At 60.5% G+C, this 57671-nt stretch carries 40 protein-coding genes, 2 tRNA genes and 1 pseudogene (2 of these 43 cut by a window edge); 9 read left to right on the top strand and 34 right to left on the bottom strand.

Annotated features, from left to right (window positions below; all coding sequences use genetic code 11):
- The 3 genes and pseudogenes from DSM100238_RS03090 to DSM100238_RS03080 form a co-directional block, all read right to left on the bottom strand.
- Positions 1-3863, bottom strand: the beginning of a protein-coding gene (locus DSM100238_RS03090; protein WP_152355273.1) for a type I polyketide synthase. It extends 5569 nt beyond the left edge of the window; only the first 3863 of its 9432 coding nucleotides appear in the window; it begins with the start codon at positions 3861-3863; its stop codon lies off the left edge, out of view.
- Between the two features lie 90 nt (positions 3864-3953).
- Positions 3954-5501 (bottom strand): annotated as a pseudogene (locus tag DSM100238_RS03085) (acyl-CoA carboxylase subunit beta); the annotation flags it as partial.
- A 41-nt stretch (positions 5502-5542) separates the two neighbouring features.
- Complete coding sequence (locus DSM100238_RS03080) at positions 5543-7417, bottom strand: ATP-binding protein (RefSeq protein ID WP_152355271.1); 1875 nt, start codon at positions 7415-7417, stop codon at positions 5543-5545.
- A 249-nt stretch (positions 7418-7666) separates the two neighbouring features.
- On the opposite strand from DSM100238_RS03080, the gene DSM100238_RS03075 reads away from it, so the two are divergent.
- On the top strand, positions 7667-8281 hold the full coding sequence (locus DSM100238_RS03075) for a biotin transporter BioY (protein ID WP_152355270.1): 615 nt from the start codon (positions 7667-7669) through the stop codon (positions 8279-8281).
- A 188-nt stretch (positions 8282-8469) separates the two neighbouring features.
- On the opposite strand, the gene DSM100238_RS03070 is transcribed toward DSM100238_RS03075, so the two are convergent.
- A complete protein-coding gene (locus DSM100238_RS03070) occupies positions 8470-9339 on the bottom strand; it encodes a biotin--[acetyl-CoA-carboxylase] ligase (RefSeq protein WP_240812312.1) in 870 nt (289 codons plus the stop codon).
- 481 nt (positions 9340-9820) lie between these two features.
- On the opposite strand from DSM100238_RS03070, the gene DSM100238_RS03065 reads away from it, so the two are divergent.
- The 6 genes from DSM100238_RS03065 to DSM100238_RS03040 all read left to right on the top strand — a co-directional run bounded on the left by DSM100238_RS03065 (position 9821) and on the right by DSM100238_RS03040 (position 16742).
- A complete protein-coding gene (locus DSM100238_RS03065) occupies positions 9821-10918 on the top strand; it encodes an ImmA/IrrE family metallo-endopeptidase (RefSeq protein WP_152355269.1) in 1098 nt (365 codons plus the stop codon).
- A 401-nt stretch (positions 10919-11319) separates the two neighbouring features.
- Positions 11320-11751 carry a hypothetical protein gene (locus tag DSM100238_RS03060; RefSeq protein ID WP_152355268.1) on the top strand — a complete coding sequence of 144 codons (432 nt, stop codon included), beginning with the start codon at positions 11320-11322 and terminating at the stop codon, positions 11749-11751.
- 11 nt (positions 11752-11762) lie between these two features.
- Positions 11763-12980, top strand: a complete 1218-nt coding sequence (locus DSM100238_RS03055) for a DUF4417 domain-containing protein (protein WP_152355267.1) — start codon at positions 11763-11765, stop codon at positions 12978-12980.
- Entirely contained in the window at positions 12967-13356 is a 390-nt protein-coding gene (locus tag DSM100238_RS03050) for a hypothetical protein (RefSeq protein WP_152355266.1), read from the top strand. Before DSM100238_RS03055 ends, DSM100238_RS03050 begins: the two co-directional genes overlap by 14 nt.
- 148 nt (positions 13357-13504) lie before the next feature.
- Positions 13505-15679, top strand: coding sequence for a DUF6020 family protein (locus DSM100238_RS03045; RefSeq protein ID WP_240812311.1), 2175 nt, complete (start codon positions 13505-13507; stop codon positions 15677-15679).
- A gap of 10 nt (positions 15680-15689) precedes the next feature.
- Positions 15690-16742 carry a PucR family transcriptional regulator gene (locus tag DSM100238_RS03040; protein WP_167511005.1) on the top strand — a complete coding sequence of 351 codons (1053 nt, stop codon included), beginning with the start codon at positions 15690-15692 and terminating at the stop codon, positions 16740-16742.
- Between the two features lie 181 nt (positions 16743-16923).
- Here DSM100238_RS03040 and rplA read toward each other — a convergent pair whose 3' ends face one another.
- The 12 genes from rplA to dapE all read right to left on the bottom strand — a co-directional run bounded on the left by rplA (position 16924) and on the right by dapE (position 29696).
- On the bottom strand, positions 16924-17619 hold the full coding sequence (rplA, locus tag DSM100238_RS03035) for a 50S ribosomal protein L1 (protein WP_015451044.1): 696 nt from the start codon (positions 17617-17619) through the stop codon (positions 16924-16926).
- 14 nt (positions 17620-17633) lie between these two features.
- On the bottom strand, positions 17634-18065 hold the full coding sequence (rplK, locus tag DSM100238_RS03030; protein ID WP_015451045.1) for a 50S ribosomal protein L11: 432 nt from the start codon (positions 18063-18065) through the stop codon (positions 17634-17636).
- A gap of 618 nt (positions 18066-18683) precedes the next feature.
- On the bottom strand, positions 18684-19562 hold the full coding sequence (nusG, locus tag DSM100238_RS03025; protein ID WP_152355264.1) for a transcription termination/antitermination protein NusG: 879 nt from the start codon (positions 19560-19562) through the stop codon (positions 18684-18686).
- A gap of 26 nt (positions 19563-19588) precedes the next feature.
- Positions 19589-19813: a preprotein translocase subunit SecE gene (gene secE, locus DSM100238_RS03020; RefSeq protein ID WP_167511004.1), complete on the bottom strand. Its 225-nt coding sequence runs from the start codon at positions 19811-19813 to the stop codon at positions 19589-19591.
- A gap of 37 nt (positions 19814-19850) precedes the next feature.
- Positions 19851-19926: transfer RNA gene (locus tag DSM100238_RS03015), tRNA-Trp, on the bottom strand.
- A gap of 356 nt (positions 19927-20282) precedes the next feature.
- Positions 20283-21488, bottom strand: coding sequence for a pyridoxal phosphate-dependent aminotransferase (locus tag DSM100238_RS03010; protein WP_152355388.1), 1206 nt, complete (start codon positions 21486-21488; stop codon positions 20283-20285).
- A 60-nt stretch (positions 21489-21548) separates the two neighbouring features.
- On the bottom strand, positions 21549-22682 hold the full coding sequence (gene proB, locus DSM100238_RS03005; protein ID WP_152355262.1) for a glutamate 5-kinase: 1134 nt from the start codon (positions 22680-22682) through the stop codon (positions 21549-21551).
- A complete protein-coding gene (obgE, locus tag DSM100238_RS03000; RefSeq protein ID WP_152355261.1) occupies positions 22682-24379 on the bottom strand; it encodes a GTPase ObgE in 1698 nt (565 codons plus the stop codon). The genes proB and obgE overlap by 1 nt, the downstream gene beginning before the upstream one ends.
- Before the next feature lie 178 nt (positions 24380-24557).
- The gene (gene rpmA, locus DSM100238_RS02995) at positions 24558-24809 is read right to left on the bottom strand and encodes a 50S ribosomal protein L27 (RefSeq protein WP_152355260.1); all 252 of its coding nucleotides are present in this window, start codon (positions 24807-24809) and stop codon (positions 24558-24560) included.
- 30 nt (positions 24810-24839) lie between these two features.
- On the bottom strand, positions 24840-25148 hold the full coding sequence (gene rplU, locus DSM100238_RS02990; protein WP_015451052.1) for a 50S ribosomal protein L21: 309 nt from the start codon (positions 25146-25148) through the stop codon (positions 24840-24842).
- Positions 25149-25320: 172 nt separating this feature from the next.
- Positions 25321-28236: an Rne/Rng family ribonuclease gene (locus tag DSM100238_RS02985; RefSeq protein ID WP_152355259.1), complete on the bottom strand. Its 2916-nt coding sequence runs from the start codon at positions 28234-28236 to the stop codon at positions 25321-25323.
- Between the two features lie 302 nt (positions 28237-28538).
- Positions 28539-29696, bottom strand: coding sequence for a succinyl-diaminopimelate desuccinylase (gene dapE / locus DSM100238_RS02980; RefSeq protein ID WP_152355387.1), 1158 nt, complete (start codon positions 29694-29696; stop codon positions 28539-28541).
- A 560-nt stretch (positions 29697-30256) separates the two neighbouring features.
- On the opposite strand from dapE, the gene DSM100238_RS02975 reads away from it, so the two are divergent.
- Complete coding sequence (locus tag DSM100238_RS02975) at positions 30257-31201, top strand: AEC family transporter (protein ID WP_152355258.1); 945 nt, start codon at positions 30257-30259, stop codon at positions 31199-31201.
- A 319-nt stretch (positions 31202-31520) separates the two neighbouring features.
- On the opposite strand, the gene DSM100238_RS02970 is transcribed toward DSM100238_RS02975, so the two are convergent.
- The 12 genes from DSM100238_RS02970 to DSM100238_RS02915 form a co-directional block, all read right to left on the bottom strand.
- Complete coding sequence (locus tag DSM100238_RS02970) at positions 31521-32972, bottom strand: Maf family protein (protein WP_152355386.1); 1452 nt, start codon at positions 32970-32972, stop codon at positions 31521-31523.
- A gap of 105 nt (positions 32973-33077) precedes the next feature.
- Positions 33078-34076, bottom strand: a complete 999-nt coding sequence (gene thrB, locus DSM100238_RS02965; protein WP_152355257.1) for a homoserine kinase — start codon at positions 34074-34076, stop codon at positions 33078-33080.
- Positions 34077-34217: 141 nt separating this feature from the next.
- The gene (locus DSM100238_RS02960; protein ID WP_152355256.1) at positions 34218-35525 is read right to left on the bottom strand and encodes a homoserine dehydrogenase; all 1308 of its coding nucleotides are present in this window, start codon (positions 35523-35525) and stop codon (positions 34218-34220) included.
- Between the two features lie 254 nt (positions 35526-35779).
- Complete coding sequence (locus tag DSM100238_RS02955) at positions 35780-37414, bottom strand: diaminopimelate decarboxylase family protein (RefSeq protein WP_152355255.1); 1635 nt, start codon at positions 37412-37414, stop codon at positions 35780-35782.
- Position 37415: 1 nt separating this feature from the next.
- Positions 37416-39212, bottom strand: a complete 1797-nt coding sequence (gene argS, locus DSM100238_RS02950; protein WP_152355254.1) for an arginine--tRNA ligase — start codon at positions 39210-39212, stop codon at positions 37416-37418.
- A 245-nt stretch (positions 39213-39457) separates the two neighbouring features.
- Complete coding sequence (locus tag DSM100238_RS02945) at positions 39458-40834, bottom strand: amino acid permease (RefSeq protein WP_152355385.1); 1377 nt, start codon at positions 40832-40834, stop codon at positions 39458-39460.
- Between the two features lie 271 nt (positions 40835-41105).
- Positions 41106-41492 carry a RidA family protein gene (locus DSM100238_RS02940; protein ID WP_152355253.1) on the bottom strand — a complete coding sequence of 129 codons (387 nt, stop codon included), beginning with the start codon at positions 41490-41492 and terminating at the stop codon, positions 41106-41108.
- Between the two features lie 257 nt (positions 41493-41749).
- Entirely contained in the window at positions 41750-45868 is a 4119-nt protein-coding gene (locus DSM100238_RS02935; protein ID WP_167511003.1) for an LPXTG cell wall anchor domain-containing protein, read from the bottom strand.
- A 480-nt stretch (positions 45869-46348) separates the two neighbouring features.
- Positions 46349-46421, bottom strand: a tRNA-Arg gene (locus tag DSM100238_RS02930).
- 148 nt (positions 46422-46569) lie between these two features.
- Positions 46570-47529 carry a tetratricopeptide repeat protein gene (locus DSM100238_RS02925; RefSeq protein ID WP_167511002.1) on the bottom strand — a complete coding sequence of 320 codons (960 nt, stop codon included), beginning with the start codon at positions 47527-47529 and terminating at the stop codon, positions 46570-46572.
- Between the two features lie 226 nt (positions 47530-47755).
- Positions 47756-48757, bottom strand: a complete 1002-nt coding sequence (locus DSM100238_RS02920; protein ID WP_152355250.1) for a DUF8094 domain-containing protein — start codon at positions 48755-48757, stop codon at positions 47756-47758.
- Between the two features lies 1 nt (position 48758).
- The gene (locus tag DSM100238_RS02915; RefSeq protein ID WP_152355249.1) at positions 48759-50384 is read right to left on the bottom strand and encodes a hypothetical protein; all 1626 of its coding nucleotides are present in this window, start codon (positions 50382-50384) and stop codon (positions 48759-48761) included.
- Between the two features lie 148 nt (positions 50385-50532).
- Between DSM100238_RS02915 and DSM100238_RS02910 the strand changes: the two genes are divergently transcribed.
- Positions 50533-51534, top strand: a complete 1002-nt coding sequence (locus DSM100238_RS02910) for an FKBP-type peptidyl-prolyl cis-trans isomerase (RefSeq protein WP_152355248.1) — start codon at positions 50533-50535, stop codon at positions 51532-51534.
- A 141-nt stretch (positions 51535-51675) separates the two neighbouring features.
- On the opposite strand, the gene nucS is transcribed toward DSM100238_RS02910, so the two are convergent.
- From nucS to DSM100238_RS02880, 6 genes are all read right to left on the bottom strand, one after another.
- Positions 51676-52380: an endonuclease NucS gene (gene nucS, locus DSM100238_RS02905; protein WP_152355247.1), complete on the bottom strand. Its 705-nt coding sequence runs from the start codon at positions 52378-52380 to the stop codon at positions 51676-51678.
- A 200-nt stretch (positions 52381-52580) separates the two neighbouring features.
- Entirely contained in the window at positions 52581-52892 is a 312-nt protein-coding gene (locus DSM100238_RS02900; protein ID WP_167511001.1) for a F0F1 ATP synthase subunit epsilon, read from the bottom strand.
- Positions 52892-54376, bottom strand: coding sequence for a F0F1 ATP synthase subunit beta (gene atpD / locus DSM100238_RS02895; RefSeq protein ID WP_152355245.1), 1485 nt, complete (start codon positions 54374-54376; stop codon positions 52892-52894). Before atpD ends, DSM100238_RS02900 begins: the two co-directional genes overlap by 1 nt.
- An 8-nt stretch (positions 54377-54384) precedes the next feature.
- Positions 54385-55305, bottom strand: coding sequence for a F0F1 ATP synthase subunit gamma (locus DSM100238_RS02890; RefSeq protein WP_152355244.1), 921 nt, complete (start codon positions 55303-55305; stop codon positions 54385-54387).
- 3 nt (positions 55306-55308) lie between these two features.
- Positions 55309-56937, bottom strand: a complete 1629-nt coding sequence (atpA, locus tag DSM100238_RS02885; protein WP_026503185.1) for a F0F1 ATP synthase subunit alpha — start codon at positions 56935-56937, stop codon at positions 55309-55311.
- A 74-nt stretch (positions 56938-57011) separates the two neighbouring features.
- Positions 57012-57671: the 3' portion of a F0F1 ATP synthase subunit delta gene (locus DSM100238_RS02880; RefSeq protein WP_152355243.1), read on the bottom strand. 168 nt of this gene lie beyond the right edge of the window; only the last 660 of its 828 coding nucleotides appear in the window; its start codon lies off the right edge, out of view; it ends in the stop codon at positions 57012-57014.

The raw sequence follows: 57671 nt of genomic DNA, 5'->3' as shown, positions 1-57671 counted from the left end.
TGCTGGGCGGTTGCGGACAGCCACATGCCATGCACGAGCGGAGCGTCCAGGCCGCTGATGGCAGCGCCGCGCACGGAGGTGTGAATCGGGTTGAAATCGCCTGAAGTCCGTGCGAATGCGGTCATTTCATGCGGGGCTCGGACGGTGACGCGACGCAGCAGGCGGCGCGGGGTCGGCTCGGTGGACTGACCGGCTTGATCCTTCGCATCATCCTCATTCGGGGTATGAGACGGATGATTCCGATAGGTGAGATATTCGCCGTAATCGGGAGCTTCGACAGGCAGCTCGTCGCTGTAGGCACGACCACGGATCGCGAAACGTTCGGTCTCATGCGCAAGAATCGTGCCATCGTCTGCGGTATGCGTCACATGGATGGTGACCACACGCCCGGAAGCGGATTCAGCGTACGGATCAGCCCAGCTGGTCAGGCTGATCTGCTCGCCGGTGTGGCGCAACAGCTCCGTCTGGGGGACCTGCAGTTCGATGAGATGGTCGAGATGAACCGCATTGAGCAGACCTTCGATCACCGGATACCCGTTGACGCTCACCGAACCGAGCGCCGCGTAAATCGCCGGCCACGCCGGGCCGACCAACGCGTCAGGGGCGATACGCGAAGCATTGAGATCTCCCGGCAGGATTCCTGCGGTCGCCGCCTCATGATCGACGCCGAGATTCGCGGACAGCGTGTACTGGGCGTGCGCCACGCCGAACGGATAGTGCTCAGTGTCGTCTGACGGCGTGATGCGCGGCATCGCGGTCAGCCGGTCGCCGGTAATCGCGGTGTTGCCGATACCCGCGACGGCGGCGAGCATCGCATACACATGTTCCGGAAGACGCTTGCGGTCGACAACAGGCAGACGGCCGCAATCCGTACCGCTCACTGTCAGCGGAATCACGATATCGCGCACCGCGTGCTTGCCGAGTCCGCCGTCGGGATCCTTGTCCCAGAAGGTGTCGAGATGGATGTCCAGATCCAGCAGCGTGTTGTCTCCGTCCGTGCCGACTTCGTCGATACGGTAGTTCGCGTCATCCGCAGCCGTTCCATATGCGGGATTGCCAGTCACGTGGCCGATCCAGGAAATGTTCGGGCAGCTGCGCACGTACGCCTGCACGTCACCTGCTCCGGCGAGCGTGCCGAGGGCGTTGACAGCCGGCTCGTCCGACTGCGCCGCCAGGACTTGCGTGCGTTCCAGCGCCGCGTGTTCGAAGCGGCCGAGAATGTCGGCGACCGGCTCATCGACGGTCGTAATGCCGGCGACTGAAATCGGGCCGGGAATGATGCGCACGGCATCCGCACTGTAGCGCGGATCTTCGGACTGCCACAGTTGGTCGCGGCCCCACCAGCGCAGCAGGTCGTTGTCGATCACCGGAACGAACGGCATCGGCTTGGGGTATTCGTTGACCAAGGTGATGAACCATGCGGCATCCGTCGGTTCGACTTCAAGCGTGTCGATCTGAGGGTAGCGCTCCCCGAGCTGGTTCAACGCCTGCTGCGGGTTGGATTCCACATCGGCGCGTACGGCGAACAGCGGCGTGAATTCGCCGGATTCCTGATCGCGCACGCGGGCTTCGATGCGCTGCAGCAGGTGCAGGTAGCGGTCCGCGTAGGTCGGGTCGGCCCAGGGGAAGGACAGATCAGCGAAACGTTGCGCCCACTGACGGTAGGTCATCGAAGCGACGTCGCCGAAATACGGTTTCGCGGTCTTGTCGAGCGCGTCGATGATTTCGGCGCGACGAGACTCAATCTGCTCGGGATGCTTCATCATCTCGACCAGCAGACGGCCGCAGCGTGCGGAGGAATTCTCCAATTCGTAAATATCGGCGTGCAGGTGGCTCAGGCCGGAGCTGACACCGCCGACCACCTTGCCGGACGGCACCCAACGTTCGCCGCGCGGGGCGAACGGATCGTCGCCGCCCTGTTCGAGCGTGATGCCGGGGGTTTCGACGAGCATACGTTTGACCTGCGGGCTGGTGTGCGCCTCCTTGGCGGTCATGACGGCAGTGCCGACGAGCACACCGTCCACCGGCATGTCCGGCTCGCCGTAAGCACGGGACCATTCGCCGGAAATGTAATCCGCGGCGCGTTCAGGTGTACCGATGCCGCCGCCGGCGACCAGCACGAGGTTCTCGCAACCGCGCACATCGGCATACGTGTCAAGCAGCAAATCGTCCAGCGACTCCCAGGAATGGTGGCCGCCGGCGGAACCGCCTTCGACTTCGGCAATGATGGTGACCGGGGCGACCGCCTTCGCGATGCGCACCACCTGGCGGATCTGATCGACCGTGCCAGGCTTGAATGCCACGTACGGAAGGCCGTCCGCCCGCAGGGATGCGATAAGCTGCTTGGCTTCGTCGAACTCCGGGATACCAGCGGACACGACCACGCCGTCGATCGGAGCGCCGGAGGCACGCTTCTTCGGCACCAGGCGCTGCGTGCCGAACTGGAGGTTCCACAGGTAGCGGTCCATGAACATCGCATTGAATTCGACCGTGCGGCCTTCTTCAAGCTCATCTTCCAGCTCGGACAGATGCCGGTCGAGCACTTCGGCGGTCACCTGGCCGCCGCCGGCGAGTTCGGCCCAGTACCCGGCATTGGCGGCAGCCGCGACAATCTGCGGGTCAACGGTGGTCGGCGTCATGCCGGCAAGCAAGATCGGCGGTTTGCCGGTCAGCTCACTGAACTTCGTGCCGATTCGGTCGCCGGCCGGCGTGTGGATGACGCGCGGACGGTACACATTCCAGTTTTGCAAGCGTTCGGGATCGCCGGTCAACGTGGACAGCGCGGCACGGTCAGCGGAGCTTGCCGCCTCGACCACGCCGGCACCGCTGCCTTGGGCGAGCGCGGCGACCAGTTTCCCGGCGGTCGTTCCCGGCCCCATATCGATGATCCACAATGCGGACGGATCCGTGGACGCAAGCAGCTTGCGCACCCTGCCGGTCCAATCCACATGGTTGATGAGCACCTCCTCGGCGAGCTCGCGGGCACGCAGCCCGTCAAACCCGCAAGCCTGCGCCCACGCGACCGTCTGGTCGACGGCATCGGCCATCAGCGGGGAATGGAACGGCAGCGTCACATCAAGATATTCAAGCGTCGGGTCGAACACCGAACCGCCACGAACCTTCTGCTCACGCAGACGAGCCTGCTTGCGATGCTCCTTGCCGACGGCGAGCGCAAACAGCGTCAAATCCTCAGGATATCCAGACAACACCTGATGGTCGGGCGCGTTCTCGACAGCGATGGAAATCGGCCCGCGCGTCGCCGGGATGCGCGCGATCAAGGTTTCAGTCTGCTTGCGGTTGGCTCCCTTGACCGACAACATCGGGGTGGCGCCTTCCAATTTCGCGTGCAGGCCGAGCAGACGCGCCTGACGGGTGCCGGCGACGCCGATGAGACGGGCGACAGCGAGGATTTCATCAATCGGTTCCTGCGCGGCTTCAAGTGAGCCTGCACGTTGCAGTTCGCGGGCCATATGCACGCCGATGATGCCCTGCGAATGGCCGAGCAGCGCCACCGGTTTCGAAGCGGGGCTGTAGCCCAGATGCACAGCGTCCATAATCGCCGCAAGCTGGGTGAGCGCGATACCTTCGACACTGACGGACGCGTCGGCTGCGGCGCCAAGCGAGGCACCGGACGGCCTGAATCCGAACACGTCAGTCGGATGGCCCGTCACCGCAAGCAGGTCGGCTGCCACCGGGGTGAGCATGCGGTCCGCCGCAAGCACTTGGGCGCGCAAGTCAGCGGCGAGAGTCGGGTCGTCCATGGCGTCGGCGAGCGCTGCCGTCCACGGCGTGGACTGTCCGCCGAACACCACGGCGTGCGGTTCGTCAACAAGCCTGGACAAAAACGATGTTGTACTGGTCATTGCTGTTCCTTTGCTGGTTTCTCTTCGATTCGTGTGTTGCTGATTGATGGTTGGACAATATTGGGCAATTTGGAAGCGAGTACAGAGCGGTCACATCGGCTGGTTGCCGTGATGCTTGTCGACCGGCCGGCAGCGACGCTTGCCTGCGAGCGTGCGCAAGGCTCCGGCGATCGCGTCCCTGGTCTGTTCGGGGTCGATCATCGCGTCGATCTGCCCGGTTTCCATCGCGAGGTTGGCGTTGACGGTCGTGGTTTCGTAATCGGCCACGTATTTCGCGCGCAACGCTTCCACGTCCTGCCCGCGTTCCTTGGCTTTCTGCAGGTCTTTGCGGTGGATGATGTTGACCGCGCCCTGGGCGCCAAGCACCGCGATCTGGCTGGACGGCCATGCGAGGTTGACATCCGCGCCGATCGCTTTGGACCCCATGACGATGTAGGCGCCGCCGAAGGCTTTGCGCAGAATCACCGTCACCATCGGCACTTGCGCGTTGGCATACGCGTAAATCACCTTTGCTCCGCGGCGAATGATACCCGCGTGCTCCTGATCGCTTCCCGGCTTGTACCCCGGTGTGTCCACGAGGGTGATGACCGGCAGGTTGAACGCGTCGCACAGGCGCACGAAACGTGCGACCTTCTCAGAGGATTCCACGTCGAGAATGCCGGCGAGCACATTCGGCTGGTTGGCGACCACACCGACCGGATGGCCTTCGATACAAGCGAAACCGACGACCGCGGATTTCGCGTACAGTTCCTGCACTTGGACGAATTCGCCGTAGTCGACGATGCAGTGGATGACATCAAGCATGTCATAGGGTTGACGGTCGCTGTCCGGCACGATGGTCGAAACGCGCGAGGCGGCCGCCTGATCGGCATGGGTGGACGCGTAGGCGAACACCGGGGGCTCGCTCAGGCAGTTCGACGGCAGGTAGGCGAGCACGGTACGCGCGTAATCAATCGCGTCCGCCTCGTCTTCGCCGAGATAATGCGCGACGCCGGAAACCACGTTATGCACGTATCCGCCGCCCAAATCCGCCATGCTGATCGTTTCGCCGGTAGACGCCTTGACGACGTCCGGACCGGTGACGAACATGTCGGAGTTCTCACGCGTCATGATGATCAGGTCGGTCAGCGCCGGGCAATACACGGCGCCGCCTGCGCACGGGCCGAGGATAATGGAAATCTGCGGGACGAAACCGCTTGCCTCGCAGGTCTTCTTGAAGATCCGCCCGTACTGGCTCAGCGCCGCGACCCCCTCCTGGATGCGCGCGCCGCCGGAATCAATGAGCGCGACAATCGGCACTTTGAGGCTGATGGCCATATCCATCAGATGGCAGATCTTCTCGCCTTCGGCAACACCAAGCGTGCCGCCGCGTACCGAGAAATCCTGCGCGTACACGGCGACCGTACGCCCATACACCTTGCCGAACCCGGTGATGACGGCCGAACCCGCCACCCCTTTGTTGATATCGCCGCCGACAAAGCGTCCGATTTCCTGGAAACTGTCGGCGTCGAACAGCAGGTCGAGACGTTCGCGGGCTGTGCCTTTGCCTTTGGCATGCTGACGTTCGCGGGCATGTTCTTCGGCGGTGCGTGCAAGTTCCGCGGCGCGCCCCACTGCCGGTCGAATCGGCTGGGTCGCATCCTGTGCCGTGGATGGTTGCGGTGCAGTAAGCGTTTCGCTCATTGCTGTCCTCCTTGCGCGTCCTTGTCTGGTGCAGTCCCCGACTGCGCGCTGTCGGCGGCGTGAATATCAAGCTCGACAAGCGTCTGTCCGCCTTCGACACCATCCGCCGGACCGACGCAAATCTTCTTGACCGTGCCGTTGACCGGCGCGTACACGTAGTTTTCCATCTTCATGGATTCGAGTACGACCAGCAGGTCGCCCTTGGCGACGCTCTGGCCTTCCGCCACGTTGACACGGGTGACAATCGCCTGCATCGGCGAGGAGATGATGCCACTTTTCGCGCCGTCATCGGCCTTCGGTTTGCCGATATCGTGCAGGCCCTGGCCGCGCAACGGCTGGGTGACACGATGTGCGGATCGTGCGCGAGCCGCGCCTGTCAGTCCGTCGACAATCGTCTGGGGGACGGTGAGCTTGACGCGCTTGTCGTTGACTTCGATGACGAAGGAATCACTGGCGGCGGTTTTCTCGCTTGCCCCTCCGGCCAAGGATGCAGGCTGTCCGGCCCCCGCTGCCGCCGGCTCACGGTTGAGGTACTTGCGTTCCAGCCATTTGGTGGACACGCTGAACGGATGCTGTTCGGCGGTGAATTCAGGATCGTTGAATATCTGCTCGAACAGGCTCGCCGGTGAAGGCACGCCTTCGATACGCAGCTCGCCAAGCGCCCGTCGCACACGAGCGACCGCAGTCGCACGGTCCTGTGCGGTGACGACGAGTTTACCCATCAGGGAATCGAACTTCGGGGAGATCGTATCCCCCGCTTTCACACCGGAATCCACGCGGATACCCGGTCCCGCCGGCCATTGCAGGCCGGTGAGCGTGCCGGAGCTCGGGGTCAGGTTCGTCGCCGGATCCTCGCAGGTGATGCGCAGCTCGAAACTATGCCCGCGGATGCCTTCCGGGTGGGTCAGATGCCCGCCTGCGGCGATGGTCAGCTGTTCGCGCACCAAATCCAGTCCGCATACCTGTTCACTGACCGTATGCTCGACCTGCAATCGCGGGTTGACTTCCAGGAAATACACTTTGCCTTGCTCGGTGAGCATGAACTCGCAGGTGCCGAGCCCAACGTAATCCACTGCTTCGAACAGGCCGCGCGAATACCGTTCCAACGCTTCGAGCGCTTTCGGGGGCAGGAAGGGGGCGGGAGCTTCTTCGACGAGTTTCTGGTTACGGCGTTGCACCGAGCAGTCACGCGTCGAATACACGACGAAATCGCCGTGGCTGTCACGCCCGCACTGTGTTTCCACATGCCGTGCCTTGTCGATGAAGCGTTCGACGAAATACTCGTCGAGGTCTCCGCCTTGCAACGCATCATGGCTCAAATAGAAACTGCGCAGCTCATCATCATTGTGCACAATGGTGATGCCGCGGCCACCGCCGCCATCCGTGCGCTTCATCATAATCGGATAGCCATGCGTCTGCGCAAAATCAAGCAGCTCACGCATATCCCGCACCGGCTCGGAAATACCGGGGACTGGCGGAACCTTCGCCCGCGCGGCAACCCGGCGGGCGGTAATCTTGTCGCCCAAATCGACCAGGGCCTTGGGATCGGGGCCGACCCAGACGGCTCCTGCCTCACGCACCTTGGTTGCGAACGACGGGACTTCAGAAAGGAAACCATACCCCGGGTGCACCGCGTCGGCACCGCTCCGGTGCAGAATGCCGATCAGCAGATCCTCGTTGAGATACGTATCACGATACGTGTCGCCCGGCAGCAGATAAGCCTCATCCGCCATATCCACATACTGTTCGTCGCGATCCTGTTCGGCGTACACGGCAACCGTACGGATCCCCATCTCACGGGCGGTGCGCACGACACGCAGCGCGATTTCGCCGCGGTTCGCCACCAGAAGTTTGCTGACATTATTGACCATACGTTCCAACCTATGCCGCCGCGGACACGGCGGACGGGGGCATGGACAACAAAGAATCGGCGATCTTTTTGTACCCTTCCACAAACGTCACCGTAAGTTACTTCACGATAATCGGCGATATTCCGCCATTTTGCGCGTTCAGTGCAACCATGGGGATACATCGGCGACATCGGAGGACGTAATCAGGTTCATAGAATGATGGCCAGCACGCCCTTGACTTGGGGCGTTCCATGAAAGGAAGGGATTCCCATGTCACATCAGACCCCATCGGCCACGGTCACTTCCGCGACGCCGACCATCGCCCGTCGCCTGCTGCGTTCGGCAGGCATGTCACTGCTGTTCGCCCTGCTGTTGTGGGCTGCGGCCGCCGCTGGGCGCATCCCGATTCCCGGTACGCCGGTCGCCATCACCTTGCAAACGTTTGTGCTCATGCTCGCCGCGTTGAGCCTTGACTGGCGTGAGGCCGGCGGCGCTGTCGTCCTCTACCTGCTCGCCGGAGCGGCAGGCCTGCCCGTGTTCTCTGGCGGCATGTCCACGCTGGCGCTGGTCGGTCCGAGCGCCGGCTTCCTGTTCGGCTTCCTGCCGGGCGTCATTATCACCTCCCTGCTCAAAGGCAAGGCGCGCGACGCCGGAGCCCGCTCCTACTGGCTGACCGCAGCACGATATTTCGGCGCTTCGCTGGTCGGCTGCGTGGTCGTCGTGTACGCCTTCGGCGTGAGCATCCAGGCGATGCTCACCCATGTTCCGCTGTCCGCCGTGGCGCTTGCCTCGCTGGGCTTCATCGGCGGCGACCTGCTCAAGGCGGTTGTCGCCTCCGCCGTCGTCAGCGGGCTGTCCTCGCGTATCTCCCGTGATGCCAAGTGACGTCGAAGAACGGCAGATAATGTCAAATAACGGCAAGTAACGGCAGGATGCGCTAGTCGCACCAGTCGATAGCGAAAGGCCGCCGTCCCGATTGCATGGGGCGGCGGCCTTTCACGTATGTGTATGCCGTCTATCACCTCGCGGACAGCAGGGCATAAGCCGGCGGGCAGTGAGCTATCAGTGGCTCATCAGTCAAGAACACCGACATCACCGGTCGTCACCGTATGTTCGACTCCCCCGTCGTCCACGATTGCCAGTGAGGCATCCGGATTGATGCGGGCGGCACGCCCTACAATCGTCTCGCCCCCGACCAGTCTGGCTTCCACCCTCCTGCCAAGTGTCCAGCTCACCTGCCGGGTTTCCTCCAGCAACTGCGCCGCATACGTTGTCCGGTCATCGACGAACCGGGCGATGCGGTCGCGCAGGCCGGCTGTGATTCCCGCCGCGATGAGGTCGCGCAACACTTGCGCGTCCGGCAACGGGTCGACATGCAGCTGCAAGGATGTGGATTGCGGGGTCGGCAGGCTTTCCGCACGCAGGGCGAGATTGATGCCGATGCCGATGATCACGCCGGTGCGATGCTCATCCAAGGGCACGAGCTGCACCAGGATACCCCCGAGTTTCAGGCCATGGCAGAAAATATCGTTCGGCCATTTGATCGACAGCGTGCAATCCTGCTGACGCGGGCGGGCGCCGCTGGAAAGCACTGCGGAACGTATCGCATCACGCGAGGCCAAGCCGGCGAGTGTCGGCAGCCATCCGTTGACCGTGTTGTCGGCGACGACATCGGCGGGCATCACCGTGACGAAGGACACGGTGAACGATTCGCCCGGACGGTTCACCCACGCGCGTCCGAGCCGGCCGTGCCCGCCTGTCTGATAATCCGCGGCAATCACCGTGATCTTCCCGTCGTCTGCCGGATTGCCGCCGATCCGCCCGTCCTTCAGCATCTCACCGGCAAGCACATTCGTGGAATCCACTTCCGCCAGCGCGATCAGCCGGTCAGCCTCCTGTTCGGTCCGCGGCATGCGCGGAATCGTGCCCTGTTTCGTCATCATGACCCCAGCCTACCGCCGAACGACGCGTTTTTCGCGGATGTACGCGCCGGATGCACCCAAGTTGCGGATTGACCGCGGCTGCAGAACCGGCAGGCGGCCAAGATACGTTGCCACCAAGCCGGCCACCATGTGGGCCAATCCTCACACAACAGGCATCAGACCCACCCGAACGCCCGATCCCAACCACCAAACCACCCAATCTGTGAGCCAATCCTCACACAACGGAATCATGCCGGTCAAGGCAGTAGCGGCAAAGCCCTCTCTGTTGGTTGTCACAGCGTTAGTATCACGACTACTGCCGACTGGCAACATCCCCCTCCCATAGGCGCAACAATGGATTCTGAACCAATCGGCAGACACCCCCGCAGACATCAAACAAATTGAGGACACAACGACAAGACAATATCTTACCAATATTGGTAAAATCCTTGTCTACACTCTTCGATATATTGTGGTAACGTATTTGAAAAGGAGGGAAGACATGGACGGTAATGAACCAATGAGTCCCGGGACTGCCCTAGAGCGAAAGCTAGCGGAGACAGGCATGCCCCGCAAAGAACTGGCTCAGCGTACAGGCGTCACCGAGAAACACATCTCCACCGTTATCAACGGTGCGCGAGGCATTTCTTCGTCTTTCGCACGCAAGCTTGGCTACGTGTTCGCAGATGCAAATGCTGATACCTCCTATTGGCTACGTATACAGACCGATTACGACGCATGGCAAGAGCAGTTAAAAGAGGAGAAACAGGTCACCGACGCCGAATTGGCAATTCTCAAACCCTTGCATGAGATTATCGAATTCTCCATCGAGCGCGGATGGATGCACAACGGGTGTGGTGATACCGCGAAAGTCTTACAACTACGATCTCTATTAGGCATCAGCAACTTGACGCTGATTACCAAGGTCACGTACAACGCCGCATACCGTGCACAGGTGACAGACAACATTACAGCCGACCCCTACGTTCTGTTCGCTTGGCAACGGCTCTGCGAAAAAGAGACCGAGGGAATCGTTTCCGATCAGGTACCGAACATTGCACATCTGAAATCCAGTATCCCCGACATCAAGAAGCTGATGAACACAACGTTCAGTCAAGCAGTGGAAGATATACAACGAATTCTGTGCGAATGCGGCATAGCGTTCTCTGTTGTGAGGAACTTCCGAGGCGCCCCAGTACAGGGATTCATCAAGCAGATTCCAGGCAAAAGCCTTATCATGTGTTTGACAAATCGCGGCAAACGTGCGGACTCTTTCTGGTTCACGCTTTTTCACGAGATAGGACATGTGCTCCATGGTGATTACACCACACGTTTTGTGGACTTCGATTCTGTAGAGGGCGACAACGAGCGGAATGCCGACCAGTTTGCACAAGACACACTCATTAATCGCAGGGCATACTCCGACTTTATCCGCACACCCAATTGCGTCACATGGCCGGGAATCGAAACGTTTGCCATGCAAGAGGGAATCCCCGCGTGGATTGTCCTCGGTCGTCTTCAGAAAGACAAAATCCTCGACTGGAGCCATTATGCAGACCGAATACCACACTACGAATTATCAGAAATCACTAACTCATAGACGGCAAAAGGAGAAACATATGATTCCATGAAATAGAGCCTCATCGCAACGTATCCTTCGTAAATGTGAAGGTATGCTGCACTTGTCATCTTTCGAAAGGTGACTATGGAAAGACTTCGGCGCATCAGTTTGCAGACCGATACGCCGAAAACTCGACATGGTAGAACCAGCCGAAGTTGCACTTGTTGATTGTGCCATGTCGGAAAGACAAACGCCGATTCTCTATATGAGGGAGGTCAACATGGCACAATTACAGCACAATCGACGATGCTGCGAAGATTCTCGCTTCGAGCAAAGACCGCCAACCACCAAATACGGCACAGTTGCAACATGTATGAGCTGCAGTTGCATTGCTTCCCGCAACACTGTGAATAGCAAGCCGCCGAAAGACGGTGACTGCTATGTCTGATGCAAAGACCGAATATTCGATGGCAGTCACAGCAATAAAGAAGCAATCAGAGATAGACGAGGACTTAGCCAAGAACCTTGAAAACTCCTATCTCGAAATTCGACGATTCGGAATGAACTGGGTGAAGGCCAACATCAACGACGTGGTTGAAGAAATCGCACCAGGTGCGCATGCAGAAATCCACGGTCGAAAGGTGTATTACTACAACGCCGATAGAACCATGGTTGTTATTGCCGATGTTGCAGGCTATGTACGAGTGGCACAAATTATTCCCAAAGACTCTGGGGATCGATTTCACTATCTTGACGTACATGGCCAATCCGCCGACAACTACACAGACGAGAAAGGCAAACAGCACGGCCGCAAGCGTTCTGACAAGAACGCTTATACCCACTACCGAATCAAACACAGAGAAGAGATGTGAGGAATAATATCATGTGCGAATATCGTTACTACGTTCACGTGCCACTCACTGCCGAGGCTGCTCTGGATTCGGAGAACCTGTATCGCTCCCCCGATGCTCACACGACAGCGTTCACCGAAGATGAGTTCATGGCACTTGAATATGGCGTGTTCCAAGAGTTCAGCGAATGCTATGACTTGCTCATCGACATAGATGAAGAGGCCGAATTGGGGTACGAGTATCTGGATGACGCCATCGACAAGGTAAAGCACCGCTTGGCAAGGCCCCGATCGGAAGTGGAGAAATCAGCACTGCACAAACTCTTAAACGCAATGCAACTCGCCAAGAAGACGGGATACTACGTCGATATCGACGCATTTATCGTACCCTCCACAATCCCTAATCCAAGCGTTCACAAGACGAGCGATGGCACCGTTGTACTAACTTCAGACGAGACTTGGCGACCTGAAACCGGGCCAATGCCCATGATGAATGGATTCTCATCCGACGAATCGATTCGCTCACGTTTCGGTTCCGGCAAGTCTCTGGACATCAAAGGCTTGGCGACGTTCTTGGAAGAAGATGCAAAAGCCCACGGAATCCAATTCACCAATAATGGATGGCCCCAGTTCCCTCAGAGCATGCTTCTTGCAGAGGAACCAGCAGACATGTTGCCTTGGCGTCAAAGGCACTTCGCCACCAACCCCGCAAACACCGTGCTGTGTCATTTTGATAGCGACGAGCAGAACTACCGACGAATCGTCCACATGAACGAAGATTTGCATGAGTATCGAAAATTCATGGCCATGGCAGGGTTTGATCTGAGCCCCCGAATTCAATGGGATCAAAATCAGCAGAAGTTTAACATTCTCCTATCCATGCTCGCAACACTCTATGTTGGCAATCGTGGTGTGAAAATCATGCCTAATTTCCGCACAGGCGATTCGGATACGTTCGAAAGCCTCACCGCGTATCCGCATGGTACGCAATACGCAGTGGGCTCATTGGGATGCGCTGACGGGCATACCGAGCTGAATGACTATTATCTACGCATGAAAACCTTGGTCGCTCTGCCCAAGAAGCTGTACTACTACGGCACGCTCAAGGACGAATACCGCGAGACACTTGATGACTTGCACATCGATTACACAGTATTCCCCGACTTGCGATCACGTACATTCCACCGAAATAAGACTGCCGGTTCCGATGAATCCTGTTTGCGGGAGGCTGATGCTGATGAACAGGCTTAAAACGAAATACACCCGGCAAAAGTTCCTCCTCAACTCAACTCAATATGAAGGGCAAACGCTGGAAGTCAATAACCAATCGGCCGAATCATCCGATTTTCAAGAGTTCGGCACTCCATGGAATCTTCTCGATGTATTGACTCCTTGTTTCACCCGTACGGTTAGCATCCGCCGGATGGATCAAATGATCGACACAGAGGAAGATTGGAACGTGTTCCTCGTCACGGCAAACCAACTTGACTTGCTCATTATCGATGCCAGCAGTTGCTTGACGGCGACTAACACTAACCCTATCCTGCGCGACTACGACATCGCCACGCTGAAAGCCTACACTGTGCGGCTCGCTAACGCCGGTGTGAAGTACGCCATCATAGCGTGAAAGTTGGACCGCAGAGCATGCAGCGTTCAAGCCTTCCGAAACGCTTGAACGCTGCATTCTGATTATCACTCAATTTCCCAGTCCAACCAAGTCCTCTCCCACCGCTAGGCATCCTGCGGCTCCTTGCGTCAGACTACAATGCTCAAGCATGACCGAAGCCACGCGAACCACGAGAGCCACGACACCGCCATCCGTGCAGCCCGATCAGGCAGCGGGGCGCGCCGAAGCGACGGAACGCGGGCGCGGCCTACACCGTGTACCGATCGGCGCCATTGCCAGATGGACACTCGCGGTCCTCGCCGTCCTCTGGTTGAGTTTCTGCACGGCGATCGGACCGTTCTACTGGTTTGGCGGAAGCATCGCCGACTGGACGATGGCCAACACCTTGTATTTCCTGCTCGCGCTGATCATCTATATGGCGCTGCTCATCGCCCTGGTGCGTTTCGGCGGCGGGCGGATCATCATCCCCCCATCCCTACGGTCCACCTGCCGTCGAGCGGCAAAGGCGATCCAAACCTTCTGCCGCACCGGATGGCCGCGGCACATACTCAAACCGCTGTACGCCCTGGCACGCGGATGGCGGCGGTTCGCAACCACACGATTCGCGCGGGCCATGGGACGCTGCTGGCGTGCGATCCGCAGCCGCACGCCGCGCATCATCATGCGATGCACGAGCAGCTGGATTGGCCTGGCGCTGATCATGTTCATCGGTTGGTTGTGGGTGCCGGTCACCTTGCTGTCCGCATTCGGCGCCGACATCCGCTCACAAATCCGCGAATTCAGCTGGGCTTGGAACCAATGGACCGGCCTGCAGCAGCCGTACACCGGGTTCTTCGCGTTCGTGCCGATGGATATCTATCCGACCGCCCATTACCTATGGCCGCAGAACCCGACGTATCTGACCGATCAGCACAATCTGGTGCTTACCGTGTTCTATGGCGCCGTCGCCGCCGCATCCCGGTATTTCACCGGTTCGAATGACGCCGGGTACGTCGTGCTTTCCTCGTTGCAGTTTCTGTTCGCGGTGTTCTGCTGCTCAGCCACAATGCACCGGTTCCTCAATCTTCCGTGGCTGAAGAAGGAGGCCGATCACGACGCCGGAATGCTGCCGCCAGCCAGCGAGCCGGGAACCAGGCCTGAGGATTATCCGAACGCCATCACGCGTGCCGGGGTCTGGCAACGCACCATCGTCATCCTGTTCTTCCTGCTGTGCCCGATTCCTGTGTTCGCCACCATCAGCCTGACGAAATCGCCGTTGTTCGCGTTCGCCTTCGTCTGGTGGTTCGGCATCGCCTATCAACTGCATATGACTCGCGGCAGGCACGGCGGCAAGCCCCAACGCCTTCCCGCACGCGCTTTCGCCGCGTTCATCGTCAGCGCCTGCGTCATGCTGATCAGCGCGAAATACGCGTGGTACATCCTGCTCGCACAGACCATCATCATGCTCATCGCCGATCGCAAACGGTGGAAAACCTATCTCGCGGCCATGCTGCTGCCGGCAATCATCCTGCATGGCGGTCTGGTCATGCTCGTGTCGAGCGGCAAAGTCATCAACGGCGACCCGATTGAAAGCCGGGGGATCCAATTGCAGCAGATCGCGCGCGTCGCACAGCTCAATCCCGAAGGCATCCCGAAGGACGCTGCGGATAAACTCGCTCCTATTTTCAACCTTGACCAGATGGGCGAATCCTATTTCCAACAGGATGCCGACCCGGTGAAATCCTCCGGAATCCAGTCGAAGAAAGTCAGCTACCGTTGGCGTTCCGTGACGAAAGAGGATATGGCGAACTTCAACAGCGCATGGTGGCAGATCGTCAAGGCGAACCCCGTCATCGCGGCGGACGCGTTCTTCGCTGAATGTTTCGGCTATTTCGATATCACGGATTTGCCCTACGTCTCCATGGACTATTACGTGACGAGCGATTATGTGAACAGCACCGCGTGGATCAAAGACTGGCAGCCGCAATGGCGCGCGCAGATCGCAACATTCGCGCGCGACTGGGGCAAGATCCCGGTGCTCGGGTGGGTGACGCACGGCAACTTCTATGTCATCATGACCTTGCTGTTCGGCGCGGCGGAGGTGATCCGCCGGCGCTGGCGCACCCTCGCGTGGCATATGCCGCTGCTGCTGCTGATGGGCGTGATGGTCACGTCGCCGGCGAACAACTTCGAACGCCATATGCTGCCGGTGACTTTCGTGTTTTGTTTTGTTGTGCTGACCTACTGGCGTGAGTCGGCGCGCGGGTCGAGCAATCGTGCCGCGGCCGAATCTCGAGCACATGCCAGTGGACGTGACCGTGACAGTGCTTCCGGGCAGGACTAGGCTGGTCAGTATGGTTTCCGCTTCTGTACGCCCTGGATCGGGCTCCGACCGCGGGGATATGCTCGATTTGCTGATGGCTCGACTCGCCGCCTTGCTGGGGGACGATGTACTGGAACGTGATGAGCCTGCCGGCGTGGACGGGGCGGATGCTGCGGATGAATCGGCCGAAACAGCGCAAACAGCCGAAGCAGCCCGAACCTCCGATACTGTAACGACTTCGACCACTTCGGCAACTTCGGCCATTGCTGATTCGAAGGCGCCACGGTCCCCGCGCCCGGCGGACGCACGATCCCTGCTGGAATCCATCGTATTCGCTTGCCTCGCGGAAAGCACCGATGATGAACGGGTCGTCTCGCTGATGCACATGCTCGGGTGGCCGGCGCAATTCGTGTGCTGCAGCATCGCCGGCACTCCCCCATCGCGAGACGTTGCAGCATGCGCGGCATCGATTCGCGGCCATCTGCGACCGCATGCCGACGGTACTCCACAGGACTGTCTGATCGGCGAACATGACGGACATCTGGTGGCATTGGTACGCGTCGATGACGGAACCAGTCCGGATGAGGTCGCGCGGATCGCCGAAGCATGCTTCGACGGGCATGAGCCGATATGTCTCGGTCCCACACGGCAGAACGCCGACGGTGCGTCGCGAGCCATCCGCGCCGCCATCAACGCCCTGTTCGCGCTGAAGGCATGCACACGCGAAGTACCGCAACCTATGCGGTGTGAGGATCTGCTCCCCGAACGTGCCCTGATGGGAGACGAGGACGCGCGCGACGAACTGGTCACGTCGATCTATCAGGCGCTCAAAGGCGACAATCCCAATGATCCGACACTGCAGACCGTGAGCATTTTCCTCGACTCCGGCGCGTCTTTGGATGCGACCGCCCGCACGTTGAGTGTGCATCCGAACACCGTGCGGTACCGGTTGAAACGGGCGACTGAGATCTGCGGTTGGGATGCGACCGACACGCGTGAGGCGTATGTGCTTTCGACGGCCATTACGCTCGGTCGGCTCCGCGATGCCGGATTGTGGCGCGACAACGGCTTCCAGCAAGTCTGACACCTCACATACGCCTGACTGAGACTGCGCAATGCGATTGTCTGAGCGGCCGCGACGGCCAGATGCTAGCAGCCAGCAGCCCCGAGTATGGGAAAGCCCCATGGACACCGGTATATGGTGCTCATGGGGCTTGTACGTTCTCGTTCCGCCCTAGGCTCGAATTAACGGACGGAACCAGAAATCAGGCGAGTGTCGCGGTATCCAGCGGGATGCCAGGGCCCATCGTGGAGGTGATGGTCGCCTTGGTGATGTAGCGGCCCTTCACGGTGGACGGCTTGAGACGCTTGATCTCGTCGGCCACTGCCTTGAAGTTCTCGTCAAGAGCCTTCTCTTCGAAGGACATCTTGCCGATCAGGAAGGACAGGTTGCCGTGCTTGTCCACACGGAACTCAATCTTGCCGCCCTTGATATCCTTGACAGCCTTGGTGACGTCCATGGTCACGGTGCCGGTCTTCGGATTCGGCATGAGGCCACGCGGGCCGAGGATACGGCCGAGGCGGCCGACCTTGCCCATCATGTCCGGGGTGGCCACGACGGCGTCGAAATCGAGGAAGCCGTCCTGAACCTTCTGCACGAGATCGTCATCACCGACGATGTCGGCGCCGGCCTCGGTAGCTTCCGTAGCCTTCGGGCCACGAGCGAACACGAGCACCTTGGCGGTCTTACCAGTGCCGTTCGGCAGGTTGACGACGCCGCGCACCAGCTGGTCAGCCTTGCGCGGATCCACGTTCAGACGGTACACGGCTTCGATGGTCTCATCGAAACCACGCTTCGGCATGCTCTTGAGCAGAGCGATCGCCTCAGGAGCGGTGTACAGGTTATTACGATCGACCTTCTCGGCCGCTTCGCGGTACTTCTTGGAGTGCTTCTTAGCCATCTGTCCTTCTCCTCTCAGTCGGTGACCGTGATGCCCATGGAGCGGGCGGTACCTTCGATGATCTTCATGCCAGCCTCGACGTCGCGGGCGGACAGATCAGGCATCTTGATCTCGGCGATTTCGCGGACCTGAGCCTTGGTGACGGTACCGACCTTGTGGGTCAGCGGGTTCTCGGTGCCCTTCTGGATACCGGCGGCCTTCTTCAGCAGAGCTGCGGCCGGCGGGGTCTTGAGCACGAAGGTGAAGGAACGATCTTCGTAAACGGTGATCTCAACAGGGACGACCTGACCCATCTTGTCCTGCGTGGCCGCGTTGTAGGCCTTGCAGAAGTCCATGATGTTGACGCCATGCGAACCCAGAGCCGGACCCAGCGGCGGGGCGGGGTTCGCCTTGCCAGCCTGGATCTGAAGCTTGATCAGCGCTGTGACTTTCTTCTTAGGAGCCATTGTCTGGTTCTTCTTTCTGTGAAGCGGTGGTCACGGTCGCCGCGCGCGGGGCGCGGTCTCCTCCCGCAACTTGCATTGCTGTGCTGTGCTAGCGGGTCTCCCCTCCAGACACAAACAGCACTATTATGCTCGTTCGTCTCGACAACGTCAACGTCGCCACGCCCATGATGCGGTGCGGCACGATGACACCGACTGCACCGCGGCAATCACCACCCTGAACTCCCCCTCCTCACAAACCAGCTACGCAACAGCCCCTCCCAACGTAACCAGATTGAGAAGTCATACAAACCAGCTACGCAACAGCCCCACCCAGCGTAACCAGATTGAGAAACCTCACAAACCAGCTACGCAACAGCCCCACCCAGCGTAACCAGATTGAGAAACCTCACAAACCAGCTACGCAACAGCCCCACCCAGCGTAACCAGATTGAGAAGCTACACAAACCAGCTACGCAACGACCGCTCCCCGCGTAACCAGATTGAGAAACCTCACAAACCAGCTACGCAACGACCGCTCCCTGCGTAACCAGATTGGATGCGTCGAGAACAACGACAATGGCGGCGGCACCCTTGAAAGGTGCCGCCGCCATCATCAACGACTATTCATACAGTCTATGTTCAGTCGATTTTCTCGACCTGCCCGAAACCAAGCTCCACCGGCGTGTCACGACCGAAGATCGACACGAGAACCGTCAGCTTCTGCGTGGTCGGTTCCACATCGGAAACCACCGCGGGCATCGTCGCGAACGGACCGTCCGTGACAGTGACCTGATCACCAACCGCATACGAAACCTCAAGCTTGCGCTTCTTGGCGGCAGCGGGCTTATCGCCAGCCTCCTTGAGCGCCTGGGAAGCGATCATCGGAGCCATCATCTGCACGACTTCAGCACGCGACAACGGGGCAGGATCCTTGGTCGGACCAACGAAGCCGGTCACGCCTTCAGTTTCACGCACAATACGACGAGCGTCCTCATCAGGCCACATGCGAATCAGCACATATCCGGGCACGCGGACACGGGTGATGACCTTCTTGCCCTTTTCCGTGTGCTTCTCGACCTCTTCCATCGGCACTTCGACCTGGAAAATCTGGTCTTCGAGACCGAAGCTCTGCACGCGGGATTCGATGTTGGTCTTCACACGCTTCTCATACCCGGAATACGTGTGCAACACATACCACTTACCGTCAAGCGTGCGCAGGCTCTTGGAGAACTCCTCCACAGCCTTCGTGCCGGCATCTTCCGCCGGTTCGTCTTCATTCGCCTGAGACTGGCCAGACTCGCTACCCTCGGCTTCGGCAGCCCCTTCCGCTGCAGCGTCAACCGCGGCTTGTTCAGCCTGTTCTTCATCGGTTTCCTGGGCATCACCCTCGGCGGGCTGGGCATCGCCTTGCGGCGCCGACGGCTGCTGAGCCGCAGGAATATCACCATTTGCGGCGTCCTCATCGGAAACCACATCAGGCAACGAATCAAGATTCTCGAGATTCACTTCATCATCCATGCTTTATTTACCTTCGTGTGTACGGATCAGCCGAAAACGAGCAACACGAGCTTGCCCAAGCCAAAGTCCATGGCAGTGACCAAGGCCATCAGCACCAGCACGAACACGAACACCGCGAACGACCAAGAGAACAGCTCTTTACCATTCGGGGTCACAACCTTGCGCAACTCATTGAACGTCTGCTTGATGTACAAGCCGATCCGCATGAAAATATTGGGCTTACGCGGCTTGTCTTTACGTGCCTTGGCCATTTCCATCCTTCGCTCGGCTACTGAACATCCAAAAAACTGGCAGGGACGGCGGGACTCGAACCCACAACCTACGGTTTTGGAGACCGTTGCGCTACCAATTGCGCCACATCCCTAGGTGAACTCTGCTCATTCTATCGAAACGACGAGACTGAGCAAAACCGCCAAGAGGCCATATTAGCGGGTACCCGCGATTTAGTCCAATCGGGTTCCGCCACACGCGTGATACCGCGGCAAATCAGAGTGTCGCATTCCCCTCCCGTGGATTGCGCGCGCGCCATACGCTCGTCCGAAATCCGCACGTATGTCATACGCACGTCGCGCAGGATTCGCCGCTGTCACCGAAGCTCGTCAAACGACACCGAATAACCCCCAAACAACATACTCACGCCCCACACATACGGCGAACGCCCGGCAGCGGTCATCACCACAGCCGGGCGTCATTGCGTTCTAATCAGGCGAATCAGGCGAATCAGCCGATCCACTCCTTGAAGTAGCGCATACCCTTGGCAAGATCCTCATCGGACAGCGCATACGAGAACCGCAGATACCCGGGAGCGCCGAACGCCTCACCCGGAACCGCGGCCACATGGCCTTCATCGAGCAGCAGCGCGGCGAACTCCTGCGACGAATGGGCGACAGACCCGTTCGCGCCCAGCGGTTTGCCAAGCAGCTCTTCGATATTCGCGAATGCGTAGAACGCACCGGTCGGCATCGGGCAATGCACCCCAGGAATCTCATTGAGCGCAGCGACAATCGCCCTACGACGCTTGTCGAACGCCTCACGCATCGCCGCCACGGCGGACAAATCACCGGCGACGGCAGCGAGCGCGGCACGTTGCGAGACATTGGCGACATTCGACGTCATATGGCTTTGCAGCTTGATCTGCGCCTTCGCCACCTCAGGCGGAGCGATGGTCCAGCCGACACGCCAGCCGGTCATCGCGTACGTCTTGGCGACGCCGTTGAGCACCAGCAGCTGGTTGCGCACCTCGGGCACTTCCGCGCCGACATAGGCGGTTTTCACACCGTCATAGTTGAGGTGCTCGTAGATTTCGTCGGAGACCACCCACACGTGATGTTCGACAGCCCATTGGCCGATCGCCTTGATCGTCTCACGGCTCCAGACCGCACCGGTCGGGTTGGACGGCGACGTGACGATGATGGCTTTGGTGCGGGCGGTTCGCGCCGCCTCGATCTTGTCGATATCCGGTTCGAACCCTTGCTCAGCGCCGGAAAACACCGGAACCGGCGTGCCACCGGCAAGCTTGACAACCTCCGGATAACTGGTCCAATACGGCGCGGGGATAATGACCTCATCGCCGGGGTTGAGCAACAGTTGGAACACCTCGTACACGGACTGCTTGCCGCCGTTGGTGACCACTACCTGGTCGGGCGATACCTCGTAGCCGGAATCGCGCAGCGTCTTGCGTGCAATCGCTTCGCGCAACTCGGGCAGGCCAGCCGTCGGAGTATAGCGGTGATTCTTCGGGTCACGGCATGCTGCCGCCGCAGCGTCGACGATGTAATCAGGGGTGGGGAAATTCGGCTCGCCCGCGCCGTAGGCCACGATGTCGATGCCCTGCGCCTTCATCGCCTTCGCCTTCGAATCGACAGCGAGGGTTGCGCTGGGGGCGACATTGTTGACACGGTCGCTCAGGTTCTGCCAGTCAGCCATAGTCATGGCATCTACTGTAACCGCCACGGGCGAAAACCGTCCCGCCGCCGCGACACGCAGTCACACGAGCACGAGATTATCGCGATGCACAAGCGGATGCGCGTACTCATCGCCGAAGAACCGTCGCAGCTGCGCAGTGTTGCGCCCCAGCATGCGCGGAATCTCCTCAGAATCGTATCCCGACAGCCCTTTGGCGATATGATGACCGGATTCGTCGTCGATCCATATCGGGTCGCCCGCCGAAAAATCACCGCGCACTTCGAGTACGCCCGCGCTCAACAGGCTCGCCCGACCGGCACGTACCGCTTGGGCGGCACCCGTATCCACGACAAGAACGCCGCGCGGGTGGGACGCGAATTTGATCCACAGCCGCCGTGACGAGCCGCGCCGCTTGATCGGTGCGAAAGCCGTGCCTACGGGGTCGCCCATCAGAGCAGGCCCCGCGTTCGCCGCACAGGTGAGCACTGCGGGAATACCGGAAACCGCAGCCATATGGGCGGCTTCCAGTTTCGTTACCATGCCACCGGTGCCGACGCCGGAGGAACTGCCCGCGACCTTGACTTCATCCAACGCGCGCTCGACATCAGGCACAAAATCGATTTTCTTGGAGCCAGGCTGGCTCGGGGGCGCGGTATACAAGGCATCCACGTCAGTAAGCAGGACGAGTGCATCCGCGCGCACGATATTCGCCACCAACGCGGACAGCCGGTCATTGTCGCCGAAGCGGATCTCGTTGTTTGCCAAAGCATCGTTCTCATTGACGACAGGCACGACCCCCAAATCGAGCAGACGGTCCAAGGTGCGTTGCGCATTGTGGTATTGCGTCGCCCGAATCGTATCTTCCGCAGTGATCAGAATCTGACCGACACGAATGCCGAACCGGCCGAACGACACCTCGTACCGCGCCATCAGCAGGCCTTGGCCGACGGATGCGCACGCCTGCTGCGTCGCGATATCGGCAGGCCTGCGTTCAAAGCCGAGCGGGCCGAAACCCGCAGCGATGGCGCCCGATGACACCAGGACGATACGCGCCCCCTGCAACCGTGCGCATGCGAGCGCCGCAACCAACGCGTCGAGCTTCGTGGGGTCAAGATGTCCTGAGGGCATGGTCAGTGAACTTGAACCGACCTTGACCACGATCGTCTGCGCTTGCGCGATGGATCGTCTGACTCTCTCATGCGTGGGCTGCACCATCACTCCCCGGCTTCCTCACTCTCGTGCTCCTGCTCGTCACCGGTGTCGCCACGCCCGAACAGGCTCTCACGGTCATGACGGTCATCGTCCACACTCGGGTCGGCCCAGTGGCCTGCCTTGCGTTCTGCCATCATCGCCTCGCGGACTGCGGCGCGAGCGTCCATCATCTCGTGGTATGCGCGTCGGCGTTCCGCATTCGTGCGACGCTGGGCACGCGGATCATTCGCTTCGAGGCGCAAATCCTTGCCTCGCGAGCCCAACTGCGAACCGTCCAGCATCTCGGCGCCCGCCGCAATGGTCGGATCCCAATCAAAGGCGACCGCACGGTCTCCCCGGCCGATACGCACCTCGTCACCGGCGTGCGCGCCCTGGCGGCGCAGCTCGTCCTCGACACCGAGCTTGGCGAGTCGGTCGGCTAGATAGCCGACGGCTTCGTCATTGTCGAAGTTCGTTTGGATGACCCAACGTTCCGGTTTCGTGCCGGTGACCGTATACCACACGTCACCGTTGCGATTCGTTTCGCGTTCGACCTTGAAATCAGCTTGGTCTGCAGCGGGGATGCGCCTGCGGTTCTTGCGCTCAAGCGGCTTGATGACGACGCGCTCGTTCTCCTGCTCCTGTTCGCGCCGCGCAACCTCTTGACGCATCTGGCTCACCAACTCGCCGAGCGCATATCCGAGTTCCTTCAGGCCGGCGTGCGAAGCCGTGGACACCTCGAAGACGCGCAAACCCATCTTCTCGAATTCTGGGCGCACGAAATCGGCGAGTTCCTTGGCTTCGGGCACGTCGACCTTGTTGAGCACGATGATGCGGGGGCGCTCGGCAATCGCAATCGCGCCTACCGGCAGTTCCAACTTGTCCGCATACTGGGCGAGCTCATATTCAAGCGCATGATAGTCGGATATCGGATCGCGGTCGGGTTCGAGGGTCGCGCAGTCAATCACGTGCACGATGATTTCCGTGCGCTCGATATGACGCAGGAATTCCAAACCGAGACCCTTGCCCTCCGAAGCACCGGGAATCAGCCCCGGCACGTCAGCGATGGTGTACCGGTAATCGCCGGCCATGACCACGCCGAGATTCGGCACGAGCGTGGTGAATGGGTAATCCGCGATTTTCGGCTTGGCGGCGCTCATCGCGGCGACCAGGCTGGATTTGCCCGCCGAGGGGAAGCCGACCAGTGCGACATCCGCAATGGATTTCAGCTCGAGCACGACATCGCGTTCCTCACCGGGTTCGCCGAGCAACGCGAAGCCCGGGGCGCGTCGGGTACGGTTCGCCAATGCGGCGTTGCCGAGACCACCCGCTCCACCGGCAGCGGCGACGAACCTGTCACCGGCATGCCGCAAATCCGCAAGCAGCTCCCCCGGACGCTTCGTTTCGCCTTTGGCTCCCTTTGCCGTGAAAATCATGGTGCCGACCGGCACGGGAAGTATCAGATCCTGGCCTTTCGACCCGTCTTTCATATCGCCCAAGCCCATCGTACCGCTGCCCGCGGTGCGGTGAGGAATAAAGCGGTAATCCAACAGGCTGTTGGCGTTCTCATCGGCAACGAAAATTACGGAACCGCCATTACCGCCATTACCGCCGTTCGGCCCCGCCAGCGGCTTGTACTTCTCGCGCCTGATGCCCGCGGAACCATTGCCCCCGTCGCCGCCTTTGACATGGACGGTCACCCGATCAACAAAATCTGCCATAGTGTCACCTTACGTCGTCCGGCCGCCGGTGAACGCACAAGACGGACGGGAATTCATGGATAATCAACAATACCGCCATACCGCGATATCGTGCGATTCGCCCTGCGAACAGCCATCCGCCCGCCGGGCAACAAAAAAGCCGCGTCCGACAACGGGCGCGGCTTCAAGTGATGAAACGTCAGGCGGTGACGACGTCGATGACCTTGCGGTCGCGACGAACGCCGAACTTCACGCTGCCGTCCTTGAGAGCGAACAGGGTGTGGTCCTTGCCCATGCCGACATTCTGGCCGGGATGGAACTTGGTGCCGCGCTGGCGAACCAGGATGTTGCCGGCGAGTACGGACTCGCCGCCGAACTTCTTCACACCGAGGTATTGAGGCTGCGAATCGCGCCCGTTACGTGAGCTGGAAGCGCCCTTCTTATGTGCCATGATCTAATTCCTTTCGGTCCTCAAGAACGCTCAGGCGATCTCAGTGATCTTGACGAGGCTGAGCTTCTGACGATGGCCCTTGCGACGGGTCACGCCGGTCTTGTTCTTGTACTTCATGATGTTGATCTTCGGGCCCTTGGCTTCGTCGTTCACGACTTCGCCCTTCACGGAGACCTTGGCAAGGTCCTTGGCGGCAAGGGTAACCTTGGAGCCGTCGACTACGAGCGCGACCGGGAACTCCACGGTATCGCCCTGCTTCGCATCGAGACGGTTGACCAGGATGACGTCACCGACCTCGACCTTTTCCTGATGGCCACCGGCCTTCACAATCGCGTACATATTCCGTTCCTTATGTTGTGGAAAGCTTACTGTCCAGCGCGTTCGAGCCTCCGGCCAGACACCAACTATCAAAACTACACCGACCCGCGTACATCCGTCAAGTCGAGAAAACAGCGCGTGTCAGCTCTCGGACGCCGGCTGCACACCTGCGTCCGAGAGCCGGAAGCCATCGCTACGCGACCTCTTGAGCGAAATCGGCATCAGAAGCGTCATCCGAAGATCCGCTGGAATGCGCGGCATCACCATGCTCGGCATGCTCGGCGTTCTCAGCGTTCTCGGCGTTGTTCGCCGCGACCGCCGCCGCAGCAATCTGCGCAAGCTTGGCTTTGACCGCCGGGCTCGACCCCTTCGGCGCCTGCACCTCAGGCGTGCCATGACCGTGCTTATTCGTTTTGACGAACGGATCGCCGCCCTTCATCGCGTAAGGATCGTCATACTCGGCGCTGACCGTAGGCTCATCATGGATGATAAAGCCGCGGCCCTTGCATGTCGGGCACTCCTCGGAGAACGCTTCCACCAGTCCCTGGCCAATGCGCTTGCGCGTCATCTGCACCAAACCGAGTGACGTGACCTCAGCCACCTGATGCTTCGTACGATCGCGCGCCAGGCATTCAACCAGACGACGCAGCACCAGATCGCGGTTCGCAGGCATCACCATATCGACATAATCGATCATGATCATGCCGCCGATATCACGCAGACGCAACTGACGGGCGATCTCCTCAGACGCCTCCAGATTGCACCGGGTGACGGTCTCCTCAAGACTTTTGCCCTTGCCGATGAACCGGCCCGTGTTCACGTCAATCGTGGTCATCGCCTCAGTGCGGTCGATGACGATCGAGCCGCCGGAGGGCAGATACACCTGACGCTCCATGCCTTTGCGCAGCTGGGAATCAATCTGCCACTTGTCGAACACATCCTTGCCGCCATGTTCCTCAGGATCCCACTTGACCAGCTTGTCGCGCAGATCCGGGGCCATCGTGTCCAGATATTCCTCGATCCGCTCGTACACGCGGTCACCCTCGACGATCATCTGGGAGAAATCATCGTTGAAGATATCGCGCACCACACGGATGGCGACATCCGGTTCGCCTTGCAGCAGCTTCGGACGCTTGCCATGCAGATACAGGTCACGCTTCTCGCAAATCTTGTCCCACTGCCGGCGCAGCGCCTCAAGATCCTTCTCGATAGCCTCCTCGGACGCGCCTTCCGCCGCGGTGCGAATGATCACACCCATATCTTTCGGAGCGATCTTCGACACAATGGACTTCAGCCGCGCACGCTCGCGGTCAGGCAACTTACGGCTGACACCGGTCATGCCACCGGACGGGACCAATACCAGGAAGCGGCCGGCGAGCGTGACCTGTGACGTCAGGCGCGCGCCCTTATGGCCAATCGGATCCTTGGTGACTTGCACGAGCACCGGATCGCCCGACTTGAACGCAAGCTCGATGCGGCGCGGCTGGCCTTCCAGTCTGGTGGCATCCCAGTTGACCTCGCCGGCATACAGGACGCCGTTGCGCGGCTGGCCGATATTCACGAACGCCGCTTCCATGCTCGGCAGCACGTTCTGCACGCGGCCAAGATAGATATTGCCGACAGTGGCGACTTCCTGGATATCGGACACGTAATGCTCGACCAGTACATTGTCTTCAATCACCGAAATCTGCGTGTGATGGCCACGCTCGCGCACCACCATGAGACGATCGACATGCTCACGGCGCGCAAGGAAATCCTGCTCCATGATCTGGTTCTGGCGGCTACGCTCACGACGGTTGTCACGGCGGCGCTGCTTCTTCGCCTCGAGGCGCGTGGATCCTTCGACATCGGTGATTTCGTCGATATACTGCTGCTTGCGTGAGCGACGAACCGGCTCTTCGCTCTCCTCAATGCCCTTGCCTGAACGGCGGCGGCGACGGCGACGGGTGACCGTCGTGTCCTCATCCTCGTCACGGTGACGACGACGCACCTCGAGAATCTGCTCGTTGTCATCCTCGGACTCCTCGCGGGCAGCCCTGCGACGGCGACGGCGTGTACGAGTCCCCTCCTGGGCGTCCTCGTCGGTATCGGCATGGTCGTCGTTACGCGAACCGTCGGCATTGCGGTTCCCGGACATCACTTCGGCTATCGGCGTATAGGCGATGTCATCATACTCGAGGTCTTCCTCGATCTGCTCGACCTCAGCAGCGGCACGGCGCTCCTGCGCGTTCAGCCGACGGGAACGACGGCCACGGCGCGGCTCATCATCTTCACGATTGGCGTCATCGGCGGATTCGCCGCGCCCCTCGCGAGAATCTGCACCCTGATCGAGGTGTCCGTCCTCGCGGCCCATATCATCGTCATTACGGCCGCGACCACGCCGCGAACGGGTACGGCGAGCGCGACGCGGCTCACGTTCCTCTTCACGATCGTCATGCCGATCGGCGTCGTCCTCGGACTGTCCGTCTTCGGCATCCGAGTCAGAGGACTGACGCGCAGGCAGAACCGGCTCTTGGAACAGCAATGATGTCATCGGCTTGGAACGATGACGTACTCTGGTGGTTGACGATCCGGCATCCCCATGTTCGTGGGACAGCAGGTCCAGCGCGTCCTGGACGCGCTCCTCCGGAGTCTCGGCATCAGCAGCCCCATGTCCGCCCAGCCCGGCGGAATCAGAGGTGGGTTGTGCGGACGGCTCGTCTTCCGCCACGCTACGGGTGCGGCGACGGGACCTCACCGAGCTTTGAGCGTCGGCGCCGCGGGACACCCGACGACGGCCGCGCTGGGGCGTATGCCGCTGTTCGTCCGTCTCGGCAGTTTCGGTGTCATCGGACGGCAAAGCGGGGTGCTGCGCGGAAACCGGGCTGATCGCCGGCTCCTCAAACAACGGCTTGGGATGCTCTTCGACCTTCAGTGCGAGATCCGCCCCTGCGGCACCGGCGCCGCGCACGACACGACGGCCTCCGCGACGCCTGCGGACCGGCGTCGAAAGCTGCTCAGACACAGCCGTCTGATCCTGTGCCGATGCGGGAGTGGTGTTGGTCTGCTGCTGCGCTTCGCGTGATTCATGGGAATCGTCCGCAAAGCCCTGTTCTTCTGTTCTGGGCACAATGCTCCTCGCGATATGCTGCAGCCATATCGCCTTTTTCCGGCCCCGCACAGTGGTCACACCGCGCTCTCACCGCGGCCGCGCACCATTCGCGCCCATACGGGGCAATACATACAAAAGTCTAGCTGCGCGACAGCGGACACCAGCGCTCGCATTGGCCACCATAGCCGCGGTTGCGAGGGGATCGACGCCGTCCTGCGCACGACGGTTGTTGCAGAACCGTCACACTCAAGTATGACACAAAAAATGCGTTGCTCGCGCACAAGTCGGAAAAACGGCAGTATTGTTCACACGCGCGGCGATTATGCCAACCACTCCAAGAGAATGGAAGCCATACGCGTCAATTCGCTGGCAGCGACCTGTTCATCATGTTTATGGGCGAGCAGAGGGCTGCCGGCCCCGAGATTGACCGCCGGGACACCGAGCTGAGCGAAGCGAGCGACATCCGTCCACCCAAGCTTGGCCTGAGGGTCGCGCCCCGTGCGATTCTTGACCAACGCCGCAAGCGAGGCGGCAAGCGGGTCGTCCATACCCGGGCGCGCGCTGGGCGACTCGTCCTTCATCTCAATGCCGAACCCGGCGAACATACCGCCGGTCGCCACATGTTCGCCGTTGCCGAGCTGCGCGCCCGCATCCTCGCCCATCATCAGGGCCTTCGCCTGCGCGATCGTCTTGTCCGGCGCGAAACGGTAATTGACATGGACGCGGCATTCATCGGGAATCACATTCGTGCCTTTGCCGCCGGAGATCAGCGTGGCGTTGACGCCTTCGCGATACGTCAATCCGTCCACGGTCACGTCTTGCGGCGTATAGTCGTTGAGCGCATTGAGAATCGCAGCAGCCTTATGAATCGCGTTCGAGCCCATCCACGCGCGGGCCGAATGCGCCGCCACGCCGTGCGTAATCACATCGAAACGGATGGTCCCATTGCAACCGCCTTCGATGCCGCAATCCGTCGGCTCGCCAATCACCGCGAAATCGCCGCGAATCCAATCCGGGTGGTGTTCCACGACCTTGCGCAAGCCGTTCTTCTCCGCCGCGACCTCCTCATGGTCATAGAATACGAACGTCACATCATACTTCGGATTCGTCAGCTTCGCCGCAAGATACAGCATCACCGCATCCGAGGCTTTCATATCGGTGGCACCGCGTCCCCACATCACCCGCTCGCCGGGGAAAGCCTGCGCGATATCCTCGCGGATCAGCGGATCGCCCGGTTCAAGCCAGCGCGGCGGGAAATTATCAATCACCGGAACCGTGTCCAGATGCCCGGCGAGGATCACCCGGTGATTTCGCCCCAAATCGGTGGAAGCGACGACGGTATCACCATGCCGCCGCACGTTGAGATGCGGTTGGCGGGTCAGATATGCCTCGACCTCGTCAGTCAACGGGCCTTCGTCGTCGCTGACAGAATACTGATTCATGATGCGGGTGAAAATCCGCTCGATTTCGGTGCGCATCCGCTCGGTCTCGTCATTGTCGTTGCTCGCGTCGCCGCCGGTCTTTGCGCTGTCCGTCATCGTCATACCGTCCTCCGTCAATCCAAGCCGACGCGGCATGGGCACGTTGCTATGCGTTCGCGCCGCCCATGCGCATCCGTAATGTCCTGTTCCATCATCGCAAAGGTCATGGATGGCCGCCCGAACTGTCTCAGATTCGCGTCACGGGCGTATCCTTGTCGCATTCTGGAGGCGGTGCCCGTGATGCGAGATTATCGACGCGTGTGATGCAGGAAAGGAAGATACTGGTGGTCGACGCACGCCGGACGGCCATCGTCGCCGATGGTGCATACCATGCAAAGCGCGTGGTCGGTTCCGTCGGCTGCCCCGGCTGAGATGACCCAGAGGGCTGACGTGGCTGACGACCGGCGAGCTGTGACTGCTGGCTTGGCGCTGTCGCTTTCACGACGATTGGCGTATGGCCGCAGTGCGAATGAGCCGTCCACATCCGTGTCCGGATAGCGGATCGTACAGTCATCACAACGTCCGAAACCAGCACGACAAGGCGAGGAGAGGTGGGAATGCCAGGTTTACTGAGCGCCATGGAAGGATTCTGCGTGATCGGCATCGTGATCGCAGTCGGCTATGTCGCCGCCCGTATGCGCATCGGCGGACCGAGCGCACAGATGGTGCTCAACAGGTTCAGTTTCTTCATCTCCAGCCCCTGCCTCATGTTCGCCATCCTGTCCAAGGAAAAGATTTTCGCGATTTTCCACTCTTCGATTGTCGTGGCGTTCTTCTCCGCCGTGCTCGTCGGGATCGTATTCCTGATCCTCAACCGGTTGTTCTTCCACATGAAAGCGGCGGACGCGACCATCGGCGCGCTCAACTCGTTGTATCTCAACTCAAACAACATCGGTCTGCCAATCGCCACATACATTCTGGGCAATCCGGCATTGGTCGCGCCGATCCTGGTGATGCAGCAGGCGATTTTCACTCCCGTGGCTCTGACCGTGCTCGACGTGACCACCAAGGGCGAGGTCTCCGTCAAACGCATCGCTGCACAGCCGCTGCATCAGCCGCTGCTCATCGGCTCGCTCGGCGGCATCATCGTCTCTGCGATTACGGCGAAGACCGGGCATTTCATCATTCCTGACTTCATCTACGACCCCATCAATATGATTGGCGAGTCCGCAGTGCCGATGATCCTCATGGCCTTCGGCATGTCGCTGCATGGCACCAAACCGATGCAGAACAAGAGCGACGTACCGGCGACCGTGACCGTCGCCGTGTTGAAGAACATCGTCATGCCGATTATCGCGTTCCTGCTGTCGTACTATGTGATGGGCTTCCGCGGCGCGACCTTGTACGCATGTGTGGTGCTCGCCGCCCTGCCGACCGGCCAGAACGTGTACAACTATGCGGCGCGCTACAACGTGGGTCTGACCTTCGCGCGCGACGGCATTCTGCTCAGCACGCTGACCAGCCCGATATTCATCGCCATCGTGGCGGCGTTGCTGTCCTGATCGGCTGGTTCGCTGCATAAGGCTGAATAAGGCTGTATCAGCGTAACCCGTTGGGAATCGACCTTCTACCGACGCTCACAGACCAGTCAGCATCGGTACAACCTTCTGCCGACGCTGACAAGTCACCCAGCGTCGGCAGAAACAGAGACATAACCCCCTACCGACACTCACACCCACCTCAACGTCGGCAGAAACAGAGACACAACCGGCCACCGACGCTCAGAGGCCACCCAGCTTCCGCACAACCCTCCACCGACGCTCACACCACACTCAGCGTCGGTAGAAACAGGACAGCAGATGGTGTGTGCGTGAGCGCGGATCAGCGGCCTTGATTGGCGTTGGACAGGATGCGCAGACGGTCAGCGAACCGTTGCCAATCGGTGCGCATGGCGGTCAGGAGTTTCCGGTTGGGTACGTCATCGACCGGAATCCAGGCGATTTCCATGCTTTCATCGTCATTCGCCCGCAAATGCACCTCATGCCCCGGCTTTTCGAAGGCGAATACCGTGGTGTACGCCCACGGGCCATGATCCTCGCGGTAGGAGCCGACCACTTCGATATCCTGCGGAGTGATATTCGCCTCTTCAAAACTCTCCCGCAACGCCCCTTCAATCGGCGTTTCGTTGTCGGCGATCGCCCCGCCCGGAATACCCCATGTACCGCCTTCCGCACTCCACTGGGCGCGGTGCTGCATGGCCACATGGGTGACTTCGCCAGCGTCATTCCTTCGGGCGAGCAGAATTCCCGCCGCGCCATGCGTGCCCCAATGTCGGCGCCCGCACGCGCAGGAGACCCAACCGTCACCGGGCTGATGCACATTCTCCACCGGCGGCTGTGTGCTGTCTGGATGTTTGTCAAGCTCTTCCGGATTCGGAGCATGGGGCTTTACATTCCACAAATCTGTCCAGCTGATATCCAGTTTGGTGACCAAGCGACGCAACAACGGCAGACTGATACCGATGACACCATGCGGGTCGCCGTCGATCCGGTCGATGAACGCACCGCCGAAACCTTCCAAAGTGAACGACCCGGCGACCTCGAGCGGTTCGCCGGTCGCGATGTACCGCTCAATGTCTTCGTCAGAATAATCCCCGAAATACACGACTGCACGGCTGGCATCCTGAACCGCACGTCCGGTAGCGAAATCAATGACGCAATGACCGGTCCACAGCTCTCCGCTGCGCCCGCGCATACGGCGAAGCCGTTCACGCGCCGTGGCTTCATCATGCGGCTTGCCGTAGCACTCACCGTCGAATAGGAACATCGAATCACAGCCGACAATCAGCGGCCCGGGTCCAGGACCGTTGAGACCTTGAATACCGCTGATCGGCGTATCAATCGGCTCGACACGAGTGGGGGCGGTGATACCGGAGAAATCACGGGTGATGGCACTCGAAACGACCGAAACCGGCTGGCTTGTCTGTCCACAAGCGGCAGCACCGGCGGACGGTCGCGCGTCTGCCCGGCGTTGTGTGCGCACCTGTTCGGCTTCAAGCGGGTAAGCGATGACGCGTTCACCCGTTGCCGCCTTCGCGGTGTCCGCGACCGCCCGATACGCCTCATGGACGGCATTCGCCTTGGCACGGGCAAGGATGGCAACACGATGGCCGACATCAAGCCGCTCAACAGGTACGCCGATCTTGCACGCCGCCTGCTCCAATGCGGCGGGTTCGTCGACGTGGGAAACCTTGATCGTCGGGCAGATTCCGGCGGCGTACAGCACGTCGCGCCGAGGCTTGGACTGGGAAGCCAAAATAATCGATATCGTCATATTCATACCTCCGATTCGCTTGGCGCCAATAATCGCCTCGCCGCATTCCCTGTGTTCTGCCGCATGCGGCTGCTCCGGCACAGGCAGGCATGGGCACGATGCCAATCAGCTGCGGCGGACGGTCACGCCGGTGGTGTTGACCGTCAGATGCAGCACACGCCAATGTCCGGAGGACAGCTGCTTGTCTGCAATCTGTTCAATGTCGGCGCGAGCGTCACCGCAATGCAACACCAGCACGCACGGGCCCGCCCCGGACACCGCCGCAGCATAGCCATGGTCACGCAAGGACTCAATCAATTCCCAGGAAGGGGTCATGAGATCTTTGCGATACGGCTGATGCAGACGATCCTGGGTGGCGCTGAACAACACGGCGTTCGCGTCGAGACTGCCGTGGAGCACCCCGGGATTCATCGCACCAGGCAGCAGGCCGACACGGGACACATTGAATACTGCGTCATGGTAAGGCACGGATGAAGGCAAGGCCTGACGCGCCTTTTCGGTGGACAACTCGTAGTCCGGTACGAACACGGAAGCATGGATGCTCTCGCTGACCGGATAATTCACCGTATGGAACCCGCCAGAAAGCGGCTCACCGCCCGGCACTCGCGTGGAGCCGACCCCCTCAGGCGTCTGGTAATCCCAAGACACAGTCAGGCCTCCGTACACGGCCGGGGCGACGTTATCGGGGTGCCCTTCAATGGTGGCAGCGAGCTCGAACACCGCGTCACGATTGAGATCGCCGTCTTGGGCGAATGCCGCCGCCGCGGAGATGCCTGCGACAATCGCCTCGGCTGATGATCCCATTCCTCGAGCCTGCGGGATGCGGTTATGCGCTTCAAGTGTGAAGCCGAGCCGTTCCAGCCCGAGCGTGTTGCACGCTTTGCGGAAGGTGGAGACCACGAGGTTCGTTTCGTCTCTCGGCAGCGTGTTCTCCCCCTCGCCGTCGATAAGCACCGTGGCATCATGACCCTCGTCGTCGCCCTTCAAGGTGAAGGTCAGCTCATCGTAATAGTTGAGCGCAAGGCCGATGGTGTCGAATCCGGAGCCCAGATTCGCACTGGTCGCCGGTACTTGGACATGGACTTGCTTGGCTACGGGGCTCATATTCTTCCTTCCGCGGGCGGCGACAGTCACCTGTTCCGCCGGTTGTCGGTTGTGCAATGGTTGTTGGAAGTCTCAGATGCCGGCCGCCGTGGCGTTGCACGACCAGCCGGCATCGGTATGCCGCGAATCCGCGGCGGTGGTTCAGTCGAGCACGCGCAGGATGGACGGCTCACCGGAGACGCATTCGAGCTTGCACACAGCGTCGACGGTCTTACGCAGCGTGACTTCGTCGCACAGATGCGTGACGACGCGCAGCTGCTGAAGTTCACCCGAATAGCCCGGATCATGCTGCGTAGGCTGAAGATCCTGGTTGACACCGTTGATGGAAATGCCGTGGTTCGCGAATTCCTCGGCGATCGAGGCGAGCACGCCCGGCTTGTCGTGGATGAGGAAACGCACGGCGAATGCAGCTTTGGACGCGTCTGCAGGAGCGAGCGGCAGCGTGTTGTACGTCTGGATGCCGGTCGCGGTGGTGCCGGACACGATGTTGCGCGCAGCCATCACCACGTCGCCGACGACAGCGGAAGCGGTCGGTGCGCCGCCTGCGCCGCGGCCGTACAGCATGATGTCATCGGCTTCCTTCGCCTTGATGAACACGGCATTGAAGCTGCCGTGCACGGAGGCAAGCGGATGGTTCTCATCAATCAGGGCAGGATACACGCGTGCGGACACGCCGGCCTCAGTATGCTCCACGACAGCCAGCAGCTTGATGACCTTGTGTTCGGCGGTCGCAGCCGCGATATCCGCCGCGGTGATCTTGGTGATGCCCTCGACGGACACGTCGTCGATGCCAACCTGGGTATGGAATGCGAGCGTCGCCATGATGGCGGCCTTGTTCGCGGCGTCATAACCCTCGATATCGCCGGTTGGGTCGGCTTCGGCGTAGCCCTTCTCCTGCGCCTGGTGCAGCGCGACATCGAAATCAAGGCCCTTGGTGGTCATCTCGTCAAGAATGTAGTTCGTGGTGCCGTTGACGATGCCCAGCATGCTGTTGACCTTGTCGCCGGCGAAGGATTCGCGCAGCGGGCGCACAATCGGGATAGCACCGCCGACAGCGGCTTCGAAGAAGATATCAACGCCATGTTCCTGCGCGGCCTTGTAGATTTCCGGCCCATGCTTGGCCAGCAGCGCCTTGTTCGCGGTAACGACAGAAGCGCCGGATTCGATGGCCTTGAGCACGAAGGTGCGGGCCGGTTCGATGCCGCCGATCAACTCGATGACGATATCGGCACGGGTGCACAGTTCCGCGGTGTCACGGGTGAGCAGCGACTGGTCGATCCACGGGTCATTGACCGGATCAAGCGTGGCGATGCCCACGATCTGGTAGTCGCGACCGATGCGGTGAACCAGCTCGTCATGCTGTTCGACAAGCAGGCGGGCGGTCTGCGAACCGACGGTTCCCGCGCCAAGAAGCGCAATGCGAATGGGAGCTTGATTGTCTTGTGCCACAGTGGATCCTTCCCATGAGCTCGCAGCCACTGCACCAGATGCCGGCGGGGCCGCGATGCGTCGTCATCATCCTTGCCTATGGTACCGGGACAAGCTGACGTTTCGCCGAATGCGTGCCATATGGCTATCGGCTCGCATTACGGTTCATCCGCCTGCCGTTCGCCACCGCTTCCCATACGCGGCCTCATACGAAAGAGCCGCACCAACCCGACGGTCGGTGCGGCCCCGCATCGTGAATGTACAGGGTTGTCGGCTCAGCCCAAATCGTAGCCGAGCAAATCATCGATGGTCTGACGACGAAGCATCACATGCGCCCCGGACGAACTGACCGCGACAACCGCGGGGAACGTCGCCTGATTGTAGTTGCTGGCCATCGCGCGGCCGTACGCGCCCGTCACCGGGACCGCAAGGATATCGCCGCGTTTGAGATCGCTCGGCAGCTGGCATTCATGCACAAGAATATCGCCGGATTCGCAATGAATACCGACCACACGAGAGAGCATGGTTCCGGCAGCTCCCGCGCGGTTCGCCAGCCGTGCCGTATAATCCGCGTCATACAACGCCGGACGGATGTTATCACTCATACCGCCGTCCACCGACACGTAGGTGCGCTCGCTGATCGGCGAACCGTCCTTCGCGGTGGTGCCGTCCGGCAGGCCGACATGCTTGATGGCGCCGACCCGGTACAGGGTCACGCAGGTGGGTGCGACAATCCAGCGGCCCGGTTCGAACGAAATCACCGGCATCGGTATGCCGAGCGCACGGTTGATCGCCGTGACCGCCGTGGCCAAACGCTGCAGCTCCACATCGATATCCATCGATTCCTCGCCCTCGGTGTACGCGACCGAGTAGCCGCCGCCCAAGTCAACTTCCGGCAGCGTGTAGGCGTCGGTCGCATAGAAGGTCTTGCGCAGAAGCATCATGCGTTTCGCCGCTTCGATGAACGCGTTCGCATCATGGATCTGCGAGCCGATATGCGAGTGGATGCCGACGAGTTCCAGATCGCCGGGATACCGGTACAGCTCCTTGAGTACGGCGAGCGCCGGGCCGCGGGCGACCAGATCCATCGCTTCGGCGAGCGCGGCGTCCTGTTTGCTGATGCCGGATGCGTCAAGGTCGTAGGGCGAGCGCATATCGTATTGCAGGTCACGTTGGCCGTTGTGCCCCACGGTATGCGTGTCTTGACGGCGTGCAGCGGGTTCGGGGGCTTCCGCTGAGGTTTGCGAAGGCTTGCTTTCCTGAGCAATCAGCTCGTCAAGAACGTTGAGCGCGGACGGGTCAGCGCCTGCCGGCAGCAGCGCCATGCCGAATTTCTGGTCTTCGTGGGCGGTTGAGATGTACTCGTGACCGCCGGCGTGGATACCGGTAGTGACACGAAGCATGACACGTGCGGTTTTGCCGAGACGATGCGCGATGGCGGCGATGCGTGCCGGTTCGTCCGGGGCGTCGACGACGATTTTCGCGAAGCCTTCGCGGATGGCGAGTTCGATTTCTTCGTCCGACTTGTTGTTGCCGTGCAGAACGAGGCGCCGTCCCGGGACTCCCGCGGCGAGCGCGATGCGCATCTCGCCCAAGGTGCAGGTGTCGACCAGCATGCCGGCGTTGGTGACCAGGCGCAACACTTCCTTGGACATGAACGCTTTCGCTGCGAAGCTCACATGCGTGGTGGCGTTGGAGAATGCGGTTGCGGCGGCGTGGATGAAGTGGTGCGCGCGGGCGTCGACGTCATCGGTGTCCATCACGTACAGTGGGGAGCCGAACTCGTCAAGCAGGGATTGCGCGCTGCGGCCGTGGAAGGTCAAGGCGCCGGTGCTGTCAATCGAGCAGCCGGCCGGCCATACCTGGCTCAACGGGGTGTTGGCGGCGTTTGGTGTGCTGGTTTCGTTCATTTCACATCTTCTCCGGTGCGCTGACGCCAAGCAGGTCAAGCCCTGCGGCGATGACGGTCCGGACGGCGTCGTTGAGCTTCAAGCGTGCTGCGGCGCGTGCCGGTTCGGGGTTCTTGGCGATACGCAGCGCTTCACGTTCGGCTTCGGGCTTGCGTTCTTCGAGGTCGGTCAGCGGCATCGGCACGACGCGTTCGACGTTGTACCACTTGTGGTAGGCGGCAGCGAGATCCTCAAGATAGTGGGCGATGCGGTGCGGAGCGCGCAGGTCGCCGGCTTGGGCGAGTGTCGCCGGCCATTGGGCGAGCGCGGCGAGTACTTCGCCGTCGGTTTCGGTGTCCAGCAGGCTGAGGTCGGCGATGGCCGGATCGATGTGTGCTTCGGCGGCGTTGCGGTCCACATTGCAGCCGCGGGCATGCGCATACTGCACGTAGTACACCGGGTTGTCGTTGCTGTGGGACGCCAAGAGGTTCAGATCGATGTCCACACTCGTGTTGTAATCGGTGCGGGCAAGCGAATAGCGGGAGGCATCCACGCCGATGGCATCGACCAGATCGTCGATGGTGACGACGTTGCCGGCACGCTTGGACATGCGCACGGCCTTGCCGTCTTTCATCACGTTGACGAGCTGGCCGATGAGGATCTGCATATTGACGCCCGGCTTGTCGCCGAATGCCGCGCACATGGCCATCATGCGGCCGATGTAGCCATGGTGGTCGGCGCCCAGCATGTAGATGGCCACGTCCGCCGGATCGGTTGCACGATGCCGCTTGTTGTAGTAATAGGCGATATCAGCGGCGAAATACGCGTAGTTGCCGTCGGATTTGATGATGACACGGTCCTTGTCGTCACCGTGCTTGGTGGAGGCGAACCACGTGGCGCCGTCTTTTTCGAAAATGTCGCCCTGCTCGCGCAGCTTGGCGATGGCCCGTTCGACTTCGCCGTCTTGGTACAGGCTGTTTTCATGGAACCACACGTCGAAATGCACGCGGAAGTTCTTCATGGATTCCTGGATTTCAGCGAACATCATCGGGACGGCGCGCTTGCGGAATTCCTCACGCTGTTCGGAATCGCCTTCACCGAGCGGCTCGCCGTCATCGTTCAGGCCGCCGTCGACACGCGGCAGACTGAGGACATCCACACCGTCGGCTTTCGCCTCGTCAATCACGCGCTGCGCGATCTCATCGATGTAAGCACCCTTGTACCCGTCAGCCGGGGTCACTTCACCGTGAGCCGCGGCGACCAAGGATTTGGCGAAACGGTTGATCTGCTCGCCGTGATCGTTGAAGTAATATTCCCGCACGACTTTCGCCCCGTTGGCTTCGAGCACGCGGGCCATGGAGTCGCCGACCGCAGCCCAGCGGGTGCCTCCGATATGGATAGGGCCGGTGGGGTTGGCGGACACGAATTCGAGGTTGAGCGTCTGCCCGGACAGATGATCGTTGCGGCCGAACTGCGCGCCTTGCGCGAGGACGGCATCCACCACTGCGGCGGCGGATGCGGAGTCGAGGGTGATATTGATGAAGCCCGGGCCTGCGACTTCGACGGCGGCGATGCCATCCGCCGATTGCAGACGCGCTGCGAACAGTTCCGCGAGATCACGCGGCTTCATGCCGGCCTTCTTGGCCAGCTGCATGGCTGCGTTCGATGCCCAGTCGCCGTGGCTGCGGTCCTTGGGACGCATCACCGCGAATTTCTCGACCGGCGGGATAAGGTCTTCGGTCAGACTGCCGGCTTCACCGGCGGTGACCAGATCATGGGCGATATGGGAAATGAGTTCACTGAGCGCTTCTGGATTCATTCTTCAAAGTCTAGCGAGGGCATTGGCCAAGTGGCGCCGGAGTTGTCATGATACGCGTTCGGTTTCGTGCGATATGCCCGTCGTCAACCCGCACCGCCGATGATCCATCCCGACTGCCGTCCTCATCCGAATCCGGAACGGGATCCTACGCATCACAACGGCCGGTTCGGGGAAAGCGGCACGGCAAGCGGCGGGCGGAGCGGAAGCCTCGATGCCAGGCGCGCACGGATGCGTTCCACAGGCAATCAGACCGTGGCGGAAACGTCGTCGTCGGGCTTGTTGTCACCGCCAGTCAAGCGTTCACGCAGGTAGTACACGCCGTAGCACAGGGCGACGAAGGGAATCATGTACAGCAACGTGGAACGCTGTGACGGATCGGCGACCACCAGCGCCAATGCGAACAGGCACATGACGATTGCGATAATCGGCACCGCCGGATATCCGGGCGCTCGGTAGGCGAGCGAATCGACGGCCGTGCCGGAACGCTTGAGCTCGCGGCGGAAAAGGATATGGCATACCGCCACCGACATCCATACGACCAGCGTCGACAGCCCTGAAACCGCGACCAATGCGAGGTATACCGTCGAGGCTGCGACCACGCTGGACAGCAGGGCGAGCAATCCACCTGCAAGACTGATCAGCACGGCGAACACGGGGACACCGTGGAAATTCGTTTTCGCCAGAACCGGCGGAATCATCCGCTCTTTGGCGAGCGACCACACCATGCGCGAGCACACATACAATCCGGAGTTCGCCGCAGACAGCACCGCGGTCAATACGACGAAATTCATGACATCGCCGGCGAACGGCATGCCGATGCTTTGGAACACCAAGACGAACGGGCTCGTATCCACGCCTGACTGCTTCCACGGAATTAACGCCGCCATCACGGCGATCGACCCGATGAAGAAAATCGCCAAACGCAGCACGGTGGTATGCACCGCTTTCGGAATCGCCTTATCCGGGTCTTTGGTCTCCCCCGCGGCGACGCCGACGACTTCGGTGCCGGAGAAGGCGAACACGACAGTCAGAAGCGTGGAGAACACGGGCAGAATCCCATTGGGAAACCACCCGGAACGATAGTAGTTCGAGAACAGCGGGGCATGGCTGTACCCCTTGATTGGAATGATGCCGAAGATCGCGAGCAAACCGATGACGATGAACGCGATGATGGCGAACACTTTGATGCTGGCGAACCAGAACTCCGATTCACCATACAGTCTCACCGACAGAATGTTCAGTGTGAACACCACAAGAATGAACAGGGCGCTCCACACCCATGCCGGCGAATGCGGAAACCAGCGCTGCATGAGCAGACCGGCGGCCGTGAATTCCGAGGCGAGCGCCACCGCCCAGTTCAGCCAATACAGGATAGCGATGGTGAACGCAGTGCCCGGCCCGATGAACCGGCGCGCGTAGAGGTGGAAACTTCCGGCATACGGCATGGCGACCGACAGTTCGCCGAGCGAGAGCATCACGCAGTAGACCAACACCGAACCGATCAGGTATGCGAGGATGGCACCCAGCGGACCCGCCTGATGGATGGTGTACCCGGAACTGAGGAACAGGCCGGTGCCGATGACGCCGCCGAGCGAAATCATCGTCAGATGGCGTGATTCCATATTGCGCTCAAGCTGGGTGTTTTGGACTGGGGTGCCGCTCTGTGTGACGTTGCCCGACACGTCCGCCGTGTGGGTGGATCCGGCTGTGGTGTGTCGCGATGCGCGTTCACGTTTGATGGTCACGGTTCTGCCTGATGCTCCTGTGTACGGTTGGCGAACGCCACGGACGGAATCCATACGGGCTGCCAGCCGTCCAGCGCTCTTACGCCACCACCGTAGCGTCCGGGCGGGAGAAGCCCGGGCGCTCAGTGGCGTGTGGTTGTTTCAGCGGTTACAGTGCCGCGATGGCGTCGATTTCCACCAACGCTCCGGCAGGCAGATCATTGCCGCCGAACGCCACGCGCGCCGGCTTGATATCGCCGTTGAACACCGCAGCATAGGCCGCGTCGATTTCGTGGAAATCCTCGACATGCTTCATATAGATGGTGGCGCGCACCACATGCGCCGTATCGGTTCCAGCGGCTTCAAGCACATGCGCAATGTTCTTCAATGCCTGTGCGGCTTGTTCGCCCGCCGTATCGCCTGCCAGCTTCCCGGTGGCCGGGTCGAGCCCCAGCTGCCCGGAGGCGAAGACGAAACCGTTCGCCTTGACGGCTTGGCTGTAAGCGCCCAGCGCCGCCGGAGCGTGTTCGGATGTGACCTTGATCAGTTCGCTCATGTGGATTGCCTTCCCTTGACATGTCATGATGGACGCCGGGCGGATCGCCAAGCGGAACGGTCCGACCGCGGTGTCGCGGTGTTCTGCCGCGGGTATGCCGCTGCGGAATCGACCGTTGGCGCTCAGTGTACTCCCGGCATGATTGCCGGGAGTCTCACCGTTTCACCCCCTGATATGTCATCTCTCGCCGCGAGTCCGATCAGCCTTGCAACGGGCTGTCGCACAATGCGTCCCGAATGCGTTCGACGATATGAGTGTCATCCGCGCCGGCGGCGAAGGACGGTCAGCAGGACAAGCATCCCCGTCGCGGCGGCCACCGCGACAGACCCCAGAATCGCCGTTGGAATGAACCATGCGCCAGTCTTGGCCAATGCAATCCGTCTGCCATGCCAATAATCCCCGGAACTGACCGTATCGCCCCGGCATACGCCCTCCTGTCTGACTGCGGGCTGGTCGTCGAAGGGGTTGTCGTCCACCATAGGGCATGTCACCACCGTTGCCGCAGTGACTGTGGCATGGTCCGCATGCGCGCCGTCCACACCCGAAAGCACACCGGTCACATCGACGGACTGTCCCGGTTCAAGGACCAGATCATCCCAATGCTCCGGATACCGCCATGCCGCGACCGCCGCGTTGCCGATTGTGACGGTGTCGTTCAGCCGCAATCCGGTCACCGGCACGTCTCCCACGTTGCGGATGCGGAACACCAGCGTCGTCTCCTCCTGCATGATGTCCAGCGCCTGCTCGGCGGTATCACGGTCACCCTCCTGTTCACCGGATGCCTCATCGAATTTCACCAGTTCGATTGCACCATGTTCGTGGATGGTGCGCGTCCACACCTCGTTGGACATCCGTTCGACACCGTTGATGGTTTCTGTGAATTCGTTGACGATGAGTTCGCCTGGCAGCACTCGCTGCATCTGGATGAATATCGTCCATCCTGCCGCGCGGTCCCGTCCGCCGAAGACGCGTCTGCCCTGATCGGTCAAGGTGATGAGTATCACGCCGGACTGCTCTGTGACATCGAAAAGCGGCTCGCTCTCAGTGTCTCCGCCGCGCGGCGCGTCCGTCTGTGAAGCACCTGATAGTTCCCCGTCCATATGCCGTTCGATGATGTCGCCCGATGCGATGGCCTTACCGTTGATCACCATGTCATGCCGCGCGACCGCCGCCCACTGGCCGAGATACACGTCGTGCAGTTCGTCGTAGTCGTCCCTGATGTTCCACGCACCGACCTCGTAGGCGCGCTCCGATGGCAAGTCCGAGGAGTCAAGCCGGTACAGGAATGTGGTGTGCAACGGCAGATCGGCGCCGTCCATGCTGTCCCCCTGCATGGCGATGGACACATCTTTCATCGGATTCACCGGTTGCAATGCAGTGACGACCGTCCGGGTATCCGTACGGATGGCTCCCGTGACTTGGGTTGCACTGTTGCGCACGGTGATGCCGTCGCCGACTGCGGTGACCGTCATCGGCAGCACAAGTTCGTAGCGTTTTCCGAGTACCTGTTGATCAATCGCCGGGTCGGTATGCGGGTCGAGCGACGCCGAGGCATAGGCTTTCAAATCGTCTGGCTGACGAGCCGCAATGACCTTCCCGGTCGTGCGATCTACGGTATCCACGGTTTTGAAGAACGCGTACAGCACACCTCCCGCATCCTGGATGTTGAACGCCTTCGTGCAATCGTTGCCCCGCTCATCAGTGATGCTGATACGGTCGGTGTCAAGGGCGAGATACCGTTCGTCATAATCGTCGATGACGCCCAACCGCTGGATCGTGTAGGCGCTGGATTCCACATCGGACGCATCGAGCGTGACCCGGTAGTATACGGTGTCCCCCAGCAGGGCGGTCCGTCCGTCGACGACGATGCTCGCCTGGGCTTGGGTGACGGTTTTCTCCGGAACGATGCGCGGCGGTTCGATGACGACACGGTTCGACGGGGTCACACTGTTGTTGAGTCCCAGTGTCCACTGATTGGCCATCAGCCTGTTTGCCGGCGCATGTTCAGACACGGTGCCGTCGAATTCGACCGTCAAACGCGGCGTCGTCTGGGTGGAGTTCCACATGGCGTCGATGGTCGCACGGGTGAAGACGATACGGAACCGATGGTTGGTCCGATCCCAATCCACGCTGTAGTGCTGCCGTCCGAACACGGTGTCGGTCGCCTTGTCGCGCACGATGACGCTGTATTCATCCGGTTCAAGGTACTGGTCGTATTCGTCTACGACTTCAACATGCTCGAGCCGGTACCCGAGTCCCGGTTCCGGGGTGATGTCAGAGCTGAGCACATACGTGACACGCTGTCCCGGCATCACTTTGGCCTGATCGATGGACGCGCGGTTCCCGCCATGCTCCGCATGGGCGAGCACCTGCTTGTTCGCCGGAGGGATGTACGCGCACAAGGACGGCTTGTTCGCATCAACGCGATGGTCGTTGACCGTATGCGATCCATCGGCGCTGAACGCCGTACCTTGGCTGTTTGAGCACAATTGCACAGCATGGCCGTCCTCGACCCGGTAATCCTTGCGCGCCTGGATTGCGCCCTTGCCGTGCGCCAGATTGATCCTGCCTGGCACCAGCAGGGTGAGCTGACGGTGGACGCCAAGCCCCTGTACGGACGCGAGATACGCTTGCGAGGCGACTGCGGTCGCCGTGCCGTTGTCGATGCGGATGGTGAATTCACCGGTCACATCCTTGCCTGTGCGCGCAATGTCGAACACGCCGGACGCCCGTTCATGCGTGGTGTCCGCCGCGTACACGCGAATCGCAGCTTCGCCGTCTGGATCAAACAGATAATCCGCCTGCGACCAGCCGGCTGTCAATTCCAAACGTTGCGGGGGCTCAATCAGATGTGCCGCAATGACCGCATTGGTGGCAACCGCCACGGCGTCACCGTCCAGCAGCGAACGGCCGGCAGCCCCGACTGCATTGCCATGCTCGGGATCGATAACCGCATCCCATGCTCCGTCCTCACCACGTAACGCCCATACCGTATCCGGTTGCGGTCGCCATGTGGGGAACTGCCGGTCTTCCGTACTGCACGCCGGCTCATCGTTCCAGTACACGGCGGCGGTATCCCTGATCAATCCATGCCCCGGCGTGTCGACGGTGACGTCGAAGGAGAAGCTCAAGGCGTGGTCCTGCGGCAGCATGCCCGATTGTGCAGACCATTGTGCGCTGACCGTATGGGCGTCCCTATTCCAGTCGAATGTGAATTCAGCGGTGCGATCCGTTCCATCGGTCATATCGGTCACGCGGTATCCGCCGATGCGATACGACGTGTCGCCGGGCGTGATCGTGTCGACAATGCCCAGCCGATAGCCTCCCCGTCCGGTCCCGGTCACGATGTTCGTGCGGTTGGTCATGCCGTCGGCGCTTACCCCTTCGTCAACGCTTTTGGACGGGGCGCCCGGAGCGCGCGACCCGACGCGGAAACTCTCGGACGCCTGCCGGTCTTCCGTATTCACCGTTGCCGCCATCCGGCCTTGCCCCGGCACGACGACATCGAACCAGTATCTGCCTTCCTGCCATCCGTCCCAGCCGAAATCCGAAGGCGCGAACTGCGGCGAGTCCGTAGTACCCGCATTCGGCAACCGCATGGTTTTGTGGATGGCGCGAGCGGCGTGCAGGCCGGCGGGATGCCCGTCGTAATTCAGCCAGATCTGAGCATCAAGCTGCTCATTGACCACAGAGCCACCGTTGTTGGTGATGATGGTGTCATGGACCGGCGCGACATCGCCGACGCTCATGTCCGCAGGAGCCTGCTGTTGCGTCGTAATCGACAGCGGATACTGCGCCGTGGGCTGCAATTCGTTGGCCGCGACGCAAATCACCTGGACTCCAGCCGGATAGGTGCGGCCGGTCGTTGCAATCTGCTCGTTGAACTGGTATCGCAGCCGGTTGATCCAGTCGCCGTCCCAGCCGATGAGATCGTTACCCAAACCGTCGGCGGCGAGTCTGTCCCAATTCGTATCGAAACGCGCGCGGAAGTCACGCGGATTGGTGCCATACAGACTGCCGTTTTTCAACGACAGCGCGACCCCTACGACGCGCGCCTGTTTCGCCTCGCCGTCACTGCGATCGGCTATGGCGCGCGAAACCGCATCACGGCACGACCCGTAGAATTTCGGCTTGTTGCCTGACCATGTGGACAGTACCCCGCTACGTACCAGCGACTGATAGGCGTAGTCGATCGAGGACTCGTCCCACCCCTGCGTCGGCGTGGAGCCATACTGCTTGTTATCGAATAGGAACAGCGCATCATTGTCAGGCATCGGACCGCCTGATCCGGATATTCCCGCGCCTTGCGAGCCTATACCCGCCATGGCTGTATTAGGCGCGACAATCAATGCCATCAACGCGATGATCACCGTCACCGCGGTTATTGTGACGAATCGAATACGGTTCATCATTCCCCCAAAACAACAGAAAACGAAACGCCGCGACGACGCCGTTTTCACGATTCCCCCCAATGGGCTTGCATTCGCCGGTTCGGCACGCTCCCCGCCGTATTCCGGATGAATGGTCATGGCCCGATGCCAATCGTGCCGGCGTTTTCGGCTCCCCTCAAGCCTCATATGCCGACAAACACGTGGATTCGCGTATCGGACGGCGATCCCCATCGCCGCCATAAGACCCTTCATTGGTCAGCGTAGCATATTCATGCGCCGGACACGAATCCTCGAAATTGCATTTGATTGTTCCCTGAACAAGGCGGGATAAGCGAATTCAAGGCACAAGCCACGGTGTACAAAAGCCCACGCTTGGTGTATCTGCGGATTACGGCCCCATATGCTCCAATGCCGGGGCGCCATCTGCGCCAAGCCGTAGCCTGGCGCCACATACCACATGGTTCGTGGGCTTGATGGGATTCGAACCCACGACCTTCTGTTCCGGAGACAGACGCTCTATCCACTGAGCTACAAACCCGTGCGGCAGTCCACTATACCGACATGCACAGACACACGTCTATGACGTCCGTACTCCATCGGGACACGCCGACATATCAGTTCACCAACGTATCAATTCATGCTCTTGAACACCACAGCACATCGATGATGCGCTACGCTCCGGTGTTTCAGTACATCAGCGTCGCCAAACGACGGCGTGCATGCTTGAGCCGCTCATCACCCGACTGAGGAATGGCGAAATACTCCAGCAGCCGCTTACGCACCGGCTCAATCTGATCACGGTGTCCAGCCGCCAGATAGTCAAGCAGGCGGCCGAACGCATCCTCGATCTGCCCGCCGATCATATCGATATCAGCGACTGCCAGCTGGGCGTCCACATCATCAGGATGCTCCGCGGCCGCGGCACGCACCGCGCGTACATCAGCCGCACCGGAACGAGCCAGCAGCAGTGCCTTCGACCGTTCACGCGCAGCGATCGTGTCCTGCGGGTCTGATTCCAGCACCCGCTCATACGCCGCGGCGGCACCCGCGTAATCGCCTTCCTGTGCAAGACGGTGCGCCTCAGCGTGTTGCGGCGGCACACTTTCGGTCTGCTCTGGTGCAGGCTGCTCGTCCTGGGCGTCACGATCGCCGGAATACGGCGCCGACCCGGCGACCCCAGCCTGATGCGCCACACTGATAATCTTCGGAATGACCTGGTCGATGAGCTGCTGTTGCTCCTCAGCGCTTGGCAGACCTTCCATCAAAGGCATCGGCCGCCCGCCGATCAATCCGAACAACGCGGGCACTCCCCTGACTTGCAAGGCCTGCGCGATGCTGTTCGCCTTCGCCACGTCGATGCGCGCGAGCTGAATCTGGCCATTGAGCTTGTTCACGGCTTCGCCGAGCGCTTTGGCCATCGGGAAGAGCCGGTCATCGCTGGCAGTCCATAGCAGCATGAGGATCGGGAATGTCGCCGACGTCTGCACCATCGCCTCGAAGGTGTTCTCGGTGACGTCAATCACATACGCCCCGGCGGCAGGAGCCCCGCCGCTCTGTCCAGGTTCCGCGGTCACCTGATGTTGCACGGATTCAAGATCGACCGCCCCCGCGAGCGAAATCCCCGGATTGAACTTCTGGTCTGCCATGTCGCCTCCTGATTCTTCGACTAGCGACGCCGAACAGCCACGCCGGCTAGCAATCATTCGATACCATTCAACATACCGTGACGCCACGTCGTGCGCGCCGCCTTCTTCGCGAAGCTAAAGCCCGAGGGGCACAGGCAGGACAGCCCGCCTCAACCTGCGGACAAGCGGTTGCGCACACGTCGTATGCACCCATACACTGATTTCGCTATATCCGCCATGCGCGCGATTACAGCGCCTCCACCTTGACCGGCTGGCGTTCGGCACCCACTGCAGTGATCTTCTGATGCGAACCGGCAGGCGGCACATACATCGCGATGACGTTCACATACGTGACTTTCATCGTGCTGGTGGCGGTACCGTTACCGAACAGCGCCTTTTCGGAATCCGACGCCGGTTGGGATTCGCGTCCTTCACCAGCTTGGCGGGTCCACTCCGAATTGATTTGCGCGACCACGAGATCGCCGCCGTCACTCGAGCGCATGACCTTGATCTGCCCGTCAGCCGCTTGGAACGTCTGCTGTTGCGTACCCGCATTGCGTTCCATGCCTTCCTGGACCGTCTGGGACAGTTTGGCAAGCTCCTGACGGAAATAATCGTCAGCGAATTTTGAAGCGTATTTGCTGTCGGCACCGTTCTGGAGCACATCAGCATACGCTTCGACCGCTTTGCGCGGCGTCATCACCAAACCGGTGTCATTCGCCGTGCCCATCTGGGCGCCAATCGAGGCGATGGCGAACTTCGGGAGTTTCGCGCCTTGGAACAGTCGGGCGACACCCCACAACTTGTAATTGCTGCGCGCGCTGTCTTGGACCATCACCAGCAGCCGCTGGGACTGCTGGTCGGATGTGGTGGTCGTGATGGTGAAAATCGAGCGAGGCCAGCCTGAATCCGTGGGGATCACGGCCTGCGTCATTTTGGAGGGGATGTTGGTTTTCGCATCCAACGAACCCGTGGATTGGGCGATGGTGATCTCGCTGGTGCGGATGGCCAGTTCCGGCCCCGACATTCGGGCGTCGAGCCCGTCCACGCTTTTCGCCTCGTTCGCCGCGTTCACAACCTTCAAGATGTTCGCGCGGATCCGTCGTTCCTGGGCTTCGGTCACATCTGGCTTGTCCGTATGCTCAGCGCTTGCAGCCGGGTGCGGGACCTGTCCCTCGCAGCCGGCGAACGTCATGAGGCACGCCGCGGCGAGCACTGCCGTCACAGCTTTGGTGATACGTGAGGTCATGCTACTCCTTGGATTCTTCATGATTGTCGTCGTCGCTGTCATCCTGATCCGTTGTCTCTTGCTGCGACGCCCACCTGGCGAAATACGCTTGCAATTCCTTCGGGTCGATCACCGATGTGGCTTCGGCGTTCACCGGCGCAGGAGCATTGGTGCGCGCGTGCCGCAGTGCGGTCGGATGCGATTCGTCTGCGTCGGAAGTATCGCCGGGCGCATGGTTCTCGGCCTCGTGACGCTGTGCAGCATCGGATGCTTGGATTCCTTCTGATTGGGGTTGTTCGGTCACTTCACCTTGCTCAAATTGCCCGGCGCTGCCGAAATCGATCTCCCCGCCGGGGTACCAGACCTGGTCAACATGCAGCGAGGCATACGAATGTGCGACGTCCTTCGGCTGTTCCTGCGCGGCCTGCGGCTGCCCTTCATGCCTGGCATGGCGCGAATGATGATGCGGTTGGAAGGCGACAGGAGCGGAGGCCTCGTGACGGTCGTCTTCCACCTTGTGTTCCGCCCCGCTGTGACGGCCATGCCGATGGTGGGACGTTTCCCCGGCTTCATCGCTGGTTGCAGATACGCCGGCCACGGGCGGATTCTCCGTGGCTTGGGCGCGTTCAACGGACGAATCCTGAACGGCGGCAACGGAAAGAACAGGCTGATCCGCCCCCGTCCGCTGTTGCATATCAGCAACGAGGTTACGCGACATCGGATCCACAACCACCGGCTCGGCAGCAACAGACCCGTTCCCGTCCGGCGACGAAACGTCCTCCCCGTGATTGTTCTGCCGGTCGAAAGCCGATTGTGCCGGCGCACCCGGGGCATGGCGCTTTCTGGGCTTGTTGCTCTTGCGGGGCGTGAATGTCCGTTTGATGATGCTCCAGCTGCCTGCAAACGCCTCCGAGAAGCTGATTTCGTCCGGATCCTTCGGTTTCGGCTTCCCCGGAGTCTTGCGACGTTTGACGTCCGGCATGGCGAACACCGATGCGGACAGAACGGTCATCAGCGCGAGCAGACCAGCAATGAAATAGAACGGCGTTGCGAAATCAGGAAGCTTCTCACGCACCCAATGGATGGTCACCGACGTGCGGGAAGAATTCGACCCGGTGTCGATCAACGCAATGACATCCGACGACGTTGCGCGTGATGTCAATGAGACGTTGCCGGTGCCACATTTGACCGACCGCCACATATCCGACGATTCGAATTCGACCGACGAATCCTGGGCTGTGGCACTGCCGGCGGTTTTCTGCGAGGATGTGGTCAGCGTCTGCCAGTCCGACATGCCGGTGATCCGCGTGTATGTGCTCCCTGCCAGCCATCCAGCGGCATCCTTTCGTGTGGACAATGCGATGCACACACGCGTTTTCGACGATTTGGCATGGACAACCAAGGTGGAGCGTTCCGCAACCATGGACAGGACGCCTGGATCCGTCATCGCGTACCTGCCGGAAACATTCACCGATGCCGCGATTTCGCTCGATGGACGCCAGATTGTGGCGTTGAGTGTGCCGAACACCACACATGCGACGGCGAGTAAACCGAACACCGGTGCGACGATGCCACGCATGATTCTGGCATGATGAGACGGCCGCTCAAATACGGCATGCTCTTCGTGTGATTCATGTGTCTTCGTCATAACGCCACTATTCTACAGACACCACCTCACTTCACCGGTGTTCAGGCGATACCTCCACCTGACCATCGCACAGAACACACCCGTGGCTTGCGGGCGCGCACCCGCACGAATCCGCGCGATATCATGGTCGGCCGCTAGTGTGGTAGCCATGCGTATTTCACCCAGACTTCGTCACACCGCCGCCAGCCTCATCACCGCCGTATGTGCCGCCGGCATGTGCCTCGGCGTCGCGGCATGCGGTTCGGGCAGTTCTTCGTCGTCATCATCGTCTTCTTCGGCATCCGCCAGTTCCAGCTCCTCAGGCGCGACACTCAACAAAATCGCCGGTGTCACGGCAACTGGCGAGCCCGGCAAAAAACCGACCGTGAAATTCCATACCCCCATGACCGTTCAGGACAACACGTATAGCGTGCTCCAACAAGGCAACGGCGAGACGATCAAAGAGGGCGACCGTCTGTGCGCCCAAGGCATCGCGCTCAACGCCAAGGACGGTTCCCAGCTCATGAGCACCTGGGAGAAGAACACGCCCGACTGCTCAATCGTCGTCAGCAAATCCACGACGACCACCGCCTACTACGAGATTCTCAAAGGCCAGAAAGTCAATGCGACCATCGCCTTCGGAGTCAATGACCAGAACTCTTCCGGCACGTCGTATCTCATGGTGCTGACCATCATCTCACGCACGAAGGCGCTGACCCGCGCAGAAGGCAAAGTAGTCACCGACATTCCGTCGAATCTGCCGAAGGTCACACTCGCCAGTAACGGCAAGCCTTCGCTGAATCTCAACGGTTACAAGCCAGACGGCAAGCTGGTCGTCCAGCCCCTGATCAAGGGCGATGGAGCCGCCGTCAAGTCCACACAGACCGTGGACGCCCAGTACTCCGGTTGGTATGCCGACAGCAAGGGCAAGCTCCACCAGTTCGACTCCTCGTGGAGCCGCGGCACATCATCACAGTTCTCGTTGTCCCAAGTCATCACCGGGTGGAAGACCGGACTGACCGGGCAGACCATCGGATCCCAGGTACTGCTGATCATCCCGCCAGACCAAGGTTACGGTTCCACTGACCAGACGGACAGCACCACTGGAAAGGTGACAATCCCCGCCAATTCCACGCTGTACTTCGTGGTTGACATTCTCTACGCATACTGATGATTGAGCGGATGCGGCCGCCACGCCCGCATTCGCCTCCCCCTATGCAAACTGGTTACGCTGAGACAACGCTCAGCGTAACCAGTTTGCATAGGGGGAGGATGTGGACGCCAAGTGCCCCGTGAATATCCACAAGCACGATCAGAACAGCCGCAGCGTGCCGTCCTCCTGCCCCTTCATGTCGTCATAATCCAGAATCATGCATTCGAAGCCGCGCTCATGGGCGAGCGTCTTGGCTTGCGCAGTAATGGTTTGTGCCGCGAAAATACCGCGAACCGGGGCGATCAGCGGATCACGGTTGAGCAGCTTGCAATAGCGGGTCAGCTGCTCCACCCCGTCAATGCCGCCATGCCGTTTGATTTCAATCGCCACATGCATGCCATTGCCATCGACCGCCATGATATCGACTGGCCCAATCGCTGTCGGATACTCCCGCCTGACCAGTTTGGCTCCTTCGCCGATCCGCTCGATTTGCTCAGCGAGATACCGTTGCAGATGGTCTTCAACACCATCCTTGACCAGTCCCGGATCTTCACCCAAATCGTACGTATGGTCCGCGTACACATGTTGCAGCGTGATTTCCAGCACGTCATCGCTTTTCTCGGCACACACCCGCAATACGCGCTCCGGAACAGGCGTATCCGGGTCAGCGTCGGCATCCGGCGGGTCAATCTGTCGAATGGTGCACGGGGCCGCCATCCAGTTCAATGGCTTGTATGATCCGAGCTCCGAAAAGATCAGAACGCTGTTATCCGCTTTTACCAGCAGCACGCGCTTGGCCAAGGGAAGCGACGCGTTCAGCCGCCCCGAATACTGCGCGCTGCAATCCGCAACAATGATTCTCACATCCGACAGCCTAACAGCACCACTGCCGTCACCCACCGCATCGCTGCAGTCACCATGCTTGGCTCCAATCCGCGCAAACTACAGCAGCCGCAACAACCGCAACAACCGCAACAACCCAAGCCTGATATCGCACAAAACGACAAGGGCCGGCCCGCCACCTATCGTGACAGACCGGCCCTACGCCGAAAACGAGGTCATGCTCAGACTTGTTGCCCGTCGTCTACAGTTCCGGGACCGGAAGTCTGAACCACGTCATGTCCGCGCTCAACCGCAACGGTGAGTTTGTTCGAATCGAAGGAAATGAATCCATCGGTGACATCGAAGGAATGCCGCACACCATCAGGGTCTACTACCGCGACCGTGCCGTCCTTGATGACGGTAAGCACCGGTTCGTGGTTCGGCAGGATGCCCATCCCGCCTTCGGACGCCGGAATGGTGACGGACTTCGCCGTGCCGGACCACAAGGGGCGGTCCGCCGCGACGATGTTCACCTGCATGGTTGTGCCCGCCATCAGTCGCCGTATTCCTTCTGCATGTCATGCCACTTCTTCTCGAGGTCATCGATACCGCCGATGCCGGAGAAGGCCTGCTCAGGAACGTCGTCATACACGCCGTCGCAGATGCGGGTGAAGGCCTCGATGGTCTCGTCCGCCGGAACGTAGGAGCCCGGACGACCGGTGAATTTCTCAGCCACATAGAAGTTCTGGCCGAGGAACTGCTCGATCTTGCGGGCGCGGTTGACGATGGTCTTGTCCTCCTCGCCGAGTTCGTCGATACCGATCAGGGCGATGATGTCCTGCAGCTCCTTGTTACGCTGCAGAATCGCCTTGACACGGTTGGCGCACTCGTAATGGGCCTGGCCGACATACCGCGGATCAAGGATGCGCGAGGTGGAAGCCAGCGGATCGACAGCCGGGTAAATACCCTTTGCTGCGATATCACGCGAAAGCTCGGTCGTCGCGTCCAAGTGGGCGAAGGTCGTTGCCGGGGCCGGGTCGGTGTAATCATCCGCAGGCACGTAAATGGCCTGCAGCGAAGTGATCGAGTGGCCACGGGTCGAGGTGATGCGCTCCTGGAGCGCACCCATCTCGTCGGCGAGGTTCGGCTGGTAGCCCACAGCGGAAGGCATACGGCCAAGCAGCGTGGACACCTCGGAACCGGCCTGGGTGAAGCGGAAGATGTTGTCGATGAACAGCAGCACGTCCTGGTTTTGCACGTCACGGAAGTATTCAGCCATGGTCAGTGCGGTCAGCGGGACACGCAGACGCGTCCCCGGAGGCTCATCCATCTGACCGAAGACCAGCGCGGTCTTGCTGAGCACGCCTGCCTCCGCCATTTCGCCGATCAGGTCGTTGCCTTCACGGGTACGCTCGCCAACGCCGGCGAACACGGACACGCCGCCGTGGTTCTGCGCCACGCGCTGGATCATTTCCTGGATCAGCACCGTCTTGCCGACGCCTGCGCCGCCGAACAGGCCGATCTTGCCGCCCTGCACGTACGGAGTCAGCAGGTCGATGACCTTGATGCCGGTTTCGAACATCTGGGTCTTGGACTCCAACTGGTCGAATGCCGGCGGATTGCGGTGGATTGGCCAGCGTTCCTTGACCGTGATGGTCTCGTCCGGCTTCTTGTTGAGGATATTGCCCGAGACATCGAACACATGCCCCTTGGTGACATCACCGACCGGGACCTCGATCGGGCCGCCGGTATCGGTCACCTCAGCGCCACGCACCAAGCCGTCAGTAGGCTTGAGCGCAACAGCGCGCACAGTGGAGTCGCCAAGGTGCTGCTCCACTTCCATGGTGATCTGGTGAAGTGTCTCACCCTCCGTGTTGCCCACACTGTTGAGCTTCACGGTCAGGGCGTTGTAGATGTCGGGCAGGTGGCCTACCGGGAACTCGACGTCGATGACGGAACCCTGGACGCGCGTCACGCGTCCGACGTTCACCGCTTCGACGTCGGTTTCGGAAGCCGCTGTGGTCTGGTTCTCAGCCATATGCGTTCCTACTCTTCCTCTTTGTTCAGCGCGTCGGCGCTGCCGATGATTTCGGTAAGTTCTTGGGTGATCGATGCCTGGCGCGAGGCGTTGAGCTTGCGCGTCAGCTCGTCGACAAGGTTGCGTGCGTTGTCCGTGGCCGTATGCATGGCGTTCTGGCGGGATGCCGTTTCCGATGCCGCCGAAGTCAGCAGGCACTCGTGAATACGCGACTGGATGTACTTCGGCATAATCGCGTTCAGCACCTTTTCCAGACTCGGTTCGAAGGTGTACAACGGAGTCGCCTGCGCTGCGGTGGATTCGGGGATCGGACCGGAATCCTGTCGGGCTTCCGGCACGACTTCGACCGGCAGCATGCGCAGGACACGGACCTTCTGCACGACCATGTTCACGAATTCGGTGAATACGATGTACAGTTCCGAGACTCCACCCTGATCCGCTGGCTTCATATACGCGTCCAGCAGGGTATTGGAAATCGATTCCGCGACTTCCACGCCCGGCTTGTCGCTGTCGCCCTCCCACGAGGCCGCCACCTGACGGTTGCGGTACTTGTAGTAGGTGACGCCGCGACGACCGTACACATACAGCTGCGGTTCCTTGCCTTTGTCGGCAAGACGGGCGAGCAGGGATTCCGTTTCCTTGATGATCGACGAGGTGTACGCACCGGCCATACCGCGGTCCGACGTCAGAGCCAGCACGGCGACGCGCGGGTTCTTCTCGTCGGACTTCACGATTGGATGGTCGATATGAGTGTGCTCCGCCAACGCTTGCACGGCATCGAAAATCGCATCGCTGTAAGGCTTGGCGTTCAGCGCCACCTCACGCGCCCTCGCGATGTGCGAGGACGCGATCATCTCCTGGGCGTTGAAGATCTTCTCCAACGACTGGGTTGAGGCGATTCTTGATTTCAATGCGAGTTGCGAGCCCATGGGTCACTTCTCCCCTGCGACGATCTTTTCCTGCTCGACCGGGGTGTCGGTCTTGGCGACGGGCTTCTTCTCGATAAGCGGCTTGCCGGCCTTCGTCACGTACGTGGCACGGAAGTCATCAACGGCCTGTTCAAGGGCCTTTTCCGTGTCGGCGGTGAAATCACCGGTGTCACGAATCGTCGTGAGAATGTCCGTGTTGTGGGCCACGTAGTCAAGCATGCCCTTCTCGAAGGGAAGCACGTCCGCAAGTTCGAGGTCATCGAGCTTGCCATGCGTACCAGCCCAAATCGAGACGACTTCCTGTTCCATCGAGTACGGGGACATCTGCGGCTGCTTGAGCAGCTCGGTCAGACGCGCGCCACGAGTCAGCTGGGCCTTGGATGCGGCGTCCAGATCGGAGGCGAACATCGCGAAGGACTCGAGCGACTTGTACTGCGCCAGCGAGATCTTCAGCGTACCGGAGACCTTCTTCAGCGCCTTCGTCTGCGCTGCGCCACCGACACGGGACACAGAGATACCGACGTCGACAGCCGGACGCTGGCCTGCGTTGAACAGGTCGGACTGCAGGAAGATCTGGCCGTCGGTGATGGAAATCACGTTGGTCGGAATGTATGCAGACACATCGTTGGCCTTCGTTTCGACGATCGGCAGACCGGTCATCGAGCCGCCGCCCAAATCGTCGGACAGCTTGGCGCAACGTTCCAGCAGACGGGAGTGCAGGTAGAACACGTCGCCCGGGTATGCCTCGCGCCCCGGCGGGCGACGGAGCAGCAGCGAAATCGCTCGGTAGGCTTCAGCCTGCTTGGACAGATCATCAAACACGATGAGCACATGCTTGCCGTGATACATCCAGTGCTGGCCGATGGCCGAACCCGTGTACGGGGCGATGTACTTGAAACCTGCGGAATCAGAGGCCGGGGAAGCCACGATCGTCGTGTACTCCATCGCGCCCGCCTCTTCGAGGCTCTGACGCACAGAGGCGATGGTGGAACCCTTCTGGCCGACGGCCACGTAGATGCAGCGCACCTGCTTCTTCGGGTCTCCGGACTTCCAGTTGTCCTTCTGGTTGATGATCGTGTCGATGGCGATGGCGGTTTTACCCGTCTGGCGGTCGCCGATAATCAGCTGACGCTGACCGCGGCCAATCGGGGTCATCGCGTCGATTGCCTTCAGGCCGGTGGACAGCGGCTCGTCGACTGGATGACGATGCATCACGTCCGGAGCCTGCGCCTCGAGAATACGGCGGCCTTCGCTCTTGATCTCGCCGAGGCCGTCGATAGGCTGTCCCAGCGGATTGACTACACGGCCAAGGTATCCGTCGCCGACCGGTACGGACAGCACTTCGCCGGTACGGCGGACTTCCTGACCCTCCTCGATGCCGGCGAAGTCACCGAGGATGACCACACCGATTTCGCGGGCGTCAAGGTTGAACGCCAGACCAAGCGTGCCGTCCTCAAAGGTCAGCAGCTCATTGGCCATGCAACCAGGCAGTCCCGTCACGTGCGCAATGCCATCACCACACGTCGCGACATAACCGACCTCCTGGGTCGGATTGTCAGACGGCTTGTAGGACTCGACGAAGTCGTCGAGGGCCTTGCGTACCGCGGCGGGATCAATGGTAAGTTCTGCCATGATCACTCCTTATTGTTCTTGTTCATGTAAGTCTTTCGCGCTTTCACACGGAAACGACTCGTGTCACTACCCGTTTAGGCGGTGACCTGTACGCTGCGCTTGAGCTTGTTCAGCTGGGCGATCACCGTGTTGTCGTTGACCTCGTGGCCGATCTGCACGCGCATACCGCCCAACACCGTCGGATCAACCACCGAGTTGATATGCACGGCATGGCCGGTGCGCTTGGTGTAGATCTTGGTGAGCCGGTCAACCTGCTCGTCCGACAGCGGGGCAGCGGTGGTCACGGTGACCATCGATTCGCCCATATGACGCGACAGCTTGTTGATCAGCCACTGGATGGTGGCAAGGTAACGGCGGTGCCGCGGATTCTCCGTGGCATGCTCGGCAAGGCGCATGGTGACCTTGCTGATCTCATTGCCGGACAACACGTTGTGCAGCAACTCGACGCGCGCCTCTACCGTGGAATGCTCGTCGTACAAGCGGGTGCGGACCACCGGCATGTTGAGCAACGCCGAATGCAGCTCGGCAAGCTCCACCGATACCTTCATGGTGGTTCCGGTCGCGTCCGCATAGTACATCATCGCATCCACGCCGAAATCTTCGACCGCGTTCGCGATATCATGCGGCTTGCTCCACCGGCGTTGCACCAGATCGTCAAGGATCTCGACGGTCATCGGATGGGCTTTGCCTTCAAGCAGCGTGTGCACCATGGTGGTCTTGTCGGCAGCGGGACG

The sequence above is a fragment of the Bifidobacterium apri genome, from assembly GCF_009299485.1.
Classification (GTDB): Bacteria; Actinomycetota; Actinomycetes; order Actinomycetales; family Bifidobacteriaceae; genus Bifidobacterium; species Bifidobacterium apri.
The sequence above is the reverse complement of the archived record's forward strand: the minus strand, read 5'-3'. Positions and strand labels throughout refer to the sequence as shown.

What these genes read in the sequence shown, in the direction of transcription:
- DSM100238_RS03065 (WP_152355269.1), top strand. Translation starts at nt 9,821, where the DNA reads ATGGACGGTAATGAACCAATGAGTCCCGGGACTGCCCTAGAGCGAAAG.
- DSM100238_RS03060 (WP_152355268.1), top strand. Translation starts at nt 11,320, where the DNA reads ATGTCTGATGCAAAGACCGAATATTCGATGGCAGTCACAGCAATAAAG.
- rpmA (WP_152355260.1), bottom strand. Translation starts at nt 24,809, where the DNA reads ATGGCACATAAGAAGGGCGCTTCCAGCTCACGTAACGGGCGCGATTCG.
- nusG (WP_152355264.1), bottom strand. Translation starts at nt 19,562, where the DNA reads ATGGATGATGAAGTGAATCTCGAGAATCTTGATTCGTTGCCTGATGTG.
- rplK (WP_015451045.1), bottom strand. Translation starts at nt 18,065, where the DNA reads ATGGCTCCTAAGAAGAAAGTCACAGCGCTGATCAAGCTTCAGATCCAG.
- DSM100238_RS03010 (WP_152355388.1), bottom strand. Translation starts at nt 21,488, where the DNA reads ATGGCTGACTGGCAGAACCTGAGCGACCGTGTCAACAATGTCGCCCCC.
- DSM100238_RS02900 (WP_167511001.1), bottom strand. Translation starts at nt 52,892, where the DNA reads ATGGCGGGCACAACCATGCAGGTGAACATCGTCGCGGCGGACCGCCCC.
- secE (WP_167511004.1), bottom strand. Translation starts at nt 19,813, where the DNA reads ATGGCCAAGGCACGTAAAGACAAGCCGCGTAAGCCCAATATTTTCATG.
- DSM100238_RS02920 (WP_152355250.1), bottom strand. Translation starts at nt 48,757, where the DNA reads ATGACCTCACGTATCACCAAAGCTGTGACGGCAGTGCTCGCCGCGGCG.
- argS (WP_152355254.1), bottom strand. Translation starts at nt 39,212, where the DNA reads ATGAATCCAGAAGCGCTCAGTGAACTCATTTCCCATATCGCCCATGAT.
- proB (WP_152355262.1), bottom strand. Translation starts at nt 22,682, where the DNA reads ATGGTGCAGCCCACGCATGAGAGAGTCAGACGATCCATCGCGCAAGCG.
- DSM100238_RS02910 (WP_152355248.1), top strand. Translation starts at nt 50,533, where the DNA reads ATGCGTATTTCACCCAGACTTCGTCACACCGCCGCCAGCCTCATCACC.
- DSM100238_RS02955 (WP_152355255.1), bottom strand. Translation starts at nt 37,414, where the DNA reads ATGAACGAAACCAGCACACCAAACGCCGCCAACACCCCGTTGAGCCAG.
- DSM100238_RS03040 (WP_167511005.1), top strand. Translation starts at nt 15,690, where the DNA reads ATGGTTTCCGCTTCTGTACGCCCTGGATCGGGCTCCGACCGCGGGGAT.
- DSM100238_RS02975 (WP_152355258.1), top strand. Translation starts at nt 30,257, where the DNA reads ATGCCAGGTTTACTGAGCGCCATGGAAGGATTCTGCGTGATCGGCATC.
- DSM100238_RS03075 (WP_152355270.1), top strand. Translation starts at nt 7,667, where the DNA reads ATGTCACATCAGACCCCATCGGCCACGGTCACTTCCGCGACGCCGACC.
- DSM100238_RS03050 (WP_152355266.1), top strand. Translation starts at nt 12,967, where the DNA reads ATGAACAGGCTTAAAACGAAATACACCCGGCAAAAGTTCCTCCTCAAC.
- rplU (WP_015451052.1), bottom strand. Translation starts at nt 25,148, where the DNA reads ATGTACGCGATTGTGAAGGCCGGTGGCCATCAGGAAAAGGTCGAGGTC.
- DSM100238_RS02915 (WP_152355249.1), bottom strand. Translation starts at nt 50,384, where the DNA reads ATGACGAAGACACATGAATCACACGAAGAGCATGCCGTATTTGAGCGG.
- atpA (WP_026503185.1), bottom strand. Translation starts at nt 56,937, where the DNA reads ATGGCAGAACTTACCATTGATCCCGCCGCGGTACGCAAGGCCCTCGAC.
- atpD (WP_152355245.1), bottom strand. Translation starts at nt 54,376, where the DNA reads ATGGCTGAGAACCAGACCACAGCGGCTTCCGAAACCGACGTCGAAGCG.
- DSM100238_RS03070 (WP_240812312.1), bottom strand. Translation starts at nt 9,339, where the DNA reads ATGATGACGAAACAGGGCACGATTCCGCGCATGCCGCGGACCGAACAG.
- DSM100238_RS02945 (WP_152355385.1), bottom strand. Translation starts at nt 40,834, where the DNA reads ATGGAATCACGCCATCTGACGATGATTTCGCTCGGCGGCGTCATCGGC.
- DSM100238_RS02940 (WP_152355253.1), bottom strand. Translation starts at nt 41,492, where the DNA reads ATGAGCGAACTGATCAAGGTCACATCCGAACACGCTCCGGCGGCGCTG.
- DSM100238_RS02925 (WP_167511002.1), bottom strand. Translation starts at nt 47,529, where the DNA reads ATGGCAGACCAGAAGTTCAATCCGGGGATTTCGCTCGCGGGGGCGGTC.
- DSM100238_RS03045 (WP_240812311.1), top strand. Translation starts at nt 13,505, where the DNA reads ATGACCGAAGCCACGCGAACCACGAGAGCCACGACACCGCCATCCGTG.
- DSM100238_RS02970 (WP_152355386.1), bottom strand. Translation starts at nt 32,972, where the DNA reads ATGACGATATCGATTATTTTGGCTTCCCAGTCCAAGCCTCGGCGCGAC.
- DSM100238_RS03055 (WP_152355267.1), top strand. Translation starts at nt 11,763, where the DNA reads ATGTGCGAATATCGTTACTACGTTCACGTGCCACTCACTGCCGAGGCT.
- thrB (WP_152355257.1), bottom strand. Translation starts at nt 34,076, where the DNA reads ATGAGCCCCGTAGCCAAGCAAGTCCATGTCCAAGTACCGGCGACCAGT.
- rplA (WP_015451044.1), bottom strand. Translation starts at nt 17,619, where the DNA reads ATGGCTAAGAAGCACTCCAAGAAGTACCGCGAAGCGGCCGAGAAGGTC.
- DSM100238_RS03080 (WP_152355271.1), bottom strand. Translation starts at nt 7,417, where the DNA reads ATGGTCAATAATGTCAGCAAACTTCTGGTGGCGAACCGCGGCGAAATC.
- DSM100238_RS02890 (WP_152355244.1), bottom strand. Translation starts at nt 55,305, where the DNA reads ATGGGCTCGCAACTCGCATTGAAATCAAGAATCGCCTCAACCCAGTCG.
- obgE (WP_152355261.1), bottom strand. Translation starts at nt 24,379, where the DNA reads ATGGCAGATTTTGTTGATCGGGTGACCGTCCATGTCAAAGGCGGCGAC.
- dapE (WP_152355387.1), bottom strand. Translation starts at nt 29,696, where the DNA reads ATGCGCACCGAAATCGAGCGGATTTTCACCCGCATCATGAATCAGTAT.